This is a genomic window from Dyella sp., from assembly GCF_035277725.1.
In the GTDB taxonomy this organism is placed as follows: domain Bacteria; phylum Pseudomonadota; class Gammaproteobacteria; order Xanthomonadales; family Rhodanobacteraceae; genus Dyella_B.
Window position 1 is genome coordinate 1 of record NZ_DATEJY010000222.1, and the last position, 57,671, is coordinate 57,671.

Genomic DNA, 57,671 nt, shown 5'->3' on the forward strand with positions numbered 1-57,671 from the left:
GGTCACCAGACCCGCTACTGGAACCCGAAGATGGCCCCGTACATCTTTGGCGCCCGCGGCAAGATCCACATCATCAACCTCGAAAAGACCCTGCCGCTGTTCACCGACGCGATGAACTTCCTGTCGGGTCTGGCGCAGAAGCGCGGTACCGTGCTGTTCGTGGGCACCAAGCGTTCCGCCCGCGAGGCCCTGGCTGAAGAAGCTGCCCGCGCCGGCATGCCCTTCGTCACCGCCCGCTGGCTGGGCGGCATGCTCACCAACTTCCGCACCGTCAAGCAGTCCGTTGGCCGCCTGAAGGAGCTGGAAGCCGCCGAAACCGACGGCAGCTTCGACAAGCTGGTCAAGCACGAAGTGCTGGCCCGTCGCCGCGAGCGCGCCAAGCTGGAAAATTCGCTCGGCGGTATCAAGAACATGAATCGCCTGCCTGACGCCCTGTTCGTGATCGACATCGGCCACGAAAACATCGCCGTGCAGGAAGCCAAGAAGCTCGGCATTCCGGTCATCGCGGTGGTCGATACCAACTACAACCCGGAGCTGGTGGACTACCCCATCCCGGGCAACGATGACGCCATCCGCGCTATTCAGTTGTACTCGCGCGCTGCTGCCGATTCGATCCTGGAAGGCAAGGCTGCCGCGCCGGCCGCTGCCCAGGGCGACGCCAACGAATTCGTCGAGCTGGACGAGGCAGGCAACCCGGTCGCGAAGGAAGAGGACGAGCGCCGTGCCACTCCGCCGCGCCGCAACGCACCGGCCAAGAAGGGCTCGGGCCGTGGCGACCGTGACGGCGGCCGTGGTGGTCGCAACGACCGCGGTGGCCGTGGCGGCCGTGCGCAGCAAGACACCGCTGACGCCGACTAAGTCTTAAACACGCCGGACGCATCCGCGCCCGGCGTCCCAAGTTTCCGAGGATCCCATGAGCACTATTTCCGCCCAACTGGTCAAGGAACTCCGTGAGCGTTCCGGTGCCGGCATGATGGAATGCAAAAAGGCGCTGGTCGAAAACAATGGCGATATCGAAGTCGCCATGGAATGGCTGCGCAAGTCGGGCCTCGCCAAGGCCGACAAGAAGGCTGGCCGCGTGGCCGCCGAAGGCCGCATCGTTGCCGCCCAGGCCAACGGCCATGCCGTGCTGGTCGAAGTGAACTGCGAAACCGACTTCGTCACCAAGAATCCTGACTTCGTGACTTTCAGCGACAACGTCGCCGAAATCGCGCTGAAGTCCGGCGCCAAGGACGTCGACGCACTGAAGGCAGCCGCCTATCCGGGTGGCGGCACGGTCGAAGAAGCCTCCAAGGCCCTGGTCGCCACCATCGGCGAAAACATCCAGGTTCGCCGCATGGCGCAGGTGTCCAACAACGGCGTGATCGCCAGTTACCTGCATGGCGGCCGCATTGGCGTTCTGGTGGCCCTGAAGGGTGGTTCCGACGAGCTGGCCAAGGGCATCGCCATGCACGTGGCTGCAATGAACCCGCAGTTCGTGCGCGCCGATGACGTGCCGGCCGATTTCCTGGCGAAGGAAAAGGACATCGCGCTGAGCCAGATGTCCGACAAGGAAAAGAACAAGCCGGCCGATATCCTGGAAAAGATCGTCAGCGGCAAGGTCGCCAAGATCATTTCCGAAGTCACCCTGCTCGGCCAGGCCTATGTGCTGGACACCAACGTCACCGTTGCAGACGCGCTGAAGAAAGAAGGTGCCGATGTGGTCTCGGTGGCACGCCTGGCAGTCGGCGAAGGCATCGAGAAGGTGGAAGAGGATTTCGCCGCCGAAGTGATGAAGCAGGCAGGTCTGGCGTAAATCGCCAAGACATCGCTTGAATGAAAAGGCCGCGGGAAACCGCGGCCTTTTTTGTTCTGTGTTGGACACGTAGGTCGGGGTGCGAACCCCAACTTCGTGATGCTTGCATACATGGCAATGCTGGGGTTCGCACCCCAGCCTACGTACTGCGCTAACCCAACCTACGGGACGCCACGAAGTTCCGGCTTCGCTCTCGGCTGCAACAGATCCCACTTGTTGCCGTATAAATCCTCGAACACCGCCACGGTGCCATAAGGCTCTTCGCGCGGCTGTTCCAGAAAACGCACGCCGCACGCACGCATCGCTTCGTAGCGTGCATGGAAATCGTCAACGTGCAGGAAGAGGAACACGCGCCCACCACCCTGCTCTCCCACATAGGCGTCCTGCCCGCCGGTGCTCGCCTGCGCCAGCAGCAGACGTGTTTCGCGCGAACCGGGCGGCGCCACCAGTACCCACCGCTTGCCGCCGCCCAGCGGCGTGTCTTCGATCAGCTCGAAATCCAGGCAGCCGGTGTAGAACGCAATGGCCTCGTCGTAGTCACGCACCAGCAGTGCGACGGCAGCGATGGTGTGGTGCATGGCGAACTCCGGCTGTGAGTGCAGTGTGAAACCTCATCAAGCATAAAAGCACGCGCTGACGTCTGCGACGTCCTCCGCTACAATGCCGCCGTTTTGCTTGAGGCATTTGTACGCAATGCCTGACGATGATCCGGAACCGTCCTTACGCAGCGTTTCCGGCTTTCACCCCACAACCGGAGCCATCATGAGCGACCAGCCAAAGTACCGACGCATTCTGCTCAAACTCTCCGGCGAAGCGCTGATGGGTGAAGCCGACTATGGCATCGACCCCAAGGTGATCGGCCGACTGGCCGACGAAATCATCGAAGTGCAGAAGATCGGCATGCAAGTTGGCGTGGTGATCGGTGGCGGGAATATCTTCCGCGGTGCCGGCCTGGCAGCCGCCGGCATGGATCGCGTTACCGGCGATCACATGGGCATGCTGGCTACGGTGATGAATGCACTGGCCATGCAGGATGCGATCGAGAAACGCGGCGGCTTTGCCCGGGTGATGAGCGCCATCCAGATCCATGACGTGGCCGAGGATTTCATTCGCCGCCGCGCCATTCGCCATATCGAGAAAGGCCGCATCGTGCTGTTCGCCGCAGGCACTGGCAACCCCTTCTTTACCACCGACTCCGCCGCTGCGCTGCGCGCGATCGAGGTAGGGGCGGACCTGCTGCTAAAAGCCACCAAGGTCGACGGCGTATACACCGCCGACCCGGCCAAGCACAGCGACGCCAAGCGGTTCGAACAGCTCACCTACGACCAGGTGATCGAACGCAAGCTGGCCGTGATGGATACCGCCGCCATCGCACTATGCCGCGACCATCGCATGCCACTGCGCATCTACGACATGACTGTGCCGGGCAACCTGATGCGCATCATGCACGGCGAGCCGATCGGCACCTTGGTCGACGCAAGCTGACCGCCTACCTTGCTTCTCGCACTCTCCGGGGGAGGGGGCGGGAAGTTACTGTTATACTTGCCGGCTTGCACGCCATCGGGTGATTTCACATGCTCAACGACATCAAACGCGATGCCCAGACCCGCATGGGCAAGAGCATCGATGCCCTCAAGCACGACTTGTCCCGCCTGCGCACCGGCCGCGCAAGCACGACGCTGGTCGATGGCATCAAGGTGCCTTACTACGGCTCGGACATGCCGCTCAACCAAGTGGCGACGGTTGCCCTGGCCGATGGTCGCTCGATCGTCATTACACCGTTCGAAAAAAGCATGGTCGGTCCGGTCGAAAAAGCCCTGCTGGCTTCCGACCTCGGCATCACGCCCACTACCGCCGGCACGGTGATTCGCCTCAACATGCCGCCGCTCACGGAGGAGCGTCGCCGCGAGCTGGCCAAACACGTGTCGCATGAAGGCGAGAATGCGAAGATCGCCATCCGCAACGTGCGTCGCGACGCCTTGCAGCAGGTCAAGGATCTGCTCAAGGAAAAGAAGATCACCGAGGACGAAGAGCGCAAGGCGGACGAAGATATCCAGAAGCTCACCGACCAGTTCGTCAAGGAAGTCGACAAACTGGCCAAGGCAAAAGAAGAAGAGTTGATGTCCATGTAAGGCCATCGCAGCATGCCGAGTCACCATGACCGGCATGCGCGTCCACGCCGATTGACGGAGGAGCAAAGAAGGGTGAGGGGTCCATCTTGCACTGCCACCGTCCCCATGCGGGCTCCGGGCCAACGGAACGCGTGAACCTGCTTCCGCCAGCATTGTCCCTGCAGCGGGGGCAGAACGGGGCCGATATCTGGCCTTTCGCTGGCGAATGCGGTTTCGGCAAGCTCCCGGACGCAGCAGCGTAGCCGCCACCGTTACTCTCCATCCATGACCACGACCACGTTCAAACACATACCGCGCCATATCGGCATCGTGATGGATGGCAATGGGCGCTGGGCGAAAGCCCGTCATCGTCCGCGCAGCTTTGGCCACAACGCTGGCCGCAAAGCCGTGCGCGAAGTCGTGGAAGGCTGCATTCGCCATGGCGTGGAAGCGCTGACGCTGTTCGCCTTCTCCAGCGAGAACTGGCAGCGGCCACCGGACGAAGTCAGCGCGCTGCTGGAACTCTTCATGCGCGCGCTGGACAAGGAAGTGGACGAACTGGACGAAAACGGTGTGCGCCTGCGCTTCATCGGGGATTTGTCCGCCTTCGACAAGGCACTCCAAAAGCGCATGATCGATGCGATGCATCGCACCTCAGGCAACATCAAGCTGCATTTGAACATCGCCGTGAACTACGGTGGCCGCTGGGACGTCGTGCAGGCTGCACGCAAAGCGGCCATGGCGGTGGCGCAAGGCGAGCTGTCGGTGGATGACATCGACGAAGCGTCGTTCGACCGCTGGACCAGCCTGTCCGAAGTGCCGCCGCTGGACCTGTTCATTCGTACCGGCGGCGATCATCGCATCAGCAATTTTCTGCTGTGGCAGCTAGCCTATGCGGAGCTGTACTTCACCGAGACGCTGTGGCCGGACTTCAACCAGGCTTCACTGCAGCTTGCCATCAACGACTTTGCCCGTCGTGAACGGCGCTTCGGCCGCACCGGCGACCAGGTCGCCCAGGCAGCGGTACGTTGAGCCGGCCTGCGCTGGCCTGGCGGCGCGGCCTGAATCTTTCTGCTCAAGGGGCGAGGAGTAACCAAGGCATGCGTGCCGACGTGCGACGACATGTAAATCCGGCCAGCAGCCATGCCTTCCGGCGCTCCCTTTCCCGCACAGCAGCTGCCGCTGCGAGCTGCTAGGAAACTCTATGCTGCGACAGCGTGTCATTACCGCCCTGCTCCTTGCGCCGCTCGCGATCCTGCTGATCCTGTTGCTGCCGACCAGCGTATTTGCCTGCCTGCTGGCCGCGGCCTTCTTGGCCGCCACCTGGGAGTGGTCGCGGCTGGCCGGCATGACAAGCCGCGCGGCACGCGGCGTACTGCTCGGTTTCGCCCTGCTGGCCTTCGTGGCTCTATGGTGGTTGCGGAGCACGCCATGGCTATGGCCCGCACTGATCGTGGCCGGCGTGGCGTGGTGGCTGCTGGTGTGCGTATGGCTACGCCATTTCGCTTTCGCGGCGGCGCCGACTCCTGAAAACCGCAACCTGAAACTGCTGGCCGGAGCGTTCGTGGTATTTCCCGCCTGGGTGGCCGCGCTGGACATTCATGGCAGTCCATCGCACGGCCATGCATGGACTTTCCTGGCCATGCTGCTGGTGTGGGCGGCCGACACCGGCGCCTATTTCGCCGGCAGCTGGTTCGGCAAGGGCAAGCGCAAGCTGGCGCCGCAGATCAGTCCCGGCAAGACCTGGGTGGGGGTATATGGCGCCTTCGCCACCAGTTCCCTGGTGGCGGCCGCGGCCGGGTGGTTGCTGGGTGTGCACGATCTGCGCCTGCTCGGCCTGATCGTGGTCAGTATCGTGACGGTCGCCGCCTCGATCATCGGTGACCTGCTGGAAAGCCTGATGAAACGCCACGCGAACGTGAAAGACTCCGGCGCTCTTTTCCCCGGCCACGGTGGCCTGCTGGACCGCCTGGACAGTGTGTTCGCTGCCTTGCCGGTTTTTGCGCTTGGAAAGCTCTTGCTGGGGCTTTGAGGCGCGCCACACCTACATCCCTCGCCAGCAAGCGGCAGGAGAGGAAAGAACGGAACTGCCGCTGCCGACCGCGGTCGATATCCCAATCCCGAGCGTACGCCACCGCGCAGCTTTTCCAGTCGCCCGGCGGGTACTTCGCAACGCTAGCTGATAAGCTTTGAATTCCTAAGAAGACGTACCCGCTTTGATGAATCCCTTTTTCGGCTCGGTGTTCTGGTTACTGGTCACGCTAGGCGTGCTGGTGACCTTTCACGAATTCGGACACTACTGGGTCGCCCGCCGCTGCGGTGTGAAAGTGTTGCGCTTCTCGGTCGGCTTCGGCCGTGCCATCTGGAGGCGCATCGGCCGCGACGGCACTGAATACCAGATCGCCGCGATTCCACTCGGCGGCTACGTCAAGATGCTCGACGCGCGCGAGGGTGAGGTCGATCCTGCCGAACGCCATCAGGAGTTCACCGCGCAGCCGATCTGGAAACGCATCGCCATCGTCGCCGCCGGCCCGGGCTTCAATATCATTTTCACCATTGCCGCGTTCTGGCTGATGTTCGTCATGGGCCGCACGGACTACGCGCCGATCGTGACCGCCGCCCCGCAAAGCCTGGCCGCCGAGGCAGGCATCCATGAGGGCGATCGCCTGCTCACCGTTGGCGGCGAGCCGGTCACCACCTGGAGCGGTTCGTACGACGTCATCGCCAACGCGCTGCTTGGCCGCACGCCCCTGGCCGTCACCGTGCGCGGCACGGATGGCACGGAACGTTCGCTGGTTCTGCCGCTCAACCGCCTGCCGGCCGGCGAAGACGTGGGGCAATACCTGGACAAGCTGGGCCTGGAACTGGCGCCGCCTCCACCGGTCGCCGCCACCGTCGAACCCGGCGATCCTGCCGCACTGGCCGGCTTGCAGGGTGGTGATCGCATCCTGCGCATCAACGGCACCGCGGTGAAGAACGATTTCAATGACATCGGCACGCTGGTGAAGGCCGCTGCCGCGAAATCGCCGCGCCTTTCGGTGGACGTCGAGCGTCATGGCAAACCGATGAACTTCATCGTCACGGCGCAGATGAAATCCGAAAAAGGCCAGCCGGTGCAGTGGATCATCGGCATCACCAGCCCGGCCGCCGAAGTCGCCATCCAGCATTACGGCCCGGCCAAGGCGATGGTTGAATCGCTCAGCCTCACGTGGCAGCGCACCACCGACACCTTCAGCATGGTCGGCAAGATGATTACCGGCGAGGCGTCGACCAAGAACATTTCAGGCGTCATCGGCATTGCGCAAGTCGCCAACGCGGCAGCGCAAATGGGGCTGGATCGCTTCCTGGAATTTCTCGGCCTGGTGTCACTGAGCCTGGCCATCATCAACCTGCTGCCCATTCCGGTCTTGGATGGCGGCCATCTGCTGTATTACCTTATCGAGCTGATCAAAGGCAGCCCGGTCAGCGAACGGACCATGATCGCGGGCCAGTACGTGGGCATCGCCTTGCTGTTCACGCTGATGGGGTTGGCGTTCTACAACGACATCCATCGCATCATCCTGCCCTCGTGAGACGGATGCGCGCCGCCTGCAACCTCATGGTTGAGTGCTGGCCGCGGTCATCCTATTGCGTGGCAAACCTCGCGCCCTGCGCGGTGACCGGTGTCTCTTTACCGGTGCTGCCAGCGCAAGTGGGGAAAACAACATGAGGCCGGGATGATGCCGGCTTTGGAAAAAATGCAGCGGGGCGGCCGCATGACCGCCCCGTCCGAATAACACAACGGAATCGACGATGAAGCGTATCGCCGCCCTGATCCTGCTTGCCTCCCTGTCCACCAGCGCGTTCGCGCTGGACCCCTTCGTCGTTTCCGACATCCGCATCGAAGGCCTGAACCGCATCTCCGCCGGTACCGTATTCAACTACCTGCAGATCAACAAGGGCGACCGGCTCACCTCCGAAGAAGCCCAACAGGCCATTCGCGCGCTGTACAACACCAAGTTCTTCAGCGACGTAGAGCTGGATCGCGACGGCAACATCCTGGTGATCAAGGTGACCGAGCGTCCGTCGATTGCCAAGCTGTCGATTCGCGGCAATAGCGACATCAAGACCGACGACTTGAAGAAGGGCCTGAAGGACATCGGCCTGTCCGAAGGCGAGACCTTCGACCGCCTCGCATTGGACCGCGTGCAGCAGGAACTGATCCGCCAGTACTACAACCGCGGCAAGTACAACGTGTCGGTGATTCCGCACGTCACCACGCTTGACCGCAACCGCGTATCCATCGACATCGAAATCCGCGAAGGCAAGGTTGCCAAGGTCAAGGAAGTGAACATCGTTGGCAACACGGCGTTCACCGACAAGGAAATCGAAGACAACTTCGAAACCGGTACGACCAACCTGCTCTCGTGGTATTCGAAGAACGACCAGTACTCGCAGGACAAACTGTCGGGCGACTTGAAGAAACTGCAGTCCTACTACATGGATCGCGGCTACGCCGACTTCGGCATCGACTCCACCCAGGTCACCATTGCGCCGGACAAGCGTGCGATGTACATCGCCGCCGACGTGATCCAGGGCGACATCTACCACATCTCCGGCACGCACCTGCTCGGTCAGCTGATCCTGCCCGAAGACACGCTGCGCAGGCTGGTGTTCGTGAAAGATGGCGACCTGTTCAACCGCCGCGCCATCGAGGCAACCTCCGATTCGATCAAGGCACTGCTGGCCAACATCGGTTACGCCTTCGCCAAGGTCAATTCGGTACCCAAGCTCGACAAAGACAAGAAGACTGTCGACGTGACCTGGTATATCCAGCCGGGTCCGCGCGTGTACGTGCGCCGCGTGATCTTCCAGGGCAATACCCGCACGGAAGACGACGTGCTGCGTCGTGAAATGCGCCAGCTCGAAGGCTCGTGGTACTCGCAGGCCGCGATCGACCGTTCGAAGATCCGCTTGCAGCAGCTGGGCTATTTCAAGACCGTCACCATCGACAAGCAGACCGTACCGGGCAGCGATGACGAAGTCGATCTGACGGCGAAGGTGGAAGAACAATCCGCCGGCAGCCTGACCTTCGGCGTGGGTTACTCGCAGTACTCGGGCATCATCCTGTCCAGCTCGGTATCGCAGAAGAACTTCCTCGGCACCGGCGACCAATTCAGCATCGGTGCGCAGCGCAGCGATTACCTCACGTCGATCAACGCGGGCTACTACAACCCGTATCTGACCGAGAACGGCATCGGCATCGGCTACAACGCCACCTTCTCGAAGGCCGACTACAGCAGCCTGGGCAGCCAGTACGCGAGCTATTCGAACAGCACCAAATCATTCTCGACCACCATCGGCATTCCGATCACCGACTTCGACCGCCTGAGCGGCAGCCTCGGTATCGGCAGCACCAAGATCAACACCTATTACGGCTACACGCCGCAGGTGCTGATCGACTACATCAACGCGCTGGGCCACGAGACCATCCATACCTGGACCGGCTCGCTGAGCTGGATCCACGACACGCGCAACTCGTATTGGGCGCCCACACACGGCGGTCAGCTCACCGCGGGCGTGAACGTGGCACTGCCAGGCTCCACCGTGCAGTATTGGACCTTTAACGCCGAAGCCAACCATTACTGGCCGCTGTGGAAGGGTTTCGTGCTGTACCTGGATGGCAAGGTGGCCTACGGCGATACCTACGGAACGCAGAAATTCGAGAACACCACGGCTGACTACAATGCCGCCACCGGTGTCGGCTACAAGGCTGGCGACAAGGTCACCTTCCCGTTCTGGATGAACTTCTACGCGGGCGGTGTGACCGACCTGCGCGGCTTCCAGGACAACACCCTCGGCCCGCGCGCTTGCGCCGGCGCGGCTACCGACGGTTCGCCCATCAAGCCCGCCGCCAACGGCTACTGCCAAGGCAGCCCCTATACCTATGCGCAGCCGATCGGCGGTGCGTTCAAGGTGCTGGGCACGGCCGAGATCTACCTGCCGCTGCCGTTCCTCAAGGACATCAACACCGCACGCGTGTCGTTGTTCATGGACGTCGGCCAGGCCTATCAGAACGTCCAGAGCTTCAGCACGAAGACGCTGGATGCATCGGCCGGCATCTCGTTGCACTGGCAGGCACCGATCGGCCCGCTGATCATCAGCCTAGGCACGCCGATCCGCTCGCAGCCTGGCGACAGCCAGTACGAAGAACGCATCCAGTTCACCTTCGGCAGCCAGTTCTAATTGCCATCACCTTACGACGCCGCGGCCCGGTCCGCGGCGTCGCCGTGTCCAGCCTTGCAAACACAGGCTCGCGCACACCGGTCTACCGGATCCGATCGTTCCGCCATCGTTCCGGGGCATTCCCAAGTTCGACGCTCTGCTCGTGAAGTGAGGGGAACGATGCAAGCTGTCCGGTCAATGAGAACTAACTCATCCACCCTGTCACGCAGGCAGCGGACGCTCGTCTGGGGCGCGGCCGTGGCGCTGCTTTTGCTGTTCACCATGCAGGTGTTCAACGTGGTGCGGCAGGAATCCCTCAGCTGGGACGAAGGCGACCACATCTTTGCCGGCTATATGGGATGGAAAACCCACGACTTCGGGTTCAATCCCGAGCATCCGCCGCTGATGAAAGCCGTGGCGACGATCCCGCTGCTGGGATTGCCGTTGAAGGTATCCACCGACCAGCATCGTTTCTTCAAGGACGAGGCCTATCTTGATGGCCGCGCCTTGTTGTTCGACAACGCGCCGTTCAATGCGCAGTCCTTGACCTTGCGTGTGCGGCTGGCGGCCGGCGTGGTGGCGCTGTCGCTGGCCGTACTGGTGTTTGCGGCAGCATGGGAAATGTTCGGCGCCGGCGCGGCGTTGCTGGCATTGGCGCTGCTGTGTTTCGAACCGAACGTGCTGGCACACAGTGCATTGGTCACCACCGATATCGGCGTTTCATGCTTCCTGCTGGCTGCGGTGTACGCGTTCTACCGTTACAACAAGGCTCCCTCGTTGTGGCGCTTGTTGATCGCTGGTGTGGCGGCCGGACTCGCCTTGGCGACGAAACACTCCGCCATCCTGCTGGTGCCGATGCTTGCTGCACTCGCCGTCGTGGAGCTTATCTGCCCGGCCGATCGCAACACCCCGCTCGATGCTCCTTTACCCAAGCGTATCCTGCGATTGGGAGGTGCCCTGATCGCCATCGGTGCCGCCGGCCTGCTGGTGCTGTGGAGTTTCTACGGTTTTCGCTATGCCGCGCGCCCGGATGGACTCCAGCTTGCTCCGTCACTGATCGAGTATGTGAAACCGCTGCGCCCCCTTGAGGCAAAGGGCATCCTGCTGCTGGCGCGCTGGCATGTGCTGCCGGAATCCTATCTTTATGGCCTGACGGACGTGCGCTCGATGGCCAACGGCATGCCGAGTTTCATCTTCGGCAAGGTCTACGACCACGGCGTCTGGTTCTACTTCCCGGCCATATTGGCGATCAAGTCCACGCTCGGCTTTCTCGGCATGCTGCTGCTTGCGATCGCCGCACTCGTTGCGCGTAGCTGGCCACGCCCGCGCGAGGCGCTGTACCTGTTGCTGCCGGCACTGATCTATCTATGGGTGGCGATGCAGTCCAGCTTGAATATCGGCGCCCGCCACATCATGCCGGTGTATGTCTTCCTGCTGGTGTTTGCGGCCGGCGGTTGCTGGGCCTTGATGCAACGCGGCGGAGCCTGGCAACGCAAATCCACCGTGCTGATAGCCTTCTTGCTGGCCGCACACGTGACCTCCTCGGTGCGCGCCTATCCCAACTACATGGCCTATTCGAACGAACTGTGGGGAGGTCCGGCGCAAACCTATAAGGTGCTCACGGATTCAAGCGCGGATTGGGCGCAACAACTGCTGGCCGTGAAACAGTATCTGGACAGCCGCGGCATCAAGAACTGCTGGTTCGCCTACTTTGCACAGCCTTTCATAAGGCCTGCGGACTACGGCATTCCATGCAAGCTGCTGCCGACACCCGATGGCATCTGGCAGAAGATGGATACCGACGTGCCACCCGTCATCCACGGCCCTGTACTGATCAGCGCGGGCGACTGGACGTGGTACGAGATGGGCCCCAGCTCGCCCAATCCTTACGAGTCGTTTCAACACCTGCAACCCGTGGCCAACATCCAGGATGGCGTGCTGGTTTACGAAGGCGACTTCCACGTGCCGCTGGCTTCGGCGCTGGGCCATATCCAGCGTTCCAGCAACCTGCTGGAGCAGAAAAAAACCGCCGAAGCCGTAGCCGAAGCACGCACTGTCGTGGCTATCGCGCCCGATGCCGTGCAAGCCCAACTGGCGCTCGGCGATGCGCTGGCCGCGCAGGCTGACAGCGGCGGCGCCCACGCCGCTTATCGCGCCGCATTGAGTTTGGCCGCCCAGATGGCGCCAGGCGCGCGGGAAACCTGGAGCGAACGCATCCGGCAGAAGCTGCAGACGGTGACCCCGCCGTGAACGCGGCAGGGGCCAACCCTCTACAATGCCGCCGCTGCCTTGGAGTTTGAGGAATGAATCCAATCCGTTACAGCGTTGCCCAGCTTGCCGAACGTTTCGCCCTGGAGTTCCAGGGTGACGGGGCACGCATCATCGATGGTGTCGGCACACTTGCCGCTGCAGGTCCGACCCAGCTGAGCTTTCTTTCCAACAGCAAATACGCCGCGCAACTGGCCACCACGCGCGCCGGCGTGGTGGTGGTGAATCGCGATGCCGCGGAAAGTTGTCCCACCGCGACCCTGATCGCCCGCGATCCGTACGTGGCCTACGCGCACATAGCCGCCTTGTTCGAGCGCCTGCCGGCCGCGACGCCGGGCGTGCATCCCACGGCGGTGATCGCACCGAGTGCGCGCGTCAGTCCGTCGGCAAGCATCGGCCCCTGCTGCGTCATCGAAGACGGCGCCGTGGTCGAAGACGGCGCCATCCTCGGCCCGCATTGCATCATCGGTCCCGAATGCACGGTCGGTGCGCAGTCGCGGCTGGTCGCGCGCGTCACCTTGGTAATCCGCGTGACGCTGGGCAAGCGCGTGCTGGCGCATCCGGGCGCGGTGATCGGCTCGGACGGCTTCGGCCTGGCGTTCGATCGCGACCACTGGGTGAAGCTGCCGCAGCTGGGCGGCGTGCGCATCGGCGACGACTGTGAAATCGGCGCCAACACCACCATCGATCGTGGTGCGCTGGACGACACCGTGCTGGAAGAAGACGTGCGCCTGGACAACCAGATCCAGATCGCCCACAACGTCTACATCGGTGCACACACCGCCATGGCCGGCTGCGCCGCCGTGGCCGGCAGTGCGAAAATCGGCCGTTATTGCATGATCGGCGGCAATGCCGGCGTGCTCGGCCATCTCGAATTGGCCGACCGGGTTACCATTACGGCCAAGAGCCTGGTGACTCATTCGATTCGGGAGGCTGGCGAGTATTCCTCCGGGGTGCCGCTGCAGGAGAACCGACAGTGGCGCCGCAATGCTGCGCGCTTCAAGCACCTGGACGAATACGCGCGCCGATTGTCGGCGCTGGAAAAGGATAAGAACGATGATTAAGAGCCTGTGTTCACACTCCAAGCACCTCGCATTGCGCCGGAGTGGCCGCCATGCGGCCGCGCGCGACTTGGCCAGACCGCCAGTCTGGTGCTGCGCCGCGCACGACCACCTGACAACCACTCCGGCGCAATGCGAGGCACTTGGAATATGAACACAAGCTCTAACAACACCACCCCGATCACGCTGCCGGTAGGCGTCGAGCAAATCCAGCAATTGCTGCCGCACCGCTACCCGTTCCTGCTGGTGGATCGCGTGATCGAGATCGTGCCCGAGCAAAGCGTGGTGACGCTGAAGAACGTCACCATCAACGAGCCGTTTTTCAATGGCCATTTCCCAGGCCATCCGGTGATGCCTGGCGTGCTGATCGTGGAAGCCATGGCGCAATCCGCCGGCCTGCTCACCCAGATCAGCGCGCGCCTGAAAGGCAACGCGGCCAGCCCGCTGTTCTATCTGGCCAAGGTCGACAACGCCCGTTTCAACGCACCGGTAGTGCCGGGCGATCAGCTGCGCATGGAAGTGAAGCTCAAGCGCCTGCTGCGCAGCATGGGCCTGTTCGAGGCGCGCACCCTGGTCGATGGCCGCGAAGTGGCCAGCTGCGAACTGATGTGCGCCGCGAGGTCGGAGAAATGATCCACCCCACCGCGCAGATCGATCCCTCAGCCGTCATCGGCAACAACGTAAGCATCGGCGCCTTTACCGTCATCGGCGCCGAGGTGGAAATCGGCGACAACACGGTGATCGGCCCGCACGTGGTGATCCAGGGCCCCACCAAAATTGGCCGCGACAATCGCATCGCGCAATTCGCCTCGCTCGGCGGCGATCCGCAGGACATGAAGTACGGCGGCGAACGCACCGAACTGGTCATCGGCGATCGCAACCTGATCCGCGAATTCGTCACCATCAATCGGGGCACCAGCGAAGGCGGCGGCGTCACGCGCGTTGGCAACGACAACTGGCTGCTGGCCTACGTGCACGTGGCGCACGATTGCAAGGTCGGCAACCACACCATCTTCTCCAACTATTCGGCGCTGGCCGGCCATGTGGAAGTGGGCGACTGGACGGTTTTCGCCGGCTATTCCGGTGCGCACCAGTTCTGCAAGATCGGCGAGCACGCCTTCATCGCCATGGGCTGCCTGCTCGGCGCCGACGTGCCGCCGTTCCTGATGATGGCCAACGACCAGGCGGGCCGTCCGCGCGGACTCAACACCACCGGCCTCAAGCGCCGCGGCTTCGAGCCGGAACGCATCACCGCGATCAAGCGCGCCTACCGCACGCTCTACACCTCGGGCCTGTCGCTGGCCGAGGCGCGCGAGCAACTCGCCACGCAAGCCAAGGAAAGCGAAGACGTGCGGGCGATGCTGGCATTTCTGGAACGCAGCGAACGCGGGTTGGCGCGCTGACAATATGCGCCCCCGCATATGGTTAGATCAGGCACGGGCTTTTTGCTTTTGAGGCATTGCCATGCCCACTGACGCCAACGCTCCGCTGATCGCCCTCATCGCCGGCGAAGACTCCGGCGATCAACTCGGTGCCGATCTGATCACCGCCTTGCGGCGCCACTATCCCGATGCACGCTTCGTCGGCATCGGCGGTCGCCGCATGCAGAAGCACGGTTTCGAATCGTGGTACGACATCCGCGAACTGTCTCTGTTCGGTTTTGCGGAGGTAATCAGCCATCTGCCGCGGCTGTTGAAACTGCGCAAAGAACTGATCACACGCCTGCTCGCGGCCAGGCCCGCGATCGTGGTCGGCATCGACGCTCCCGATTTCAACCTCGGTCTCGAACGCCGCTTGAAGCAAGCGGGCCTGCGCACCGTGCATTACGTCAGCCCGTCGATCTGGGCCTGGCGCGAAAAGCGGGCGGACAAGATCGGCCACAGCGTGCATCGCGTGCTGTGCCTATTCCCGATGGAGCCACCGATCTACGCGCGCCATGGCATCGATGCGCGTTTCGTCGGCCATCCATTGGCCGATCGCTTTCCGCTCGTATCCGATCGCGTACCGGCACGCCGCACGTTACAGCTGCCGCTCGACGCCCCTGTGTTGGCGCTGCTGCCTGGCAGTCGCCATTCCGAGCTGGAACGCATGGGCGCCATCTTTTTGGATACCGCACGCCGCGTGGCCACCGCCATGCCCGGCTTGCGCGTGGTAATTCCCGCCGCGAATTCGCGTGCACTCGCCACACTCAAGGCCATGCTTGCACACGGGCCGCATGATGATGCCTCGCCCATCCTGATCGACGGCCATGCCCACGAAGCAATGCTCGCTGCCGACGTCGTGTTGCTGGCATCCGGTACCGCCACGCTGGAAGCGATGCTCGCCAAGCGTCCGATGGTGGTGGGCTATCGCGTATCGCCATTGAGCTATCGCATCGCGCGCCTGTTCAACATGCTCAAGACCGACGTCTACGCACTGCCCAACATCCTTGCCCGCGCCTGCGGCATGGGCAAGGACGCGCTGCTGGCACCGGAACTGATGCAGGACGACTTCACCGCGGAGAAGCTCACGCACGCCACGCTGCAATTGTTCCGCGATAGCGAGCGGCGCGGCGCCATCGTTGCCGCCTTCGAGCAATTGCATGAAGCCTTGCGCGGTCATCTGCCCGGCCACGCCGGCGACCATGCGGCGGCGGCGATCATTGAATTGATCGAGCAACCAAGCTCCCTCCCCCGGGAAGAGGGTTAGGGTGAGAGGCTGGGCTTGCGGGAACGCATCAATACGTTCAGGCTTTTTACTGCATGCACCAAAATGACATCCCGCCAGATTCGCCCCTCACCTCACCCCATTCCCCTTGGGGAGTGGGAAAAGATAATGAGCCCTCCCCGGAGGGGAGAGGAGGCGGACGCGAAGAGCGCGTTACTCAATACGTCACCCGCTACGTGGCCGGCGTGGACGAAGCCGGACGCGGCCCGCTGGCCGGCCCCGTGGTCGTGGCGGCGGTGATCCTCAACAAGCGCCGCCGCATCAAGGGCCTGGACGACTCCAAGAAGCTGAGCGAAGCCAAGCGCGAGGCACTCTTCCCCCTGATCGTTGAACGCGCACTGGCCTACAGCGTGGTCGTGGTGGATCGCGAAGAAATCGATCGCATCAACATCTTCCAGGCCACCATGATCGGCATGACGCGTGCGCTGCGCGCCCTGGCGCCAGCCGCCACGGAAGCACTTATCGACGGCAACCAGTTGCCCAAAGAGTTGCCCTGCCCTGCCCGCGCCATCATCGGTGGCGACGCGCTGGAACCCTCGATCAGCGCCGCGTCGATTCTGGCCAAGGTCAGCCGGGACCGCCTGATGGTGGCGATGGATACGCAATTTCCCGGCTATGGTTTCGCCGAGCACAAGGGCTATTCCACGCCCGGGCATCTCGCCGCGCTGCAACGGCTCGGGCCTTGCCTCGAACATCGACGCAGCTTTGCGCCGGTCAAGCTGTTGTTGGATCAAGGGCAGCTTTTCTAAGCCTGTTGAACTTTTTTTCTGAAGGCTGCCATGTCCATGGTTCTATGCAACCTTACCTATTGCGCGCGCATCTGAGCAGGTATGGGATGGATTCGGAACGCCGCTGCGCAGACATGCGAACGCCAGCGTAGCGGCCGCGTTGCACGGACGCGCCACCGCCCAGTGCCAGCAAAACTCGAATCAGACACCGGGCTTTCGAGGAGGGTGCCATGATGTTCCCGTTCCGTCGTCGCACAACGTCGAAATCCACTGCCGAAAAACACGCGCCGAAGCTCAACGCAGAAAACCCGCCGAACGTCACCGAGCTGCATCTGCAGCATCTCGACTACAACGGCGAGCCGATGAGCGTGGAAAGTCTGTCGCATTACTTCGCGCCCACGGACAGCAATGAACGGTTCCGTGTGCACTGAGATGGCGTCAGTCGAACACCGCCAATAGTTAAAACGGGTGCCCGCAAGCTTGCCCGTCGCCGCTTTTACGAATGTCCGGGCGACGACTTACGATTCGGGACTGCTGTCAATGCTTGCCCGTACCCGGCCGGCTCGCTAGGCTGAGCTATTGCTTCGCGTGCGAGCCATGTCCGTCCGTTTCGCTCATCTGCATCTGCACAGCGAATATTCGCTGGTCGACTCGACCATCCGCATCAAGGCGCTGGTGGCTGCCTGCGTGCAGGCCGGTGCGCCCGCTGTCGCGCTCACCGATGAGTGCAACATGTTCGCCCTGGTGAAGTTCTACAAGGCGTGCAGCGCGGCCGGCATCAAGCCGATCGGCGGCTGCGACTTGTGGATAAGCGCTCCGGACGATCCGCGCCCCTGGCGCATGACCGTGCTGTGCCAGAACCGCGACGGCTATCTCAACCTTTCCCGCCTCGTCTCGCGCGCCTGGCGCGAAGGCCAGCAAGGCGGCCGTGCGCTGGTCGACGCCACGTGGCTCACGCCGGCTGCGACAGACGGCTTGATCGTGCTGCTCGGGCGCGAAAGCGAAGCGGCCCGCATGGCCGTCAACCAGGGCACGGATACGGCGGCACCGCGTCTGCAAACGCTGCTGCAATTGTTTCCCGATCGCCTGTACCTGGAACTCACCCGCTGCGGCCGCGAGGGCGAAGAAGCGTGGAACAACGCCGCGCTCACCCTGGCCACCGCACTCGATCTGCCGGTGATCGCCAGCAACGACGTGCGCTTCCTGAAGCAGGACGACTTTGAAGCGCACGAAGCACGCGTGTGCATTCACCAAGGCCGCGTTCTTGCCGATCCCAAGCGCCCGCGCGACTACAGCGACCAGCAATACCTGAAAACGCCCGAGCAGATGGCCGAGTTGTTTGCGGACATCCCCGAAGCGCTGGAAAACACGGTCGAACTGGCCAAGCGCTGCAACCTGGAACTCTCGTTCGGCACCTACTACCTGCCGAACTTCCCGGTACCGGAAGGCCACGACCTCGACAGCTACATCCGCGAAACCGCGCGCGAAGGTTTGAAAGAACGCCTCGCCCACGCGCCGTTGGCAGCCGGCTACACGCTCGCCGATTACGAAGCACGCCTGGAACGCGAGCTGGACGTGATCATCAAGATGGGTTTTCCCGGTTACTTCCTGATCGTGGCGGACTTCATCAACTGGGGTAAGCAGAACGGCATTCCGGTCGGCCCGGGCCGCGGTTCGGGTGCAGGCTCGCTGGTGGCGTGGGTGCTGAAGATCACCGATCTCGATCCGCTGCAGTTCAACCTGCTGTTCGAGCGTTTCTTGAATCCAGAGCGCGTGTCGATGCCGGACTTCGACATCGACTTCTGCATGGATCGCCGCGACGAGGTGATCGACTACGTCGCGCGCAAATACGGCCGCGACCACGTCAGCCAGATCATCACCTACGGCTCGATGGCTGCCAAGGCGGTGCTGCGCGACTCCGGCCGCGTGCTCGGCATGGGCTACAACGCGGTCGACAAGATCGCCAAGCTGATTCCGGCGCGCCCGCTCGACCTCACGTTGTCATGCGCACTTGGCCGCTCGGAAAAAGCGCAGAAAGAACCCGACCGCGTGGTCAAGGAATTCTGCGAACTCTACGAACAGGACGAAGAAGCCAAGACGCTGATCGACCTGGCGCTGAAACTGGAAAGCCTCACGCGCAACGCCGGCAAGCACGCCGGTGGCGTGGTGATCGGGCCCAAACCGCTCACCGAATTCGCACCGCTGTACTGCGAACCGGGCGGCGCTGGCGTCGTTACGCAATACGACAAGGACGACGTCGAAGCCGTCGGCCTGGTGAAGTTCGACTTCCTCGGCCTGCGCACGCTCACCATCATCGATTGGGCGGTGAAGGCGATCAATGCGCGCCGCGCGCAAAGCGGCGAAGAACCGCTGGACATCGCCGCGCTGCCGCTCGATGACGTCCCCACCTACGAGTTGTTGAAACGCGCGCAGACCGTCGCCGTGTTCCAGCTCGAATCCTCCGGCATGCAGCGCATGCTCAAGGATGCGAAGCCGGACCGCTTCGAAGACATCATCGCGCTGGTGGCGTTGTATCGCCCCGGCCCGATGGACCTGATCCCCAGCTTCGTCGCGCGTAAACATGGTCGCGAAGAAGTGATCTATCCCGATCCGCGCGTCGAGCCGATCCTGAAAGAGACCTACGGCATCATGGTCTACCAGGAGCAGGTGATGCAGATGGCGCAGATCGTCGGCGGCTACTCGCTCGGCGGCGCCGACCTGTTGCGCCGCGCGATGGGCAAGAAGAAAGTCGAGGAAATGGCCAAGGAGCGCGCCAAGTTCCGCGAAGGCGCCGCCAAGGACGGGCTGACTGGCGAGAAAGCCGATGCCATCTTCGACGACATGGAAAAGTTCGCCGGCTACGGCTTCAACAAGTCGCATGCCGCCGCCTATGCCGTGGTGTCGTACCAGACTGCATGGCTGAAGGCGCACTACCCCGCCGAATTCATGGCCGCGACCATTTCGTCGGACATGGACAACACCGACAAGGTGGTGATCTTCCTCGACGAATCGCGCGCGATCGGCTTGAAGATCCTGCCGCCGGACGTGAACGCATCGGAGTTCATGTTTGAGGCCGTCGAACCGAGGGTCATTCGCTATGGCCTCGGCGCCATCAAGGGCGTCGGCCAGGGTGCTTGCGAAGCCATTGCCGAGGAACGCAAGAAAGGCGGCCCGTACAAGGATCTGGCCGACTTCTGCCGCCGCGTTGATCCCAGCAAGCTCAATCGCCGCGTGCTGGAAGCACTGATCTACTCCGGCTCGCTGGATGCCCTGGCCCCCACCCGCGCCAGCCTGATGCTGCAGTTGCCGGATGCGATCAAGGCGGCCGAACAGCATCTGCGCGATCGCCAGTCCGGCCAGAACGACATGTTCGGTGCCATGGTCGGCGCCGTCACCCCCGTCGTGGAGATCAACCTGCCCACCGCGCCCGAATGGCCGCTGGAGCAGAAACTGCAAGGCGAGCGCGACACGCTCGGCCACTACCTGTCCGGCCACCCCACCGATCCCTGGCGCGAGGAACTGGCCCAGCTCTCCACCTGCCCGCTCGGCGAGATCGCCGACCGCTACCAGCCCCCGCGCCCGCGCAAGAACGACGGCGACGACAACCGCTTCCGCCGCGGCCCCGATACCCCCTGGACCGTCGCCGGCATGGTGGTGGCCGTGCGCAAGCGCGGCGACAGCGACGCCTTCGTGCGCCTGGAAGACAGCACCGGCAGCATCGAGGTGAGCTTCTTCGGCGAGCTGTACCAGCAAGCCGCCCCGCTGCTCACCCGCGACGAGCTGATCGTGGTCGAAGGCGGCCTGCGCATCGACGAATTTTCCGGCGGCGGTTTCCAGGTACGCGCCCGCAGCGCCATGTCCATGGCCGACGCCTGCCGCCGCTACGCGCGCCTGCTGCGCGTCAAGGTCAACGGCATCGGCCCCGACTTCATCACCCAGTTCCGCCAGGCCCTCGCCGGCCATCGCGGCGGCAATGCGAGCGTGCTGCTAAGCGGCTACCACAACGCCGTGGCGCAGGCGGATTTCGAATTCGGGCAGGAATGGAAGGTGCACGCCATCCCCGAGCTGCTGCGCACCGTGCGGGGGATGCCTGGGGTGCTGGGCGCGGGTGTGCGGATCATCAAAGCCGACTAAGCCCTTGGACACCATGACGTTGATGGTGACGCTGGCCGACCTTAAGCTGGTTTTTAACGAGTCCGCACTCCTCCATATCCCGGCGAACGCCGGAGCCCAGTGTCTTTGCTTTTGAGGCAACCAAAGTTGGGGCTTTCGCCCCAACCGGGAAACTACATGGATTCGGGCAGATAACCGGTAAACCGGTTTTTGATCGCTGCCGGCAGTATCGAGTAATCATCGACGTTGCCAAACCACCGCGTAGAAACGCGATGGTCCTGTCGCTCAAAAAAGCCAACCCACAACCGTGGCTTGTTCAAATCAATAACGACCATGGCAAAGGCTGCGGGACAGTTATGCGGCATGCACTGATGGATAACGAGGAAATCACCCTGCTGCTCGATTTTGTCTTCCACGCCGTAGCTGGCGAGCGCTTTCCGGTCCGCGGGCGACAACAGGCCATGCAGCGCGGCCTGGATGGACGGCTGATCCAGAAAACCACCCTTTTTTCCGTTCGTATAGACCGAAGGATATTTCCCTACCCAGGATAAAAGCGCCGCCTTGTCCCAGGTCTGGGCACTGTCGGCTGCATAAAGCGAAGCCGGCATACACAGCGCCAACATCAGTGTAAGCATCATTCTCATCGATATCACCTGTGATTGATCTGCAGCGCGGCCATAGGGTGGGAGCCATCGTTTTTCAGCGCTTTTTCGCAGGCACAAATGGATTTGGAATAGCCTGCTCCCGTGCCGAACGATTTATCGACGCCAGCGAGTTTGGTCTTGCAGATGTCCAGATAACAGGTGCCGCACTGGATATTTTTTGCCGCATCGGTCATGTCATCGTGACTGAAATGAATGCCGGCCGGGCTGTTTTTGTTGACCAGGTCGACCGCCCCTTTCGTAAGCTGCATTAGCCCTGTTGCGGTGGATCCTCCGTTGACGACTTCCGGGTCAAAATTCGTTTCCTTCCATGCCAGACAGATCACGAATTCATCGGAAAAGATTTTCGATCTGTTGTTGTCCTTGACCAGCTTTACCATCTGCTCGTAACTGAGCCCGCTCATCCCACTCTCCTTAAGCGATATCCAAGAAACATCCATAGAAATGGGCGCCGTTCATGGCGCCCCGCAGATCATGCGTCAGGCGTCGAAACCCTGGCAACATCTTCACGTCACAGCCCTCGAAGCTCCGGGCTGCCCCGGCACTTCGCCCAGCACCGCGGGTTTATCAGCGACCGTTGCCGCCTCGGAGGCTGAGGGACAAAGCGCTTTCCCAGCCCCCATACGCCCCCGTTCCCGCCCCGTCACGCACCCCGGGTATACTGCCCCGCTTCTGTGCCACGTCAGTGACCGATGAACCCGAATTTCCTCGATTTCGAACAACCGATTGCCGAGCTGGAGGCCAAGATCGAGGAGCTGCGGCATGCCAGCTCCGGCCAAGCGTTCAACATCGACGAGGAAGTCGCCCGGCTGCGCGAGAAGCTCAAGCTGAAGACGGCGGATATCTTCCGCACCCTCACGCCCTGGCAGGTGACCCAGCTGTCGCGCCACCCCGCGCGTCCCTACACGCTCGATTACATCGGCGTGATGTGCGAGGAATTCCACGAACTGGCCGGCGATCGTGCGTATGCCGACGATGCCGCCATCGTGGGCGGCCTGGGGCGCATCAACGGACGTTCGGTGATGATCATCGGTCATCAGAAAGCGCGTGATACCAAGGGCAAGGTGCGCCGCAACTTCGGCATGCCGCGACCGGAGGGTTATCGCAAGGCCCTTCGCCTGATGAAGATGGCTGAACGTTTCAACCTTCCGCTACTGACACTGATCGATACGCCCGGCGCCTATCCGGGTGTGGGCGCCGAAGAGCGCGGACAGAGCGAAGCCATCGCGCGCAACCTGCTGGAAATGGCCGAACTGAAAGTGCCGATCATCTGCACGGTGATCGGTGAAGGCGGCTCCGGCGGCGCGTTGGCGATCGGCGTGGGCGACAGCACGATCATGCTGCAATACTCGACCTATTCCGTGATTTCGCCCGAAGGTTGCGCCTCGATTCTCTGGAAGAGCGCCGACAAGGCGAAGGATGCCGCTGAAGCCTTGGGCTTGATCGCACCACGCCTGCTGGAGCTCGGCCTGATCGACAAGGTGGTGCGCGAACCGCTAGGCGGTGCCCATCGCAATCCCCATTCGATGGCCGTACGCCTGAAAGCCGTGCTGCTCAACGAACTGGACCGGCTCGAAGGCATTCCCGCGCCGGAATTGCTCGAACAGCGTTATCGCCGCCTGCGCGATTACGGCGCCTATAACGAATAGGTGCCTGCGCCATGGCGGGTGTGCAAGGCATCGATCACGTCAACCTCAGCGCACCCGCCGAGCTGCTGGAACGGGTTCGCCATTTCTACGTCGAGATCATCGGCCTGCACGAAGGGCCTCGCCCCACGTTTCGCTCGGGTTCGCGCGGTTATTGGCTGTATGCCGGCGCCGAACCGATCATGCATCTGACCTCGCGCGGCAGAGGCGAGGCGTCGGCGCAAGACACCGGTTGGCTGGACCATATCGCGTTTGCCTGCACCAATCTTCCCGCCATGCGGGCCAAGCTCGACGCAGCCGGTGTTGCCTATCGCATCGACGTGGTGGACATGCCGCCGCAAGTGCAGCTGTTTCTCACCGATCCGGCCGGCGTCGGCGTGGAACTCAATTTCCGCGGCTGACGTAGGTTGGGGTGAGGCGCAGCCGAACCCCAACATGGCGTGCAGCGTCCGGAACGTTGGGGTTCGCACCCCAACCTACGTGGCCGTTGCCGATCACGCCCCTTTGCTGAAGAATCCCTCCGGGGTTCCAGACAAGCGAAGCTTCCATGCAGGCTCTTTCCGTTTTGCGCCGCGCGATCGCGACGGCGACCATCATTTTTGCGGCTCAACTTTCGGCGCAGGCACTACCCACACGTAGCGATACCGCCGAGGCACGCACCGCCAAAGCATTTGAAAGCGCGCGCCAGCAAGGTCCATTGGCCCTGCATGCTTTCCTTGCCGAGATGCCCAAGGGCGGCGACTTGCACAACCATCTGAGCGGCGCGGTCTATGCAGAATCGTGGATCGCCGACGCAGCCGCCGATGGGCTATGCGTGGATATCGCCACCTCAAGCCTGGTCGACAAGAACGATGCGAGTGCACCCCATTGCGGAACCGGCCAACGTCCCGCGGCTGATGCACTAAACGATCAGCACTTCTACGACACCTTGGTCGATGCGTTTTCCATGCGCAGCTTCGTGCCCTCCGCCGGTCGTTCTGGCCACGATCAATTCTTCGATACGTTCGGCCGCTTCCAGGCGGTGACGCCGCAGCAGCACATGGGCGACTGGCTCAACGAAGTGAGCTCACGCGCCGCCGCGCAAAACGAGCAATACCTCGAATTGATGGTGACACCGCCTTTCGCGCATGCCAAGGAACTGGCACGGACATTAGGCTGGCAGGCCGACTTCGACACCCTGCGCAAGCAGTTGCTTGAGCAGGGCTTGAAAGACGAAATACCCACCGATGAGCGACTGCTCTCGCAAGCATTAGCCGAACGCACACGCCAGCAACATTGCGACGATGCCAAACCCGACGCTGCGTGCAGCGTGCAGATCCGCTTCCTCTACCAGGTATTGCGCGGCGCGCCGCCCGAGCGCGTATTTGCGCAAACGCTGCTTGGTTTTGAGCTGGCCTCGGTCGATTCACGCTGGGTCGGCATCAATTTCGTGATGCCGGAAGACGGCTATCTGTCGATGCGCGACTACAGCTTGCAGATGCGCATGCTCGATTATCTGCACCGCCTGTATCCCAAGGTGCATATCAGCCTGCATGCCGGCGAACTGGCGCCTGGGCTGGTTCCGCCGGATGGCCTGCGCTTCCATATCCGAGAGGCGGTGAACCTCGGCCACGCCGAACGCATCGGCCACGGCGTGGATGTGATGTACGAAGATCACCCGGAACAACTGCTGCAGGAGATGGCGGCACGCCACGTGATGGTGGAAATCAACCTGACCAGCAACGACGTGATTCTTGGCGTGCGCGGCGCCGATCATCCGCTGCCTATGTACATGAAATACGGCGTGCCGGTCGCACTATCCACCGACGACGAAGGCGTCTCGCGCATCGATCTCACTCACGAATACGTACGCGCTGCCGAGGACTTCGGTCTGGATTATGCGACGCTCAAACAGATGGCGCGCAACAGCCTCACCTACAGCTTCCTGCCAGGTGACAGCCTGTGGAATGCCAGCGCGTGCCAAGGTCAGTCGTCCGCCAGCCACACCAGCACAGCTTGCCAACGATTCCTCGCCGCGAGTGAGAAAGCCAAGGCACAGTGGGAACTGGAGCGTCGCCTGCGCGTTTTTGAGGCAAGCCACTGAAGTACGCTGTTTGTGAAAACGGGGCCCGCTTTCTCATTCCTGACAGGCCGTGGCGCACGCATCGAGTGCGCTACCATCCAGGCGGGGTTCTCGGAGACATGCCATGGCCAACGATCCAGCCGCCAAACTCGCCGTTCTGATCGATGCCGACAACACCCAGCCCGCCATCGCCGAAGGCCTGCTGGCCGAGGTCGCCAAGTACGGCACCGCCCACGTGAAGCGCGCCTACGGCGACTGGACCGGCCAGCAACTCAAGAGTTGGAAAGAGCAACTGCTGACGCAATCGATCCAGCCCATCCAGCAGTTCGGCTATACCAGCGGCAAGAACGCCACCGATTCGGCGATGATCATCGACGCCATGGACCTGCTCTATTCCGGGCGCTTCGATGGCTTCTGCATTGTTTCCAGCGACAGCGATTTCACTCGGCTGGCAGCGCGCATTCGCGAGTCGGGACTGATCGTCTATGGCTTTGGCGAGCGCAAGACACCCGGACCCTTCGTCGCCGCCTGCGACAAATTCATCTATACCGAGATTCTCACCGCCAAACCGGATGAGGAGCAGCCGCTCAAGCCACGCTCGCCTGCGCAGATGAAAAAGGACACCGCCCTGATCAATCTGCTGCGCAACAGTATTGATGCAGCCTCCGACGACGAGGGCTGGGCAGGCTTGGGTGGCGTCGGTTCGATCATCACCAAGCAGCGCCCGAACTTCGACTCGCGCAGCTACGGCTACGGCAAGCTGAGCGACCTGATCGCCGCCATTGACCTGTTCGAACTGGATCGGCGCAGCCCAGGCGAAGGGCGACCGAAAGCGATCTACGTGCGCAATAAACGGAAACCGGTGGCGCGTGACTAACGACGCATCCTTGCAGCGCACACTGCAGCACGCGCTGCATAAACACCCGGAGGGCTCGCTCTGTGTCGCTTACAGTGGCGGTCCCGATTCCACCGCCCTGCTGCACATCTTGGCGCACCTGCCCGAAGCACGCGCACGCGGTTTGCGCGCCATGCATGTGGATCATGGATTGCATGAAGAAAGCGCGTGCTGGGCTGCGCATTGCCGCGCGTTCTGCGCCACGTTGGGAGTTGCATGCGAGGTGCACGTGGCCAAAGTGGATCGCGCCAGCGGCATCGGCCTGGAAGCGGCTGCACGGCAGGCGCGTTATGCGATCTTTGCCGAGTATCTGCAGGCGGATGAAAGGCTGGTATTCGGCCATCACCAGGACGATCAGGCAGAAACCGTGCTGCTGAAACTGCTGCGCGGCGCCGGGCCGGAAGGATTGGGCGGGATGCGTGCGGAACGTCCACTGGGACGCGGTACCGTATGGCGGCCGCTACTCGACATCCCGCGACAGGTGTTGCGTGACTACGTCGACGCGCATGATCTGCCTTGCATCCATGACCCATCCAACGATGACCGCCGACTTGCGCGCAATCATTTGCGCCACGAGATCCTGCCGTTGCTCAAAACGCATTGGCCGCAGGCGGCCATGTCCATCACGCATAGCGCCATGCTGTGCCGTGGTGCTGCCGACACGCTGCAACAGGATTGGCTGGCTGCGTTTGAAGATTTGCGTGACGACAGCACCAACAGCCTCGATGCACGAGGCTGGCTCGCTTTGCCACCTGCCCTGCGCGATCCACTGCTGGCGCACTGGCTACATGCGCAAGGCCTCACCGCACCCACCACGGCGCAACGTCGGCAGATCGAGCAACAGTGCACCGCGCAGGATGGCCAATTGCCATGCATCCGTTGGCCCGGCACGGAAGTGCACGTCTGGAAGCATCGCCTATGGGCGATGGCGCCACGCGATCGAACGCCATCGCAAAGGGACATGCCTTGGCTCGGCGAAACACTGCAGCTGCCCGATGGCGGCTTGCTGATGCTGGAACCTGATGCACGGCTTTCCGTCAGCCTGACGGTGCGTTGGCGCAGTGGCGGCGAACGCATCAAACCCGCAGGCGATCGCCACACGCGCGAGCTGCGTGCACTGTTTCAGAGCGGTGCGATTCCGCCGTGGCAGCGCGATGCCTGCCCCCTTCTGTATGAAGGCGATGAACTCATTGCCGTGGCAGATCGCTGGTCAAGCGCACGCGCGGAAGCGATTTTCCATGAAGCAAAAGCCCGGCCGTGCTGGCGGCCGGGCTCTTGATGGATGCATCCACGTAGGCTGGGATGAAATCCCAGCATCGGCGATCAAAACCGCTACTTGCTTTCCTGCGGCAACGGCGCAACCGCAGCAGCCGCGCCCATCACCCTGCGATTGACGAAATACATCATCACGAACGACGCCAGCGTGGTGAAGACCAGGATGTCACCCAGCACGTCGAAATGCAGCAGCCGTCCATTCGACAGCTGCACCACTACCATGCCACCGAGCAACGCGGCTAGGCCACCGGACATCTGCTGCAGGGACGAGCTGATCGACATATAAGCGCCCCGATCAGACGGCTTGGGTAGCGCGGACATCAATGCCGACGACGAAATGATGCGCGAGAAGATACCGATCTGCAGCAGCGCGCTCACCGTAATCAGCGTCCACAAGCCCACATTGGACATCCGCGTGTAGATCACCACCATCACGATCGTCACCACGCAGCCAAAGGCAAATATGCGGAACTTGCCGAAGGCGTCGCTGGCCTTGCCGAGCAGCGGCCCCATCACCGCCGACACCAGGCCGGTGATCAGGTACACCACCGACAACATCGACATCGGAATGCCGAGGTTGTTGACGATAAACAAGGTGGAATACGGCATCAGCATGAAGCCGCCCATGGTCAGCAACGCCGTGGTGGCAAAGCCGATCAAATAAGAGCGCGTGGTCAAGGTATGCAGCAAGTGATGCAGCGGCTTCTTGTCCGGACGCAACGCCAGGTGCGCGTTGACCGGACGCAGGCGCCCAATGATCGCGCCACCCACCACGGTGCACACCGCCACGATCAGGAAGAACGGCGCATTCCAGCCCCAGTGGCTGGACAACCATAGACTCAACGGCAAACCCAACACCGTGCTCGCCGCAAACGCCGATTGGATGTAACCCATCACGCGTCCGCGCATGGACAGCGGAAACAGATCGGTAACGATAGCCATCGATGCCGCGCCAACGACACCCGCAAACAAGCCGGTAAACATGCGGGCCAGCAGCAGCAACACGTAGGTGTGGGCGAGCGCGCAGAACAAGGTGCCGAGCATGAAGCCGGCATAGAAAATCAGCAGCAGCCTTTTGCGGTCGAACCGATCGGCAAAGCCGGCGGCAACGATGCCGGACACGCCCGCGGCAAAGGCATACGCCGAAACGACGTCGCCGAACTGCTCGGGCGTGATGTGCAAGGCCGGCACGACCAAAGCACCCAGCGGCGCCAGCAGCATGAAATCGAGCACGATGGTGAATTGCAGAAAAGCCAGCACGGCCACCACGAACTTCTGGTAGCCGGAAAAACCCATGCCGCCAGCTTCCGCGGCATGCGTTGGCGAAGGATTGGTCACAGTGACTCCTAGGAGCGAGCCTCTCCCGGCTTGCTCGGATGGGGGGATGACGCAGAGTACAGTTTCGATATATCGAAATCAAGCCTTTCGGGACAGGTCGAAACAGCGGACTGCCACAGCAACACGCATCGCTCCCATGCAAACGCCTGGCTGCATCACGCAGGCGTACTGCGGCGATTGATTCCGCCTCTTCGCTGCGTTAGCGTTGCCCGCCATGGCCAAGCCCACTTCCGCCCCTGCTGAAACGACCTCGGTCGCCGACTTCGAGCATTCGCTCGACGAACTCGAACAACTGGTGGCGCGCATGGAAGGGGGCGAAATGAGCCTGGACGAATCGCTCAGCGCCTTCGAACGCGGCATCGGCCTTTATCGCCACTGCCAGCAGGCGCTCGACCAGGCCGAACTGCGCGTGCGGCTGCTGCTCGATCCGGACGCGCCAGAAAAAGCCGAGCCGTTCACGCCCGAAACCTGAGCCGCAGGTTGGGATGCGAACCCCAACATTCCTTTCCTCGTCGACGTCGAAATGTTGGGGTTCGCACCCCAACCTACGGCTCTGAAACGACCCCGGTCGCCGACTTCGAACATTCGCTGGACGAACTCGAACAGCTGGTGGCGCGAGATGAGCCTGGACGAATCGCTCAGCGCCTTCGGACGCGGCATTGGCCTTTAGCAGGCGCTCGACCAGGCCGAACTGCGCGTGTGGCCGTTGCTCGATCCAAACGCACCGAACACGGCGTAGGTTGGGGTGCGAACCCCAACATCCCTGTTCTCATCGACATCGAAATGTTGGGGTTCGCACCCCAACCTACATGCGGCTATTTGATCAGGCGCAACGCGAACGGATAGCGATAACGCACGCCTTCGTTGGCTTTGACGCCGGCAATGATGGTCAGCACCAGCCAGCCAATGCCGATGATCACCCACAGCGGAATCGCAATGATCAAGCCGATACCGAACGTGATGGCCGAGAGCACCAACAGCACCAGGCTGGCAATCGCCACGGAGATGTTGAAGTTCAACGCTTCCTTGGCCTGATCGGCAACGAAAGGCATGGTGTCTTTCTTCACCAGCCAGATCACCAGTGGGCCGATGAAGCAGCCCCAGCCGGCGCCGAGCGAAGCGGTAAGCAAGGCACCCAGCAAGGCCGACAGATGCGCGAACATCGCCCAGGTGCGCTCTTCGGCAGGAATATCACCGATGTGCTCGCTCGGTGGAGGCGGTACAACGGACTCGGGCGGAACGCTCATAAGCATCTCCTTTCAAGTCGTGCAAAACACCGGCGCATGCCGGTGAAAAGCATCCTAGCAGGGTGCGCAGGAACTTGCTGCGCAGCTTTTGGCCTAGGCATTTTGGTGGGCTACTCGCCCGCAATCGTCATGCGATCGATCAGGATCGAACCGGTCAGCAGGTGCGAGCGCCTGTCCACGTCCGCGCCCACCGCCACGATGCCGTTGTACATATCGCGCAGATTGGCAGCGATGGTGATCTCCTCGACCGGATAGGCGATTTCACCGTTCTCCACCCAGAAGCCCGCGGCGCCGCGCGAGTAGTCGCCGGTGATGGTGTTGACGCCCTGCCCCATCACCTCCGTCACCAGCAGCCCGGTACCGAGCCGGCGCAGCATGCCGCCGAAGTCGTCGGCAGCACCGCCATCGGCATGGCCCGGCTCGACCACCAGGTTGTGGATGCCGCCGGCATTGCCCGTGGATGCCAGCCCCAGCTTGCGTGCGGAATAACTGCTCAGTACATAGCGTGCAAGCACGCCGTTCTCGATCAGCACGCTGTCGCGCGTCGCAACACCTTCCGCATCGAAGGCACCCGAGCCTTGTCCGCCCAGTAGATGCGGGCGCTCCACAATGTTCAGCCAGGTCGGCATGACTTGCTTGCCGGCGTGGTCCAGCAGGAAGCTCGCGCGGCGATACAGCGCGCCGCCACTGACCGCGCCAACCAAATGACCGATCAATCCACGCGCAATCTCCGGCGAAAACAGCACTGCTGACTGGCGCGTCGACAAACGCCGGGCACCTACGCGGGCAAGCGTGCGCTCGGCGGCGGTATCGCCCAACACCCGCGCGCTCATGAAATCGTTGGCGCTGCGCACGCTGTCATACCAGTAATCGCGCTGCATGCCCGCTTCATCGCCAGCGATCAAGGCCAGCGACAGCGAATGCCGCGTACCGCGTTCGCGCCCGATAAAGCCGTGCGAATTGGCATAGACGGACAAGCTCTCGCCCATCTGCACGCTGGCGCCATCGGAATTGGTGATGCCGGCATGGGCGCGTCCGGCCGCCTCGATCTCCTGGCCCAACGCAATCGCCGCCGGGGTATCGATGGCCCACGGATGCCACAGGTCCAGATCGGGAAATTGCGTGGCCATGCGCGCGGCATCGGCCAGGCCAGCTGCCGCGTCTTCCTCCGTGTACTGCGCAATGGCGCAGGCCTGGTCCAGCGTGGCCTGGATGGAATCCGCGTTCAGGTCAGCGGTACTGGCCGAACCTTTGCGCTTGCCGAAATACACCGTCAGGCCAAAACCGCGATCGCGCGTGTGCTCGACCGTTTCCACCTCGCCCAGGCGCACGTTGACGTTGAGGCCGGCGTCGATGCTGGCCGACACCTCCGCCTGGGTGGCGCCGGCGGCACGGGCGCGGCGGATCACGTCTTCGGCCAGCTCGGCCAAACGGTCGAGTTCGCGCTGGCTGGTGTCCTGACTGATGGCAACGTCGCTCACTTGGGGCTTCCTGTTGGGTACGTGGATACAATAGGCAGACGTGGGGCCGCCCAGACCCATTGCCAATGTCCGAAACGTCACAGGTTGCCATAGGAGCGGCCCATGTCCATAGCCACCGGCATCTACCGTCATTACAAAGGCCAGAGTTACCGCGTGATCGGCACCGCCCGTCACAGCGAAACCATGGAAGAGCTGGTCGTCTATCAAGCCCTGTACGGCGACTACGGCCTGTGGGTGCGCCCTGCCACCATGTTCGCCGAAACGGTGGAGCTGGAAGGCGAACCCATTCCCCGCTTCGCCCTGATCGAAGCCATGCCGGCCGAATTCACCCAGGCCGACCGGAACATCCCGTGAACCGCACTTACACCGACGATCCCGAACACGACTACGGCCCTACCCGCACGCAGCAGCGGCGCGATGCGCTGGCGGTGCTGGCGTTCGCTTCACAGCTGGCCGAATTGCCACCCTCGAAACTGGCGCGTGCGAACTTGCCGGACGACGTGCTGCGCGAAATCGACAACCTCAAGCGCATCACGTCGCACATCGCCCGCAAACGCCAGCTGGGTTTTCTGGCCAAGGTGATGCGGAGGCATGACGATGAAGCGTTCGACGGCGCGCGTGCGCTGCTGGGTGAAAACCGCGAGCAGCAGCGCAAGGAAACCGCCGCCATGCATCGCCTGGAAGCGCTGCGCGAACGCCTGCTGGAGAACGACGACACTCTGCAGGCATTGATCGACCAACATCCCGATGTCGATCGGCAGCACATGCGCTCATTGATTCGCCAGGCACGCATCGAGCGCGACGGCAACAAACCGCCACGCGCCTATCGCGAAATTTTCCAGCTGCTGAAGACGCTGAACGAAGACGCGTAACACGTCGGTTGCCATGAAACCGCATGCCCTCTGATCCGTCGCCCGGCGACCACCGGGGCCCGGTGTCTTTGCTTTTGGCATCTGAAAAAGTCGCTGAACTCCGGTGCGAACCCCAGCGTCGCAACACGATCGCAAGATTACGATGTTGGAGTTCGCATGCGCCCACTCCAATCTACACGGTCGGATTCGGCTTTCTGCGTAAATGATTCATCACCTAATTGCGCGTGATAAAACGCCAGCGCGGGTTCGTGCCGGCCAAACGTCATGGTGGTCTGCACGCGCGCTTCATAGCCGCGCTGCATGTCTTCCGCCACGGCCAGGTCTTCCTCTACCACCGTGCGAATCAGCAGCTCCATATTGCGACGCCAATGCTCGCGTGCCGAATCCGTTCGCGCGGGCTCGGGCGTATACAGCGAAGCCTCGGCAACGCACTCGCCCGGCGCGCCGTTCTTGTTCGGAAAAACACGCCATATCTCCAGGTGATCGCCTTGCCAGTTGACCAGCGTGTTTGGAAACAGCACGTAAAGCACGACACTGTGTTTCAGCAGGTCCCATTCCGATTCGGGCTGTGCGCGTAATTGAAGTACCGAACGGCGCGGATAAACCACACGCACATGCGGCCCGAAACGATCGGCGAGGCCAACGCCGGAAAGAAAAATGGGCGCAATGCTCTGTCGATGCAGCACGTTGAAATGCCAGCTTTCCAGAAAGCCGTCGATCACCAGTTTCCAATTCGTGCGCGCGTGCAGCACCTTGGTTTCGAAGTGGGAAAAGCCGGAGAAACCGTATGCTGCCAGCTCCGCGTCCAAATCGGCGAACAATCGCGTTTCGTCGATGTGCGCGCCAGCCTTCGGCAACACCCAGACCAGGCCATGCCGCTCGACCACCGGCAGGCGCACCAACCCATAGCCATACCGATGCAGGCCGGCGAAACCATCACGCGGCACGAGATTGCGCAGGTGTCCTCCCAGGTCATAACACCATCCATGAAACGGACATACAAAGGCTCGCGCATCGCGCCCACAGCCACTCGCCAAGCGCGCGCCGCGATGGCGGCACAGGTTGGCAAAGGCATGCAGCCGACCTTCGCCATCGCGCGTCAGCAGCAGAGGAACAAAGCCGAGATCATCCGTCACGTAGTCGCCTGGTGCGGCCACATGACTGCCATGGGTGACCAGTAACGGATAACGGGAAAACAAGTATTCGCGTTCCCACGCCAAACGCGCAGCGCTGATATACGCCTCAGTCGATTGCTGCCAGCACGCATCATTCAACTGTGTGCCGCCGCTATCGATCAACTCGAACAACCGATGCAACAGGGCCATTTGCGTACGGCGTTCCATGCGTTTCTCCGCGTCAACGGAAAACCATCGCCACAAAGAAAATGCGGCAGCGTCGCCATGACGCTGCCGCTGCGTGGCGGTCGCACAGAAACTAAGAACAGGTGCGTAATGTCACCGTCAAAACACAAGAAAGAAGTGCTTAGGCACTCCGTGCCACTTACAAACTATGACGCCGTACCACCCACCGTCATGCTCTCCACGCGCAACGTCGGCTGGCCCACACCCACCGGCACGCTCTGTCCATCCTTGCCGCATACGCCGATGCCTTCATCCAGGGCGAGATCGTTGCCGATCATCGACACGCGCGTGAGCACATCCGGGCCGCTGCCGATCAAGGTGGCGCCTTTCACCGGCGTGGTGACCTTGCCGTCTTCGATCAGGTAAGCCTCGCTGGCGGAGAACACGAACTTGCCGTTGGTGATGTCCACCTGGCCACCGCCGAAGTTCACCGCATACAGGCCCTTCTTCACCGAACGGATGATTTCCTGCGGATCGTGCTGGCCGGCCAGCATGTAGGTGTTGGTCATGCGCGGCATCGGCAGTTGCGCGAAGGATTCGCGGCGGCCGTTGCCGGTTGGCGCCATGCCCATCAGGCGTGCGTTGAGCTTGTCCTGCATGTATCCCTTGAGAATGCCGTCCTCGATCAGGGTGGTGCAGGAGGTAGGCGTGCCTTCGTCGTCCACACTCAGCGAGCCGCGGCGGCCCGGCAAGGTGCCGTCATCCACCACGGTGACGCCCGGCGCGGCAACGCGCTGGCCAATGCGCCCGGCAAAGGCGGAACTGCCCTTGCGGTTGAAGTCGCCTTCCAGGCCATGGCCAATCGCTTCGTGCAACAACACGCCGGGCCAGCCGGGGCCCAGCACCACGGTCATGGTGCCGGCGGGCGCGTCGACTGCGTCCAGGTTGACCAAGGCCTGGCGCACGGCTTCTTCCGCAAAGGCGTGCGCGCGGCCATTTTCAAGCAACTCACGATAGCCATAGCGACCGCCACCGCCCGCATAGCCTTGTTCGCGGCGGCCGTTCTGCTCGGCGATCACCTGCACGGACAAGCGCACCAGCGGGCGTACGTCGGCGGCCAGGGTGCCGTCGGAACCGGCGATCAGCACGGTATCGAGCGTGGCGTTGATGCTGACGATCACCTGCTTGACGCGCGGGTCGCGCGAGCGCGCGTAGGCATCCACTTCGCGCAGCACGGCGATCTTCTCGGGATTGGGCAGGCTCTCCACCGGATCGATCGCCGGATAAAGCGACTTCACGCCATTCACCGCCAACGGCCTGCCCGCGCCATGGCCCCCCTGCGCGATCGCCCGCGCGGCCTTGGATGCTTCCAGCAGCTGCGGCAGCACGATCTCGTCGGAATACGCAAAACCGGTCTTCTCGCCGCTGATGGCGCGCACGCCCACGCCCTGTTCGATGGAGTGGCTGCCGTCCTTGACGATGCCCTCTTCCAGCACCCAGGACTCGCTGCGCGAATGCTGGAAGTAAAGATCGGCGGCGTCGATGGACGGCCCCATCAGCTGGGTGAACACGCGCTCAAGGTCGCCGGTGGCCAGCCCGCCGGGGGTAAGCAAGCGATTTTCGGCCTGGGCGATAAGGGAGTTCATGGATGTGGGCCTGTTTGAATGAAGCGGTTTGGTCAATCTGGGGTTAGACCGGCCAGTTTAAAACCCATGCGGCATGCGGTCGACGATGCCGCTACGATAAAACCAACGATGGCCACCCACCGCACGTGAAGGAACACCATGACCGAGACCTCCAAGCCGGAACTGCTGGACAAGCTCATCGACCGAACGCTGAAGACACCGGTCGAGGAAACCCGCGAACTGCTGCGCAGCGACGGCGAGCTGAAACCCGGCCAGGGCACGGTCAGCAGCGTGATCGCCCTTTCGCTCGGCATCCTGTGCCTGCTCGCCGTGCTGGCCTTCCACTTTCCGCAGTACCTGACCACACCGGATCTGCGCCACAAATATTCAGTCGATGTGTTGCGCCAGTTGTTGCTGGTAGGTCTGCTGGTCGCCGGCGGTTTGTCCTTGGCCAATGTGATCCTGGGACGGCGGCGCGAGATCAGCATCGTCGCGTTCGCGTGCGTGGTGCTTGCCACCGCATTGGGTGGATCGCGCGTGCCGGTGGGCACCTTTCCCGATCACACGCCGTATATCGGGCTGGACTGGTTCATTCTGGACCTGCTTGGATCAACACTGATTTTCGTGGTGATCGAAAAACTCTTTCCGTTGTACAAGGGCCAAGCGGTCTTCCGGAAAGAATGGCAGACGGATCTGAAGCATTTCGCCGTCAATCACTTCATTGTCGGCCTGGCGCTGCTGACAGTGAACTTTCTGCTGCACCATTTGTTCGGCGGACTGCTCAACAGCACGTTCCAGCACTACGTGCAGCACATTTCCTTCTTGCCGCAGTTGCTGCTGTGCATTCTCGTCGCCGACCTGGCGCAGTACTGGACGCACCGCGCCTACCACGAGGTGCCATTCCTGTGGCGCTTCCATGCCGTGCATCACAGCGTGAAAACCATGGACTGGCTGGCCGGTTCGCGCCAACACATGCTTGAATTGATCGCCACGCGCGTCTGCGTACTCGCTCCGTTGTATGTGCTCGGCTTCAGCGAAGCAGTGATGAATGCCTACATCATCGTGGTCGGCTTCCAGGCGGTGTTCAATCACGCCAACGTGCATGTGCCGTGGGGACCGCTCAAGTACCTCTTGGTGACGCCGAATTTCCATCACTGGCATCACGCGTCCGACGACGAAGCGATCGATCGCAACTACGCCGCCCACTATGCGTTTCTCGATTACCTGTTCGGCACCGCCGTCGCGTCCAGCAAGAAATTTCCCGAGAAGTATGGCGTGGTTGGCGATTACATGCCCGACGGTTTCGTTCGGCAGCAGTTGTTTCCCTTCCGCGGCAGCACGAAGCCGGTGGAGCCGAACAGCGCCGCCTAATGCGCGGCGCTTGAAGCGGATGCCGGTGGCGCAGACGACGAACTGCTCGCCGGCGCATCCGGTGTTGAAGATCCTACCGAGGTAAACACCGGCTTATCCCAGCTGCCGGTGATGTGATAGCGCTTGATGGCGACGTGGTTGAGCCCCTTGCCCAGCACGCTCTGCACGGCAAAACCCGCCGCCGCGCCGATCGGCCCGCCGACTACCGCGCCCACCACCGGCAGGCTGTTGCCGATGTGCGGAATCACCACCATCTGCTGGTCGTAATCCTTGTTGCGCAAGCCGGTGCGTCCTTTGACGGTGATCTCCGCCGCGGAGCCGTGGATCTTAAGATTGTCGGTATACGCGCTGCCATCGCTCAGCTTGAAATCGCCTTTGATCAGGTCGAAGCCGAAGCCTTTGCCGAACACGTCGTTGAAATCGAACGACAGACGGCGCGGCAACTCCGCGATCGATGCCAAGCCGAACAGGCGGCCGACACCGGGCGATGCTTTCGGGATGCTGCCGTTGGTAACGTCCACGGCAAGCGTGCCATCCATATTGCCCAGCTCGAACGCCCACGGGCCGCCGGGCCACGTAGCGTTGAGCACGTCGTGCGTTTTGCCGCCGTCGAAGATGCCGGCGAAACCGAACGCGGTGAGCATCTCGCCCAGGTTGTTGGCACTGAAATCCACTTGCAGATGCGTGCTGCTCTTGGTCGGCGTGCCGTTCCAGTCGCCGCTGCCGCTGACCTGCACGTGGTGCGATTGCGTGGAAAGCTGATCGATATGCATGCCATCGGGCGTCGGCCAGGTTTCCAAACGTGCTTCGCCGAGCTTGGCGTCATCCAGCCGCAGATCGTTCACCCAGAAATGCAGCGGCGGCATGCTGTGCGGATCGATGCCGGTATTGGCCGGATCGGTCGCCGGCGGCGGTGCTTCACCCGGCTTTTTGGCCAGCGTCGGTTGCTTGGGCCAGTACATGCGTTGCAGGCGCGCGGTGATGCCGCGCTTGTTGAGATCCACCGTCGGCACGCTGAAGTGGCCGGCGGCCGCGGCGCTGTCCACGTCCAGTTCCAAGGTGTCAGCCTTCGGTGCCGCCGTCACATGCATGTGCGCAAAATCGCGGCCGAACACTTCGGCATGTTCCGTGTTGACATCGATGGTTTCCAGGCTCATGCCATTACCGCTGGCACCGCCGGCGATCGATTGCTTCACCCAGCCGGTAACATCCAGTTCCGGTGCATCGCCACGAATACGCATGCCTTTGGCCGGCAGGGTATCGGCATCCGGCATTTGATCGCCGAACACAAACGTGGCGGCCAGGGGCGATGCTTCGCCATTCGATAGTCGCAGCCGGCCTCGCGCTACCGATCCCAGCGCCAACTGCATGGGGGCGCCGGCTGTCGGCACACCCAACGTGACATGCAAAGGCAGCTCGCCATCCGCCGGTTTGCTCAGCGGCACCGGGAAATTGAGCGCCACGCCGGACAGCGGCGAATCGATGCTGAGCGTCTGGACGTCCGAAACACCATCGTCACCATGCGCAATCTGGTAGCCGATATTGAATTGGCTGCGCCCATCGGCGATGTCGCCCAGCCACTTCAACTGCGGATAATCCTGCAGCAATTCCTGCACGGTGTAGCTGCCGTTGATCTTCGCAGCCAGCACCACATTGGGGTTGGCGGTCGCACTGGCGATCGCCAGATCCACCTGCGTCGGCTCGCCATGGAAACCACCAGCGAGCGGTCCGGCATGGAAGCCATGCGCATCGAACGTGGCCGGGCCATTGAGCTTGTCGAGCTGCAATTTCCAATCCGGCGCACTGAGATCGACGTCCTTGAACTGCGCCGTGCCATCGAGCAGAAAGTTGTGCATCTCGTGCGTCGGCAGCGACAGATGGAAATCGAAGTTGCCGGTGCCGCCCAGCTGCAGTTTGGCCAACACGTCGGCGTGCTTGTTGGCGATCGGGCTGTTGCCGACGAAGTTGAGCAAGTCCGATGCATTGCCCTCGCCGCTGACATTGAGATCGAGCACGGTATGGCCCAGCTCGGGAATCACCCCCACCGCACGCGTGACCTTGACGCCCATCGCTTCACCGGTCGCCTCCACCAGCATGCCGGCGTCGATGAAGTTGGCCGTGGCTTGTACGTGATCCGCCACGGGCCAGCTCTTGCCGTAGGCCAGCGTGAGATCGCTGATATCGGCGCGCGCCTCGAACCGGCCTTCGTTGTGATGGAACGGCCAGTTCGCCAGACTGCCGCGCACCACGACGGCCGCATCGTCGATACGGCCGGACACGAACGCCTGGTCCAGCCATCCTATCGCGTGCGGGTTCAAGGAATCGATGGGCCAGAACTGCTTGGCCGCTGTGATATCCGCGTGCGTGAGCGCCAGATACACATCAAGGAACGGACGCCCGCCGTCGGCAGGCAAAGCGATTTCACCCTGCGCATTGCCGCCAAAACCCTGGCCTTCGAAGTCCAGCTTCGCGATGCCGATGTGCGTGGCATCGTCATCGCGCCATGCGGCCATGATGCCGCCCAGCTGGCTCATGACGAAGGGCCCGCGGAACGTGTGCGGATCGTTGATGGTGGCGGTTTGCGTGGGCAATTCCAGCGAAACGGATTCGGCATCGCCGCGCACTTCGCCTTGCAGATGATCCAGGCCAGGCAGTTTGTCGACGGCGGTGATGCCGAGATTGTCGAACGCGGCGTCCAAGGTATTCAGCCCGGCCGCCGCGTTCCAGTGAAATACCGCGCGCTCGATCTGCCCGTGCGGCGCGCCTGCACCCAGCCATTGCGCCAGGCCTGGCGACAGACCCGGCTTCAAACCCAGCCAAGGCATCAGCGGCGCCAGCTGCAATTTACTGGCGACGGCGCGGATATCGGATTGCGGTGTGCCGAAGTGGTCCACGTCCACTTTCATGGCGCCGCCGTCGTGGTCGGCCCAACGCACGGTGTAGCCGCCCTCGTGACGGCCAAGTTCGGCCAAGCCGTTCAACTGCGCGACATTGACTTTGATGCCGGCGGGATTGGTAACGGCGAGATCGCGCAGGTTGAGCTGGAACAGCTCGCGCACGATCTGGTTCTCATGCCAATCCATCCACACGGCTATATCGCCATGGCCGCTATGAATGGCGTAGCCGCCCATGTCGAAGCCAGCCACCATGCCATGCAGATCGGCGTTCTGTGCCGCCATCCAGAACTTGCCGCTGGCGCCATCGTCGCGAAACCAGCCGGCCGCGCGCAGCACCCCGGTGGCGCCGATGCGGTGGATGCGCCCACCCACGCGTATGTGGCTGCCCTGATGCGTGAGGCGAAGCTGTTCGGCCAGCAACGTGTAACGCTCGTTGATGAGCTGATCGTCGATATTGATGCGCAGATTGTCTAGCCACAGTTCGACGGATAGACGTCCAAACGAAATGTGCTGCCGTTGCGCACCGCCAGCCGTGCCAAGTCCATTGATTTGCCAGCGGCCGTTGGCATCGCGCGTGATATCCAGCTCCAGATTGCTGGCTTGCAGATTCAACAGATGCCGCGACGGCAGCAACCAGCCGCCGAAATCCAGCTTCAGGTCCATCTCCGGCACCTGCAACGGCGTACCGCCCGCCTCACCAGGGCCGAAGCTGACGTTGCGCATGATGAAGCGCGGCCCGGACGGCTCCCAGCGGCCATCCATCGACGCGAACGCCACCGGCCGTTGCAGCTTCTCGCTCAACTCCTGCGCCACCCACTGCGGGTGTTTCGCCAGCAGCGGCAGTAGCACTTGTGCCAGCGCGGCGGCGAGTGCGAGCGCAATCACCGCCACGCCAACCGTCCAGCCAAGCGCACGTGTCACACGATGTGTCTTAACTTGCGACCGCATGCCTACCAAACGCCCGGGGCGGCTTCAAAGAAGTACAACATCGAACTGTTCCTGCGAATAATGCTCCTCTGCCTGGAAGCGTATGCTTTTGGAGATGAATTCTTCCAGCTCGGCCACGGCAGCAGACTCTTCCTCAAGAATGCGGCCGACCACTTTGGAACTGGCCATCACCAGCAGTTTCTGCGCATTGAATTGGCGCACGGCGCGGGTGATCTCGCGGAAAATTTCGTAAGTGACCGTTTCGGCGGTTTTCACCGTGCCGCGCCCCATGCATGCGGGACATGGCTCGCACAGCTGGCGTTCCAGGCTTTCGGTAGTGCGCTTGCGCGTCATCTCCACCAGGCCGAGCGGCGACATCGGGTAGACCGTGGTCTTGGCGTGATCGCGCGCGAGGCCTTTCTCCAGCATGCGGATGACCTGACGCTTGTGTTCCTCATCGGTCATGTCGATGAAATCGATGATGATGATGCCGCCGAGATTGCGCAGCCGCAGCTGGCGCGCAGCCGCCTGGGCGGCTTCGAGGTTGGTTCGATAAACGGTTTCTTCCAGATTCCGTGTACCGAGATAACCGCCGGTGTTGACGTCGATGGTGGTCATCGCCTCGGTCTGGTCGACGATCAGATAACCGCCCGATTTCAGCGGCACTTCCTTGCGCAGCGCGCGCTGGATTTCGTCTTCCACACCGTACAGGTCGAAGATCGGGCGTTCGCCGGCGTAATGTTCGATGCGATCGTCCAGGCTCGGCATGAACTTGTGCACGAACTTGGCAACCTTCTCGTAGGTTTCGCGCGAATCCACGCGCACCTTTTCGATGTCGTCGTTGAGCAGATCGCGCAACGCACGCAGCGGCAGCGAAAGTTCTTCGTAGACACGTTCGCCCACCTTGGCCTTCGCAATATTTTCCTGCACGACGCGCCAGACCTTGCCGAGGTAGATGACGTCGAACGCGAGCGATTCGGCGGATTGCCCTTCGGCGTTGGTGCGCACGATGTAGCCGAGCGGGTTTTCGCCGATCAACGGCGTCAGCACGTCTTTCAGCCGCTGCCGCTCGTTGTCGTCCTCGATGCGGGTGGAAATGCCCAGCGTGCGCGCATGCGGCAGCAGCACCAGGTAGCGCGAGGGAATCGACAGATGCGTGGACAACCGCGCACCCTTGGTGCCGATCGGATCCTTCACCACCTGCACCACGATTTCCTGCCCTTCGTGCACCAGCTCGCTGATCGACGGCATATGGCCGTTGCCATTGCCGGTGCTCACTTCCGCCCCTTCCGGCAGCGGCGGACGCACGATATCGGAGGCGTGCAGAAAAGCCGCCCGTTCCAGGCCGATGTCCACGAACACCGCCTGCATGCCCGGCATCACCCGCTGCACCCGTCCCTTGTAGACATTGCCGACGTACCCGCGCCGGGACGCCCGCTCGACATGCAGCTCCTGCAGCATGCCGTTTTCCACCACGCCGACTCGCGTCTCGCGCGGGGTCATGTTGATCAGGATTTCTTCGCTCACCGGTTTCCCCAAGCTATCCAGCCATTTATAGCCTTTAGCTGAGAGAACTGTCGATGCGCAGTGCACGTCTCCTGCTGTACTGCCGAGTTCGGTAAAGTGACTGCCATGCGCCAGCCCCAAGCCATCACGGTTTCTTCTGACAGCCCGATCCTTCCCGACGTTCTGCGCCCCGGCCTGCGGCTGGTGTTCTGCGGCACCGCGGCCGGCAAGCGGTCGGCCCAGGAGGGCGCCTATTACGCCCATCCGGGCAATATGTTCTGGCGCGCGTTGTTCCAGGCGGGACTCACGCCACGGCTCCTGCTGCCGCAGGAGTTTTCCTCGCTGCCCGAGTTCGGCATTGGCCTGACCGACCTGGCCAAGCGCCATGTGGGCAATGACGATGAATTGCCCAAGGAGGCGTTCGACGTTCCGGCGCTGCTTGCGAAGATCGAACGCTATGCGCCAGCGTTATTGGCCTTCACCAGCAAGCATGGTGCGCGTGCGGCGCTCGGCAACAACCATGTCACCTACGGGCTGCAGGATCGTGCATTCGGTTCGACGCAAGTGTTCGTGCTGCCCTCGCCATCCGGGCAAGCACGTGGACATTGGGATCTCGCGCATTGGATTACGCTGGCCACCCATGTAGCAAACCGTAGGTTGGGTTAGCGCAGCGTAACCCGACAGCTTTCACGCAAAACCGTTGGGTTACGCTGCGCCAACCCAACCTGCGACGGCTGCGCAAATCGCAAATAGATGCGGGAACGTGCATTGCCTTCGGCCTATGGTTGCCGTCAGAAAAATTGTCTAGGCTACTATTTTCCCGGCACCCTCCTAAAGTCAGTTGATGCAAACGGACGTCCGTTCGCAAGGCTGATGGAAAGCATCGGTTATGTGGATCGTCAAAATCGCGCTCGAGCGTCCGCTCACCTTCATCGTTCTGGCGCTGTTGCTGCTGATCCTCGGGCCGTTGGCGATCCTGCGCACGCCGGTGGATATCTTTCCCAATATCGATATCCCGGTGGTTTCCGTGGTGTGGCGCTACACCGGACTGCCCGCCGAGGACATGAACAACCGCATCGTCTCTGGCTACGAGCGTGCGCTGACCACCACGGTCAATGACATCGAGCACACCGAGACGCAATCGCTCAACGGCATCGGCCTGGTGAAGGTGTATTTCCAGCCGAACGTGAAGATCGACATGGCGGTGGCGCAGGTCACCGCGATTTCGCAGACGGTATTGGGCGGCTTGCCACAGGGCACCAATCCGCCGCTGATCCTGGTGTATAACGCCTCCACCGTGCCGATCCTGCAATTCGCACTGTCGTCGAAGGAGCTGTCGGAAGCCGCGATCTTCGACAATGCCAACCAGACGGTGCGCACCTTCATCACCTCGGTGCGCGGCGCGGCCACGCCCTACCCCTATGGCGGCAAGCAGCGGCAGGTGCAGGTGGATATCAATCCGCAGGCATTGCTCGCGCATGGCCTCTCGCCGAGCGACGTGGTCGCGGCCATCGGCGCGCAGAACCTGATCCTGCCTGCGGGCACGGAAAAGATCGGCGCGACCGAGTACAGCGTGAAATTGAACGGCAGTCCGCTGCAGGTCGACGAGTTGAACAATGCGCCGATCCGCACCGTCAACGGCGTCACCACGTATATTCGCGACGTGGCGTATGTGCACGATGGCTCGCCGCCTCAGACCAACGTGGTGCGCGTGAATGGGCAGCGCGCGGTGCTGATGTCGATCCTGAAAATCGGCGATGCTTCCACGCTGGATATCGTGGACAGCCTGCAACATTCGCTGCCGGCGATCCGCGCGGCGATTCCGCCCAACCTGGAGATCCATTCGCTTTCCGATCAGTCGCTGTTCGTGCGCGCGGCGATCGCCGGCGTGATTCGCGAAGGCGTGATCGCGGCGGGTCTGACCGGCTTGATGATTCTCTTGTTCCTGGGCTCGTGGCGTTCGACGCTGATCATTGCGATCTCGATTCCGCTGTCCATCCTGGCGTCGATCATCGCGCTGTCGGCACTGGGCCAGACCATCAACATCATGACGCTGGGTGGCCTGGCGCTGGCGGTGGGTATTCTCGTCGACGATGCCACCGTGACGATCGAGAACATCAACTCGCATCTGGAAGAAGGCAAGGAGGTCTACGACGCGATCATGGAAGGCGCGCATCAGATCGCGGTACCGGCATTCGTGTCGACCTTGTCGATCTGCATCGTGTTCGTGCCGATCTTTTTCCTGGGCGGCGTGGCCAAGTATCTGTTCGCACCACTGGCCGAAGCGGTGGTGTTCGCCATGTTGGCCTCGTACGTGTTGTCGCGAACGTTGGTGCCGACGCTTTCGCTGTACTGGCTGAAGAAGCACAACCACAACAAGCAGGCAAGCGGTCCCATGGGCCGCTTCCAGCTTGCGTTCGAACGTCACTTCGAGCGCTTGCGCGATGGTTATCGCGGCGCGCTGGAAACCACCGAGCGCCATCGCGGGTTGTTTGCGATCCTGTTCTTTGCCAGCTGTGCCCTGTCAGTCGGTTTGCTGGTGCCGTGGCTGGGACGCGATTTCTTTCCTTATGTCGACGGCGGCCAGATCAAACTGCATTTCCGCGCACCGGTCGGCTTGCGCATCGAGGAAACGGCGCGGCTTGCCGATGGCATCGAGGGCGTGATTCGCGACACGATCCCGAAGCAGGAGCTGGCCAGCATTGTCGATACGCTGGGCATTCCCTACAGCGGCATCAATCTTTCCTATAGCAATACCGGCGTGGTGGGCACCTCGGACGGCGATGTGTTCGTGACGCTCAATGAAGACCACCATCCCACCATCGACTACGTGCGCAGCCTGCGGCGACAACTCGCGCAGAAATATCCGGGCGTGATCTTCTCGTTCCTGCCAGCAGACATTGTTGGGCAGATTTTGAACTTCGGCGCGCCCGCGCCTATCGACGTGCAGGTGTCCAGCCATGACGCGAACGCATCGGCCCAGGTCGCCAAGGAACTCTACGGCGATCTGTTGAAGATCCCCGGACTGGTCGACTTGCGCATCCAGCAGGCACTCAATCTGCCGCAGATCAACGTGGACGTGGATCGCACGCGCGCGAGCCTGGTTGGCCTCACGACGCAGGACGTGGCAAGCAACTTGCTGACCGCGCTGGCCGGCTCTTCGCAGGTCAATCCCACGTTCTGGGTAGATCCGAAAACCGGCATCAGCTACAGCATTGCCACACAGACACCGCAATACCGCATGGATAGCTTGCAAGCGTTGAAGAACCTGCCGATCCACAGTGCTTCCGGCAATAGTGCGGCAAGCGGCAGTTCTTCCGGTTCGACCATCAGCCAAACACTGCAAAACCTGGCTGATTTCTCGCGCAGCGAAGGGCCGGCCATCGTCACGCACTACAGCACGCGGCCCACCATGGATCTGTACGCCTCGGTCGATCGCACCGACCTGGGTACGGTAGCGGGCGACGTGCAGCGCGTCATCGACGAGCACTCCAAACATTTGCCGCGCGACGTAAACATCAACCTGCGCGGCCAAACGCAGACCATGCAGTCTTCCTACCGGGGATTGCTGGGCGGACTGCTGTTTGCGATCGTGCTGGTGTATCTGTTGATCGTGGTGAATTTCCAGAGCTGGCTGGATCCGCTGATCATCATTGCAGGCTTGCCGGCTGCCTTGGCCGGCCTGGTGTGGATGTTGTTTCTTACCGGCACCACGCTATCGGTGCCGGCCTTGATGGGCGCGATCATGTGCATGGGCGTGGCCACTGCCAACTCGATCCTGGTGATCAGCTTTGCGCGCGAACGGCTGGCGCATCACGGCGACCCGGTGCAAGCGGCCGTCGAAGCCGGCTTTCAGCGTTTCCGCCCGGTGTTGATGACGGCATTGGCGATGATCATCGGCATGGTGCCGATGGCGCTGGGCATGGGCGAAGGCGGCGAGCAGAACGCGCCGCTGGGCCGCGCCGTGATCGGCGGCCTGGTGCTGGCCACGGCCGCCACTCTGTTTTTTGTACCGACCTTTTTCAGTCTGCTGCATCGACGCCGCAAGGCGCGTCTCGATGCGGCTGCAGCGTGAGAGCCGATCATGTCTTCTGTCCATGCTCCACACCCCGCCAAGCCTTCGCGCGGCGCACGGCTCGTTCTGATCGGGCTTGGCGTCGTGCTGGTGGTGCTGGCTGTCTTCGGCATCGTCAAGCGCGTGCAGGCGCGTCATGAATTGACGGCTGACACGGACCGCAACGCCGTCGCTACCGTCGCCACGACCACGCCCAAGGCATCGCCGAAAGATCAGAGCCTGAGCTTGCCTGGTACGGTTGCCTCGTGGCAGGACGCACAGGTGTATGCGCGCACGACCGGCTACGTGGCCAAGTGGTATGTCGACATCGGTGCAAAGGTGAAAAAAGGCCAGCGCCTGGCTGACCTGGACACGCCGGACGTCGACAACCAGTTGCTGCAAGGCAAGGCTCAGATGCGTACCGACCAGGCCACCATGGCCTTCGCCAAAGTCACGGCTGACCGCTACGCGAAACTGGCGACGCAAGGATTGATCGCGCAGCAAACGGCCGATCAGTATCTGGCGCAATACAAGGCGGATGCCGCGACCGTGCAGGCGGATGAAGCCAATGTGGCTCGCTTGCAGAACCTGGAAGACTTCAAGCACATCGAAGCGCCGTACGACGGCGTCGTGACGCAGCGCAATCTCAATCTCGGCGCGTTGGTGGATGCCGGCGCCAGCGGCAGCAATCTGTTCGTGATTGCCGACACCAGCACGCTGCGCGTGTTCGTGGATGTGCCGGAAACCTATGCGGCCAGCGTGCACGTCGGCATGCCCGCCGATGTGAGCCTGAACACCTACGGCGCCAAGCCGATCACCGGTACCGTGGCACGCACGGCTGATGCGCTTGATCCGAACACGCGCACGCTGCGCACGGAAATCGATGTCAGCAATACGGAGCAGCAATTGCTGCCGGGCGTCTATGCCAACGTGAGGCTGCAAGTATCCACTGCGACGCGCAACTACATCGTCCCCGCCAACGTATTGTTGTTCCGTGCCGAAGGCTTGCGTGTTGCGCTGGTGGACGGACAACAACGCGTGCATCTGCAACCGGTGACGTTGGGGCGTGATTTTGGCAGCACGGTGGAGATCACCGAAGGATTGAATGACGACGATCGCATCGTGCTGAGTCCGTCGGATTCCTTGGCTGAAGGCCAGCAGGTGAACGTTGTCGAGCCTAACAAGGCGCAGCAGCAACGGATGCCCTGAGAAACTCAGTCGATCGGCGTGTGCCGATAGGTTGCCACGTCACGTTCCTGCACCGCCGCAGCATGGTTCGACCAGGCGTGCCGGATATACGTCACCACCGCCGCGACATCCGCGTCGCTTAGTTGCTGCGCATACGGCGGCATGGAGTACGGCCGTGGATTGCCTTTCGTCACGGCGGAGAATCCGCCCAGCAATACGACGCGCGTGGCGTTGATGCCGATGGGATCCACCACGGTGGCATTGCCATCCAGCGCCGGATAGATGCCTGGCACGCCCGCACCATCCTTGCCATGGCAATTCGCACAGCGCTCGACATAGACGGCATTGCCGCGATCCATCAACGACTGGCTATCGAAGCTTGCACGCATCGGTGCCGGCGTGGCACGCGGCGGTAGCGAAAGCAGGTAATCGGCGATGGCTTGCAGATCCTCGTCGCGCAGGTATTGCGTGCTGCTGGCCACCACGTCCGCCATCGGCCCTACTGCCGCGCTTTTCGATGATTGCCCGGTCTTCAGCACGTCGACGATGTCTTGCCGGCTCCAACCTTGCAGACCGCCGTTGGCCTGTGTGCTCAGATCCGGCGCATACCAGCCTTGCTCCGGAATCAGTCCGCCCGACAGGGCTGCATGGCTTTCCGAACCGCCCCATTGATCGCGCATGGCATGGCATTCGTTGCAGTGCCCAAGCCCCTGCACCAGATAGGCACCACGGTTCCACAACGCAGATTGCGTGGCATTGGGCTGGTACATGCCCGCCTTGAAATACATCGCACGCCACGCCGTAAGCGTGCTGCGCAGGTTGTAGGGAAAGCGCAATCCCAGCGTTGCATCCGGCTGATGCACGGGCGGCAGCGAACGCAGGTACGCGAAGATCGCGATGGCATCGTTGCGCGTGACCTTGGTGAACGAGGTGTACGAAAACGCTGGATAGAGTGGTTCACCCTGGCGTCCGATGCCGTCGTGCAGCGCTCGCCAGAAATCATTGAAACTCCAGTTGCCGATGCCTGTTTCCGCATCCGGCGTGATATTGGGCGCAGGGATATTGCCGAACGGCGTCGGCAGCATGCGGCCACCCGCATAGGCGTGGCCATCGCGCGTGGTGTGGCAGGAAGCGCAATCGCCAGCCGTGGCCAAGTAGCGGCCTTTGGCAATCACGCCGGGATCCTTGAGCATGTTCGCGATAGCAAGGTCTTCCGGAGCAGCAGATTGCTGCCGATGCCGCTGCGACAGCCACCATCCGCCGGCCAGCACGATCACCAGCAGCACGATGGGAATCCACAGCCAACGCAGCCGCGTCATGCGCCCTCTCCTTGCGGTTGCAGCACGCCACAGCGCAAGGGCGGCGTGATCGAACCTGCGGGCTGCGGGTGCGTATCGGCTGGCGTTTCCTGGCTTGCCAACCATGCCGATACGGCGGTGATGTCGGCCGGTGCGAGGCGATTGGCAATCTGCGCCATGCAATCCGGGGCGGCGGATGCACGCGTACCCGTTCGCCATGAACCCAGTTGCGAGCTGATGTAGTCGTACGGCAGGCCGACCAGACCGGGCACCGAAGGCTCGGTCCCCGTCAGTTGTTTTCCGTGGCATGCCTGGCAAGGCGGTATCTGGCGGCCCGGATCGCCGGCGGTGACCAGCTGCTGGCCACGCTGCAACATCGATGGCGCGAGTGCGGGAACCGGTTTACGTTCGTATGGCACCTGCTGCGCAGCGAAATACGCAGCGATCTCGTGCATGTATTCCGGCGTGAGCAGGCGCACGGTGTATTCCATCGGCGCGTATTTGCGTAGCCCGCGCTGGAAGTTCTGCATTTGCAAGGCAAGGTAGCCGGCCGGTTTGCCGGCCAGGCGCGGAAAGAAACCGCTACCGGGCGAGCCTTCGCCATGCACGCCGTGGCAGGTCGTGCAGGCGGCAATGCGTTGCTGCAGTGTGTCCGGCACAGCGGTTTGATCGGCATGCGCAAGCACACTGCAAAGCAGCAAGGTGAGCAGGATTATCCATCGCATCGACATCGGCCGGCCCCTGGTACCCATGCCAGAAGTATAGGGGTGGCGCATGCGCCAGCCGTGACGCCTGCGGTTATGCTGCGGCATCACGCCACGCCCTATCCGGAGGTTGCTGCCATGCTTCGCCCGTCGCTGTTGTGCGCCGCACTTGCGCTTGTTGTTTTCCCCTCTTCGCCACTTTTTGCCCAGGACAGCGACGTGACCTGGCAAAGCGTGACCGAACTGCAACAACGGATGGATGCCGGCAAGCTCACCAGCAAGGCATTGGTACAGGACGACATCACGCGCATCCACGCGATTGACCAAGCTGGCCCTACGCTGCGTTCGGTGTTGGAGTTGAATCCGGATGCTGCGTCGATAGCGGCAAAGCTGGATGCGAAACGCAAATCGTCGCATGGCCCGCTGTATGGCATTCCGGTATTGCTGAAGGACAACATCGACACCGGCGACCACACGCTAACCACCGCCGGCTCACTGGCTCTGATGGGCGCGCCGGCACCGCAGGATGCTGCCTTGGTAACGCGTTTGCGCAAAGCGGGCGCCGTGATTCTGGGCAAAGCCAATTTGAGCGAATGGGCGGATTTTCGCTCCGCCCACGCCAGCAGTGGCTGGACAGGCCGTGGTGGGCAAACGCGCAATCCATATGCCTTGGATCGCAATCCCTGTGGATCGAGTTCGGGCTCCGCAGTGGCGGTAGCGGCGGGTCTGGTGCCGTTAGCAGTGGGCTCGGAAACCGACGGCTCGATCATCTGCCCGGCATCGATGAATGGCATCGTAGGTATCAAGCCGACGCTGGGCCTGGTCAGCCGCAGCGGCATCATCCCGATCAGCCACAATCAGGACACCGCCGGACCGATGGCGCGCAACGTCACGGACGCAGCGATGTTGCTGACGGCATTGGCCGGCAGCGATCCGCATGATCCTGCCACCGCAGATGCGGATAAACACGCTACCGACTACACGCGCTTCCTCGATCCCAATGGTTTGCGTGGCAAACGCATCGGCGTAGTGCGGCAACTGGCCGGCAACGAACCGAATGCCGATCGCGTGCTGGACGAAGCGATTGCGGTGATGAAGGCGCAGGGCGCGATCATTGTCGATCCGGTGACATTGCCTCATCTGACTGAACTCGGCGATCCGGAAATGACCGTGATGCTGTACGACTTCAAGCACGATCTCAATGCGTATCTCGCCGGACGCAAAGGCTTGCAAGTCAAAAACCTCGCCGACCTGATTGCGTTCGACAAACAGGAAGCCGCACGCGAAATGCCGTGGTTCGGGCAGGATCTGTTCGAGCAGGCCCAAGCGAAGGGGCCGCTCACTGACCAGGCTTATGTGGATGCGTTGAACAAGGCGAAACAGCTGTCGGGGCCGCAAGGCATCGATGCCGCGTTGCAGGCGAATCATCTGGATGCCCTGCTCTCGCCGTCATGGGGACCGGCGTATCTCACCGACCTGGTGCTGGGCGATCACATCGTCAGCGGCAATCCCACCATTGGCGGTGCGTCGCAACCGGCGGCGGTGGCGGGCTATCCGTCAATGACCGTGCCAGCGGGATGGGCGCACGGCTTGCCGGTCGGCATCGTGTTCTTCGGCACGAAGTGGAGCGAGCCAACATTGATTTCGATCGCTTACGGCTTCGAGCAACATACGCATGCCTGGCAGGCACCGAAGTTCTTGCCGACGGTGGATGCCGATGCGTATGCGCCGGTGTCAGCGCAAAGCCATTGAATAACCATGTCGCTGGCCGCAAGCCACTCGCTTCGGCCAGCTTCGGCACCTAACGTGGCAGCTCTCTTTCGACACGGAGATGTCCATGAAATGCTGGCCTGCAATGGGCGTAATGGCCTTGGCGTGCGCGACGGCTCATGCCGATGCCACTACCGCTAGTGCGGATCTTCGCGCGACCTGGATACAACCGCAGAAGCCGTTCCGCATCTACGGCAATACCTATTACGTCGGCTCGCATGGCCTTAGCGCCATTCTGATCACGTCACCCAAGGGCCACGTACTGATCGACGGCACGTTGCCGGAAAACGCGCCGATGATTGAATCGAACATTCGCGCGTTGGGTTTCCGCGTGCAGGACATCAAGCTGATTCTCAACAGCCATGCGCACGGCGACCACGCGGGTGCAATTGCTGCGCTCGCGCGCGACAGCGGTGCGCAGGTTGCCGCCAGTGCGAAGTCGGCAAACATGATGAAACGTGGCGGAGATGATGCCGAGGATCCGCAACACGGCATGGCGCCGTTCTATCCCAAAGTCAGCAAGATTCGCATCCTGGCCAACGGGGAAACGGTACACGTCGGCCCGCTGGCTTTGCACATGCATCCCATGCCGGGGCACACGCCTGGCAGTACCGGGTGGACTTGGCGTTCGTGCGAAGAAAAGCGTTGCCTGTCGATGGTCTATGCCGACAGCATTACGCTGCTCAGCACCGATGATTATCGCTACACCGATCCGGCACATCCGGAACGCGTTGCCGGCTATCGGCATATGTTGACGATGCTTGCGGCACTGCCTTGCGACATTCTGCTCACGCCGCATCCACGTGATGGTTTTTTTGAGAAGGCGGCAGGCATTGCGCCAGGCAAACCCAATCCTTTGATCGACACGCAAGCATGCAAGGCTTATGCGAACGAAGGACAGCAGAATCTCGAAGAGCGCGTAAAGAAAGAAACCGGAGCCAAGTAGGCTGGGATGAAATCCCAGCTTTCTTGCGTTCCGATGCTGGGATTTCATCCCAGCCTACGTTTTCTCGATCAGCTCATGCGCCCGGATTTGCGCACGATCAGCATCGCCAGTTCCAACGATTGCTCGTAGTTGAGGCGCGGGTCGACCATCGATTTGTACGCGCGCTGCAGATCCGCTTCGCTCAAGTCGCGGGCGCCACCCATGCATTCGGTGACATCTTCGCCCGTCAACTCCAGATGCACGCCGCCCAGATGGGTGCCGGCGGCGGCGTGGATGTCGAACGCCTGATCCAGCTCGCTGCGGATGTTGTCGAAGCGGCGTGTCTTGTAGCCGTTGGACGTGCTTTCGGTATTGCCGTGCATTGGATCGGCCACCCATAGCACGCGGCGTCCGGCACGCTTCACCGCATCAAGCAGCGGCGGAAGTTTCTCGGCAACTTGCGCATGGCCCATGCGATGGATCAGCGTGAGGCGGCCCGGCTCATCCTCAGGGTTCAATGCATCGATAAGCGGCAACAGCTGATCGGGAGTGACCGATGGGCCGACCTTCACCGCGATCGGATTGCGGATGCCGCGGAAATATTCCACATGGGCACCGTCGAGCGCGGCGGTGCGCATGCCGATCCACGGGAAGTGCGTGGAAAGATTGAACCAGCCGCGATGGCGCGGAACCTGGCGCGTGAGTGCCTGCTCGTAGTGCAGCAGCAAGGCTTCGTGGGAGGTAAAGAAATCCACGCGAGTAAAGCCAGCGATGGGACCTGCCAGCGTTTCCATGAAGCGCAGCGAATCACCGATGCCCGTCACCATGCGGCGGTAATCGGCGGCCAGCGGTGAATGTTCCACCCAGGCGAGATCCCAATATTCGGGATGGTGCAAGTCGGCAAAGCCGCCATCGATCAAGGCGCGCACGAAGTTCATGGTGAGCGCGGAATGCGCATGCGCGCGGATCAGGCGCTGCGGATCGGGGCGGCGTGCTTCGGCGGTGAATTCCGGACCGTTGATCACGTCGCCGCGGAAGCTGGGCAGCGTGACGCCATCGCGTGTCTCGGTGTCGGCCGAGCGTGGCTTGGCGTACTGCCCAGCAAACCGGCCCACGCGCAGCACGGGCTGCTTGAGGCCGTGCACCAGCACCAGGCTCATCTGCAGCAGTACTTTCAGGCGGTTGGAGATCACGGGACTGGTGCAGTCGGCGAAGCTTTCCGCGCAATCGCCGCCTTGCAAGAGAAATCGCTTGCCTTCCTGGGCTTCGGCCAGTGCCTGCTTCAGCGCCAGCACTTCCCAAGATGTCACCAGCGGTGGCAGATGCGACAGCTCGCCGAGCGCGCGATTGAGCTCAGCGTGGTCTTCGTAGTGCGGCTGCTGAAGGGCTTTGCGCTGAAGCCAGGACGCCGGCGTCCAGTTCAGGGTCTCGACGGAAGATGCTATCTCGCTCATAGGCGCAACCTCGGCGTCGCACGCTGCAAGCTTGCGCGGATCGCCAGTATCGAAAGGAGAACGAACCACAACAGAGCCCATAGCGGAATGGGCAGGCCCAGAAGCGGCTGGATCTTGGCGCACTCACCCGAGCCGGTGAACACCATCTTCAAGGCTTTCTGGAACGGGAAGGCGTCAAACATGTACGCCAAGTTGGGGCCACAAGCCGGGACCTGATCCGCGGGCAGCGACATGATCCACAGATGGCGAGCAGCGACAACGATGCCGAATAGCGCACCAAGCAGCACAAAGCCGGTATAGAACCAGCGGCCGCCGGCACGCGGTCCGTGAATCGCGCCGAACAGAAAGAACACCGCCATGACCATGAAGCCGATGCGCTGGAAGATGCACAACGGACATGGTTCCAGACCCCACTGATATTCGGCAAACAACGCAAACCCAAGCAGGCCGATACAGATCAGGAAGCCAACAAAGAAGCTGACGCGGTAAGACCAGCGGAGGGGATTCATGGAAACCATGCCATCGGGGTGGGGATGCTGACATTACCCGCTCCCCGCCACGCTGTCAGCAGGCGCATGCCATGACCTCCTAAAAGAGCAAACCCCGCCTGGTTGCCCAGGCGGGGTTCGCATTTGGACGTCCAAACGGTGTTTGGATTATTCGTCAGCGGCAGCCTCGGCACGCGGGCGGTCCACCAGTTCGACATACGCCAACGGCGCGTTATCGCCCGGGCGGAAGCCGCACTTGAGGACGCGCAGGTAGCCGCCGGGACGTTCGCGGTAACGCGGCCCCAGCTCGACGAACAGCTTGCCCACGGCCTGCTTGTCGCGCAGACGCGCAAAAGCAAGACGACGGTTGGCTACGCTGTCAGACTTGGCCAGGGTAATCAGCGGCTCTGCCACGCGGCGCAGTTCTTTTGCCTTGGGCAGGGTGGTGCGGATCAGCTCGTGCTTGATCAGGGATGCAGCCATGTTCTTGAACATCGCTTCGCGATGCGAACTGGTGCGATTAAATTTGCGTCCGGATTTTTGATGGCGCATGGCTAAAGCTCTCTTAGAGTCTGTTGTTATGAAAAACCGGCCAATAAACCGGCTTCCCGCGGTTACCCGCTGTTAAAGCCCTTGCTATAACGGGGCTTTTTAAGAGTGCAGTCATGAATGACTGTTTCGAATGCCTGGCTGACAATCAACACTCGCCAGGCTCATCGGTGAGCGATCAAAGGGGATCGCCAAGCTATCTTCTGCGCGGCCATGGAGGCCGTCTTTTCATATCCAGGGGAGGCCTAAACACGCTCCCCATAACAGATTGCACCGACGATCAAGATGAGCGTCGGTGCAAATCATCAACCCAGCTGCATGCCGTGCGACAAGCCCGGCGGCGGCCAGTTTTCAAGCTTCATGCCGAGGGCAAGACCGCGCACGCCAAGGACATCCTTGATCTCCGTGAGCGACTTCTTGCCGAGGTTCGGCGTCTTGAGCAATTCCACTTCGGTCTTCTGCACCAGATCGCCGATGTAGTAGATGCTCTCGGCCTTCAGGCAGTTGGCCGAACGGACGGTGAGTTCCAAGTCGTCGATCGGACGGAGCAGCAGCGGATCGAAACCGCCCTTCTCCGCCTTGTCCGTGGCACTCTCGCGACGCGAGAAATCGCCGAACACCGACAGCTGGTCGTTGAGGATTTCAGCGGCCTTGCGCACCGCATCTTCCGCACCGATGGTGCCGTTCGTTTCGATGTCGAGGACGAGCTTATCGAGGTTGGTGCGCTGCTCAACACGAGCGGCGTCCACTTCGTAAGCCACACGCAACACGGGTGCGAACGAGGCGTCCAGCTGCAGACGGCCGATCGGGCGCGCCTCGTCATCCGGATGCTGGCGTGAACTGGCCGGCTGATAGCCGACGCCACGACGCACCTTCAGACGCATGTTCAGCGTGATGTCCTTGGTGAGGTGGCAGATCACGTGTTCAGGATTGATGATCTCCACCGAGTGGTCGACGACGATATCGCCTGCCGTGACCACGCCCTTGCCCTTCTTGGACAGGGTGAGGGTGACTTCATCACCCGTGTGTTGACGAATGGCCACTTCCTTGAGGTTGAGCAGGACTTCGATGACGTCCTCCTGCAAACCTTCCAGGGTGGTGTACTCGTGCAGCACGCCATCGATTTCAACCTCGACGATGGCGCTGCCGGGGATCGATGAGAGCAGCACGCGACGCAACGCGTTGCCCAGGGTGTGGCCGAAACCGCGTTCAAGCGGCTCAACCACCACCTTGGCGCGATTCGGTCCGAGCTGTTCAACGCTGAGGCCACGAGGCCGCAGTACGCTGGTTGACGAAACTGCCATGCAGGGCTCCGGTTGATTACTTCGAATAAAGCTCGACGATCAGCGCTTCGTTGATGTCGGTCGGCAGATCGGCGCGATCCGGAACCGACTTGAAGGTGCCGGCGAACTTCTTGGCGTCCACTTCAATCCACTGCGGGCGCAGATCCATCGTGTCGAACACGGTGGCAGCTTCCTGCACGCGCAGCTGATTGCGTGCGCGCTCCGTCAACGCGATTTCATCGCCCGGGCGCACCTGATAGGACGGAATGTTGACCTTCTTGCCGTTCACCAGCACCGCCTTGTGCGAAACAAGCTGGCGAGCCTGGGCGCGGGTAACCGCAAAGCCCATGCGGTAGACGACATTGTCCAAACGGCTCTCGAGCAAACGCAGCAAGTTTTCGCCGGTATTGCCCTTGAGGGTCGAAGCCTTGGTGTAGTAGTTGCTGAACTGGCGCTCGAGCACACCGTAGATGCGCTTGACCTTCTGCTTCTCACGCAACTGGACGGCATAATCGGACATGCGCATGCGCTTGTTGGCGCCGTGCTGACCGGGCTTGTTCTCAAGCTTGCACTTGGAATCGATAGCGCGCGCCGGACTCTTCAGGCTCAGATCCGAACCTTCGCGACGCGCCAGTTTGCAGGTAGCTCCACGATAACGTGCCATGGTGATGCTCCTTAGACGCGACGCTTCTTGGGGGGACGGCAGCCGTTATGCGGAATCGGCGTTACGTCAATGATGTTGAGAACCTTGTAGCCGAGCGCGTTCAGCGAACGCACTGCCGACTCACGGCCCGGGCCAGGGCCCTTGATCCGCACTTCCACCGTCTTTACGCCATATTCGCCGGCAGCGCGGCCGGCCTTTTCAGCGGCGACCTGGGCAGCGAACGGGGTCGACTTGCGCGAACCGCGGAAGCCTGCACCACCAGCGGTTGCCCACGAGAGCGCATTGCCCTGGCGATCGGTGATGGTGACGATGGTGTTGTTGAAGGAGGCCTGCACGTGAGCCACCGCATCGGTGACAACGCGCTTGACTTTCTTCTTGGTCTTAACTGCTGGCTTTGCCATGGCTTATTCCAATTATTTCTTGATCGCGCGACGCGGGCCCTTGCGGGTGCGCGCATTGGTACGCGTGCGCTGGCCGCGCACCGGCAAGCCGCGGCGATGGCGCAGGCCGCGGTAGCAACCCAGGTCCATCAGACGCTTGATGGCAATACCGACTTCGCGGCGCAGATCGCCTTCCACGACGTATTTGGCGATTTCGTGGCGGATCTTCTCCACCTCGCCTTCGCTCAGCGACTTGATCTGAACGTTCGGGTTCACACCCGCGTCCGTGCAGACCTTCTTAGCCCGGCTGCGGCCGATACCGTAGATGCTCTGCAGGCCAACCCAGACATGTTTCTGGACCGGCAAATTGACACCCGCAATGCGCGCCATGATGTACTTTCTCCGATGCTTTCTTGCGCGGTAAACGCGCAATTCTAACCTTAATCAAACTGTCAGGAAAGTCCTGGGACGCCTGCGCGCCACGGCCTTTCCACCGGAACCCACCTTGCGCCTCAGCCGCGGCGCAGGTTGGCCTTCTTAAGCAAACCTTCGTACTGGTGACTGACCAGATGCGCCTGCACCTGAGCGGTAAAGTCCATCACCACCACCACCACGATCAGCAGCGACGTGCCACCGAAGTAGAACGGAACGTGCCAGGCGTTCTGCATGAACGTTGGCACCAGGCAGACCAGCACCAGGTAGAGGGCGCCGACACCGGTCAGGCGGGTCATTACCGAATCGATGTAATCCGCGGTTGAACGACCCGGGCGGATACCCGGAATCAAAGCGCCGGACCGCTTCAGGTTGTCAGCCGTGTCCTGCG

Annotated in this window: 50 protein-coding genes (1 of these 50 running past the window's edge); 30 read left to right on the forward strand and 20 right to left on the reverse strand. The window is 62.0% G+C overall.

Annotation, left to right across the window (positions count from 1 at the left end; translation table 11 throughout):
- Positions 1-858: 30S ribosomal protein S2 (gene rpsB / locus VJR68_RS18370; protein ID WP_324150040.1), on the forward strand; the 858-nt coding region annotated here is incomplete at its 5' end.
- A gap of 55 nt (positions 859-913) precedes the next feature.
- Positions 914-1,795, forward strand: a complete 882-nt coding sequence (gene tsf / locus VJR68_RS18375) for a translation elongation factor Ts (RefSeq protein ID WP_324150041.1) — start codon at positions 914-916, stop codon at positions 1,793-1,795.
- Positions 1,796-1,956: 161 nt separating this feature from the next.
- Here tsf and VJR68_RS18380 read toward each other — a convergent pair whose 3' ends face one another.
- Complete coding sequence (locus tag VJR68_RS18380) at positions 1,957-2,373, reverse strand: VOC family protein (protein ID WP_324150042.1); 417 nt, start codon at positions 2,371-2,373, stop codon at positions 1,957-1,959.
- A 184-nt stretch (positions 2,374-2,557) separates the two neighbouring features.
- Here VJR68_RS18380 and pyrH point away from each other — a divergent pair, with 184 nt between their 5' ends.
- From pyrH to dnaE, 14 genes are all read left to right on the forward strand, one after another.
- The gene (gene pyrH / locus VJR68_RS18385; RefSeq protein WP_324150043.1) at positions 2,558-3,280 is read left to right on the forward strand and encodes a UMP kinase; all 723 of its coding nucleotides are present in this window, start codon (positions 2,558-2,560) and stop codon (positions 3,278-3,280) included.
- An 89-nt stretch (positions 3,281-3,369) separates the two neighbouring features.
- Positions 3,370-3,927: a ribosome recycling factor gene (gene frr / locus VJR68_RS18390; RefSeq protein WP_324150044.1), complete on the forward strand. Its 558-nt coding sequence runs from the start codon at positions 3,370-3,372 to the stop codon at positions 3,925-3,927.
- Positions 3,928-4,191: 264 nt separating this feature from the next.
- The gene (gene uppS / locus VJR68_RS18395; RefSeq protein ID WP_324150045.1) at positions 4,192-4,938 is read left to right on the forward strand and encodes a polyprenyl diphosphate synthase; all 747 of its coding nucleotides are present in this window, start codon (positions 4,192-4,194) and stop codon (positions 4,936-4,938) included.
- Between the two features lie 172 nt (positions 4,939-5,110).
- Positions 5,111-5,938 (forward strand): phosphatidate cytidylyltransferase, encoded by an 828-nt coding sequence (locus tag VJR68_RS18400; RefSeq protein WP_324150046.1) that lies wholly within the window; start codon positions 5,111-5,113, stop codon positions 5,936-5,938.
- Positions 5,939-6,125: 187 nt separating this feature from the next.
- Entirely contained in the window at positions 6,126-7,478 is a 1,353-nt protein-coding gene (gene rseP, locus VJR68_RS18405; protein ID WP_324150047.1) for an RIP metalloprotease RseP, read from the forward strand.
- Positions 7,479-7,698: 220 nt separating this feature from the next.
- Positions 7,699-10,131: an outer membrane protein assembly factor BamA gene (gene bamA, locus VJR68_RS18410; RefSeq protein WP_324150048.1), complete on the forward strand. Its 2,433-nt coding sequence runs from the start codon at positions 7,699-7,701 to the stop codon at positions 10,129-10,131.
- A gap of 237 nt (positions 10,132-10,368) precedes the next feature.
- Positions 10,369-12,360 (forward strand): glycosyltransferase family 39 protein, encoded by a 1,992-nt coding sequence (locus VJR68_RS18415; protein ID WP_324150049.1) that lies wholly within the window; start codon positions 10,369-10,371, stop codon positions 12,358-12,360.
- A gap of 53 nt (positions 12,361-12,413) precedes the next feature.
- On the forward strand, positions 12,414-13,442 hold the full coding sequence (lpxD, locus tag VJR68_RS18420; protein WP_324150050.1) for a UDP-3-O-(3-hydroxymyristoyl)glucosamine N-acyltransferase: 1,029 nt from the start codon (positions 12,414-12,416) through the stop codon (positions 13,440-13,442).
- A 147-nt stretch (positions 13,443-13,589) separates the two neighbouring features.
- Positions 13,590-14,072, forward strand: a complete 483-nt coding sequence (gene fabZ, locus VJR68_RS18425) for a 3-hydroxyacyl-ACP dehydratase FabZ (protein WP_324150052.1) — start codon at positions 13,590-13,592, stop codon at positions 14,070-14,072.
- Complete coding sequence (gene lpxA, locus VJR68_RS18430) at positions 14,069-14,842, forward strand: acyl-ACP--UDP-N-acetylglucosamine O-acyltransferase (RefSeq protein ID WP_324150054.1); 774 nt, start codon at positions 14,069-14,071, stop codon at positions 14,840-14,842. Before fabZ ends, lpxA begins: the two co-directional genes overlap by 4 nt.
- A 61-nt stretch (positions 14,843-14,903) precedes the next feature.
- Positions 14,904-16,127: a lipid-A-disaccharide synthase gene (lpxB, locus tag VJR68_RS18435; protein WP_324150056.1), complete on the forward strand. Its 1,224-nt coding sequence runs from the start codon at positions 14,904-14,906 to the stop codon at positions 16,125-16,127.
- A gap of 113 nt (positions 16,128-16,240) precedes the next feature.
- A complete protein-coding gene (gene rnhB / locus VJR68_RS18440; protein ID WP_414647817.1) occupies positions 16,241-16,894 on the forward strand; it encodes a ribonuclease HII in 654 nt (217 codons plus the stop codon).
- A gap of 209 nt (positions 16,895-17,103) precedes the next feature.
- Positions 17,104-17,304 carry a hypothetical protein gene (locus VJR68_RS18445; protein WP_324150060.1) on the forward strand — a complete coding sequence of 67 codons (201 nt, stop codon included), beginning with the start codon at positions 17,104-17,106 and terminating at the stop codon, positions 17,302-17,304.
- Between the two features lie 166 nt (positions 17,305-17,470).
- Entirely contained in the window at positions 17,471-21,007 is a 3,537-nt protein-coding gene (gene dnaE / locus VJR68_RS18450; protein ID WP_324150062.1) for a DNA polymerase III subunit alpha, read from the forward strand.
- 152 nt (positions 21,008-21,159) lie between these two features.
- On the opposite strand, the gene VJR68_RS18455 is transcribed toward dnaE, so the two are convergent.
- Both VJR68_RS18455 and VJR68_RS18460 read right to left on the reverse strand, forming a co-directional pair.
- On the reverse strand, positions 21,160-21,630 hold the full coding sequence (locus tag VJR68_RS18455) for a hypothetical protein (protein ID WP_324150064.1): 471 nt from the start codon (positions 21,628-21,630) through the stop codon (positions 21,160-21,162).
- A gap of 5 nt (positions 21,631-21,635) precedes the next feature.
- A complete protein-coding gene (locus VJR68_RS18460) occupies positions 21,636-22,052 on the reverse strand; it encodes a lytic transglycosylase domain-containing protein (RefSeq protein WP_324150065.1) in 417 nt (138 codons plus the stop codon).
- A gap of 288 nt (positions 22,053-22,340) precedes the next feature.
- Between VJR68_RS18460 and VJR68_RS18465 the strand changes: the two genes are divergently transcribed.
- The 5 genes from VJR68_RS18465 (at position 22,341) to tilS (ending at position 27,530) form a co-directional block, all read left to right on the forward strand.
- The gene (locus VJR68_RS18465; protein ID WP_324150067.1) at positions 22,341-23,297 is read left to right on the forward strand and encodes an acetyl-CoA carboxylase carboxyltransferase subunit alpha; all 957 of its coding nucleotides are present in this window, start codon (positions 22,341-22,343) and stop codon (positions 23,295-23,297) included.
- Positions 23,298-23,308: 11 nt separating this feature from the next.
- Complete coding sequence (locus VJR68_RS18470) at positions 23,309-23,695, forward strand: diguanylate cyclase (RefSeq protein ID WP_324150069.1); 387 nt, start codon at positions 23,309-23,311, stop codon at positions 23,693-23,695.
- A 146-nt stretch (positions 23,696-23,841) separates the two neighbouring features.
- The gene (locus VJR68_RS18475) at positions 23,842-25,377 is read left to right on the forward strand and encodes an adenosine deaminase (protein WP_324150071.1); all 1,536 of its coding nucleotides are present in this window, start codon (positions 23,842-23,844) and stop codon (positions 25,375-25,377) included.
- A 103-nt stretch (positions 25,378-25,480) separates the two neighbouring features.
- Complete coding sequence (locus VJR68_RS18480; protein WP_324150073.1) at positions 25,481-26,233, forward strand: NYN domain-containing protein; 753 nt, start codon at positions 25,481-25,483, stop codon at positions 26,231-26,233.
- A complete protein-coding gene (tilS, locus tag VJR68_RS18485; protein ID WP_324150074.1) occupies positions 26,226-27,530 on the forward strand; it encodes a tRNA lysidine(34) synthetase TilS in 1,305 nt (434 codons plus the stop codon). Before VJR68_RS18480 ends, tilS begins: the two co-directional genes overlap by 8 nt.
- A gap of 53 nt (positions 27,531-27,583) precedes the next feature.
- Here tilS and VJR68_RS18490 read toward each other — a convergent pair whose 3' ends face one another.
- Positions 27,584-28,864, reverse strand: coding sequence for an MFS transporter (locus tag VJR68_RS18490; RefSeq protein WP_324150076.1), 1,281 nt, complete (start codon positions 28,862-28,864; stop codon positions 27,584-27,586).
- Positions 28,865-29,078: 214 nt separating this feature from the next.
- Here VJR68_RS18490 and VJR68_RS18495 point away from each other — a divergent pair, with 214 nt between their 5' ends.
- A complete protein-coding gene (locus VJR68_RS18495) occupies positions 29,079-29,336 on the forward strand; it encodes an exodeoxyribonuclease VII small subunit (protein ID WP_324150078.1) in 258 nt (85 codons plus the stop codon).
- Between the two features lie 343 nt (positions 29,337-29,679).
- Here the strand turns inward: VJR68_RS18495 and VJR68_RS18500 are convergent, their stop codons facing one another.
- Positions 29,680-30,111: a DUF4870 domain-containing protein gene (locus VJR68_RS18500; RefSeq protein WP_324150079.1), complete on the reverse strand. Its 432-nt coding sequence runs from the start codon at positions 30,109-30,111 to the stop codon at positions 29,680-29,682.
- A gap of 110 nt (positions 30,112-30,221) precedes the next feature.
- On the reverse strand, positions 30,222-31,592 hold the full coding sequence (gene pmbA, locus VJR68_RS18505; RefSeq protein ID WP_324150081.1) for a metalloprotease PmbA: 1,371 nt from the start codon (positions 31,590-31,592) through the stop codon (positions 30,222-30,224).
- Between the two features lie 102 nt (positions 31,593-31,694).
- Between pmbA and VJR68_RS18510 the strand changes: the two genes are divergently transcribed.
- Positions 31,695-31,946 (forward strand): DUF1653 domain-containing protein, encoded by a 252-nt coding sequence (locus VJR68_RS18510; protein WP_324150083.1) that lies wholly within the window; start codon positions 31,695-31,697, stop codon positions 31,944-31,946.
- Complete coding sequence (gene yjgA / locus VJR68_RS18515) at positions 31,943-32,464, forward strand: ribosome biogenesis factor YjgA (RefSeq protein ID WP_324150085.1); 522 nt, start codon at positions 31,943-31,945, stop codon at positions 32,462-32,464. The genes VJR68_RS18510 and yjgA overlap by 4 nt, the downstream gene beginning before the upstream one ends.
- 137 nt (positions 32,465-32,601) lie before the next feature.
- Here yjgA and VJR68_RS18520 read toward each other — a convergent pair whose 3' ends face one another.
- Positions 32,602-33,807 carry an aromatic ring-hydroxylating oxygenase subunit alpha gene (locus VJR68_RS18520; protein WP_324150087.1) on the reverse strand — a complete coding sequence of 402 codons (1,206 nt, stop codon included), beginning with the start codon at positions 33,805-33,807 and terminating at the stop codon, positions 32,602-32,604.
- Between the two features lie 164 nt (positions 33,808-33,971).
- Complete coding sequence (gene tldD, locus VJR68_RS18525) at positions 33,972-35,411, reverse strand: metalloprotease TldD (RefSeq protein ID WP_324150088.1); 1,440 nt, start codon at positions 35,409-35,411, stop codon at positions 33,972-33,974.
- Positions 35,412-35,549: 138 nt separating this feature from the next.
- On the opposite strand from tldD, the gene VJR68_RS18530 reads away from it, so the two are divergent.
- The gene (locus VJR68_RS18530; protein ID WP_324150089.1) at positions 35,550-36,761 is read left to right on the forward strand and encodes a sterol desaturase family protein; all 1,212 of its coding nucleotides are present in this window, start codon (positions 35,550-35,552) and stop codon (positions 36,759-36,761) included.
- Here the strand turns inward: VJR68_RS18530 and VJR68_RS18535 are convergent.
- Positions 36,758-40,579 carry a YhdP family protein gene (locus VJR68_RS18535; RefSeq protein ID WP_324150090.1) on the reverse strand — a complete coding sequence of 1,274 codons (3,822 nt, stop codon included), beginning with the start codon at positions 40,577-40,579 and terminating at the stop codon, positions 36,758-36,760. The genes VJR68_RS18530 and VJR68_RS18535 overlap by 4 nt on opposite strands.
- Before the next feature lie 51 nt (positions 40,580-40,630).
- A complete protein-coding gene (gene rng, locus VJR68_RS18540) occupies positions 40,631-42,112 on the reverse strand; it encodes a ribonuclease G (protein WP_324150092.1) in 1,482 nt (493 codons plus the stop codon).
- 105 nt (positions 42,113-42,217) lie between these two features.
- Here rng and VJR68_RS18545 point away from each other — a divergent pair, with 105 nt between their 5' ends.
- The 3 genes from VJR68_RS18545 (at position 42,218) to VJR68_RS18555 (ending at position 47,354) form a co-directional block, all read left to right on the forward strand.
- Entirely contained in the window at positions 42,218-42,757 is a 540-nt protein-coding gene (locus VJR68_RS18545; protein ID WP_324150094.1) for a mismatch-specific DNA-glycosylase, read from the forward strand.
- Positions 42,758-42,980: 223 nt separating this feature from the next.
- Positions 42,981-46,166 (forward strand): efflux RND transporter permease subunit, encoded by a 3,186-nt coding sequence (locus VJR68_RS18550; protein ID WP_324150096.1) that lies wholly within the window; start codon positions 42,981-42,983, stop codon positions 46,164-46,166.
- A 9-nt stretch (positions 46,167-46,175) separates the two neighbouring features.
- Positions 46,176-47,354, forward strand: a complete 1,179-nt coding sequence (locus tag VJR68_RS18555; protein ID WP_324150097.1) for an efflux RND transporter periplasmic adaptor subunit — start codon at positions 46,176-46,178, stop codon at positions 47,352-47,354.
- A gap of 5 nt (positions 47,355-47,359) precedes the next feature.
- On the opposite strand, the gene VJR68_RS18560 is transcribed toward VJR68_RS18555, so the two are convergent.
- Both VJR68_RS18560 and VJR68_RS18565 read right to left on the reverse strand, forming a co-directional pair.
- Positions 47,360-48,652: a c-type cytochrome gene (locus VJR68_RS18560; protein WP_324150098.1), complete on the reverse strand. Its 1,293-nt coding sequence runs from the start codon at positions 48,650-48,652 to the stop codon at positions 47,360-47,362.
- Positions 48,649-49,362 (reverse strand): cytochrome c4, encoded by a 714-nt coding sequence (locus tag VJR68_RS18565; protein WP_324150100.1) that lies wholly within the window; start codon positions 49,360-49,362, stop codon positions 48,649-48,651. The genes VJR68_RS18560 and VJR68_RS18565 overlap by 4 nt, the downstream gene beginning before the upstream one ends.
- 111 nt (positions 49,363-49,473) lie before the next feature.
- Here VJR68_RS18565 and VJR68_RS18570 point away from each other — a divergent pair, with 111 nt between their 5' ends.
- Entirely contained in the window at positions 49,474-51,087 is a 1,614-nt protein-coding gene (locus VJR68_RS18570) for an amidase (protein ID WP_324150141.1), read from the forward strand.
- Positions 51,088-51,172: 85 nt separating this feature from the next.
- Positions 51,173-52,051, forward strand: coding sequence for a subclass B3 metallo-beta-lactamase (bla, locus tag VJR68_RS18575; RefSeq protein ID WP_324150102.1), 879 nt, complete (start codon positions 51,173-51,175; stop codon positions 52,049-52,051).
- A gap of 68 nt (positions 52,052-52,119) precedes the next feature.
- On the opposite strand, the gene VJR68_RS18580 is transcribed toward bla, so the two are convergent.
- From VJR68_RS18580 to secY, 8 genes are all read right to left on the reverse strand, one after another.
- Complete coding sequence (locus tag VJR68_RS18580; protein ID WP_324150104.1) at positions 52,120-53,484, reverse strand: class II 3-deoxy-7-phosphoheptulonate synthase; 1,365 nt, start codon at positions 53,482-53,484, stop codon at positions 52,120-52,122.
- On the reverse strand, positions 53,481-53,993 hold the full coding sequence (locus tag VJR68_RS18585; RefSeq protein ID WP_324150106.1) for a disulfide bond formation protein B: 513 nt from the start codon (positions 53,991-53,993) through the stop codon (positions 53,481-53,483). Before VJR68_RS18585 ends, VJR68_RS18580 begins: the two co-directional genes overlap by 4 nt.
- A 147-nt stretch (positions 53,994-54,140) precedes the next feature.
- Positions 54,141-54,524, reverse strand: coding sequence for a 50S ribosomal protein L17 (rplQ, locus tag VJR68_RS18590; RefSeq protein ID WP_324150107.1), 384 nt, complete (start codon positions 54,522-54,524; stop codon positions 54,141-54,143).
- A gap of 302 nt (positions 54,525-54,826) precedes the next feature.
- Complete coding sequence (locus VJR68_RS18595) at positions 54,827-55,825, reverse strand: DNA-directed RNA polymerase subunit alpha (protein ID WP_324150109.1); 999 nt, start codon at positions 55,823-55,825, stop codon at positions 54,827-54,829.
- Between the two features lie 16 nt (positions 55,826-55,841).
- Positions 55,842-56,468: a 30S ribosomal protein S4 gene (gene rpsD / locus VJR68_RS18600; protein WP_324150111.1), complete on the reverse strand. Its 627-nt coding sequence runs from the start codon at positions 56,466-56,468 to the stop codon at positions 55,842-55,844.
- 11 nt (positions 56,469-56,479) lie between these two features.
- Complete coding sequence (gene rpsK / locus VJR68_RS18605; protein WP_126683159.1) at positions 56,480-56,869, reverse strand: 30S ribosomal protein S11; 390 nt, start codon at positions 56,867-56,869, stop codon at positions 56,480-56,482.
- Positions 56,870-56,881: 12 nt separating this feature from the next.
- On the reverse strand, positions 56,882-57,238 hold the full coding sequence (gene rpsM / locus VJR68_RS18610; RefSeq protein WP_188792847.1) for a 30S ribosomal protein S13: 357 nt from the start codon (positions 57,236-57,238) through the stop codon (positions 56,882-56,884).
- A 122-nt stretch (positions 57,239-57,360) separates the two neighbouring features.
- Positions 57,361-57,671, reverse strand: the 3' end of a protein-coding gene (gene secY / locus VJR68_RS18615; protein ID WP_324150113.1) for a preprotein translocase subunit SecY. It continues 1,015 nt past the right edge of the window; the window shows 311 of its 1,326 coding nt (coding positions 1,016-1,326); its start codon lies beyond the right edge, outside the window; it ends in the stop codon at positions 57,361-57,363.

Coding starts and splice junctions, on each gene's coding strand:
- VJR68_RS18520 (WP_324150087.1), bottom strand. CDS start 33,807: ATGGAACGCCGTACGCAAATGGCCCTGTTGCATCGGTTGTTCGAGTTG.
- lpxA (WP_324150054.1), top strand. CDS start 14,069: ATGATCCACCCCACCGCGCAGATCGATCCCTCAGCCGTCATCGGCAAC.
- VJR68_RS18500 (WP_324150079.1), bottom strand. CDS start 30,111: ATGAGCGTTCCGCCCGAGTCCGTTGTACCGCCTCCACCGAGCGAGCAC.
- VJR68_RS18460 (WP_324150065.1), bottom strand. CDS start 22,052: ATGAGCGGGCTCAGTTACGAGCAGATGGTAAAGCTGGTCAAGGACAAC.
- rpsD (WP_324150111.1), bottom strand. CDS start 56,468: ATGGCACGTTATCGTGGAGCTACCTGCAAACTGGCGCGTCGCGAAGGT.
- tldD (WP_324150088.1), bottom strand. CDS start 35,411: ATGAACTCCCTTATCGCCCAGGCCGAAAATCGCTTGCTTACCCCCGGC.
- bla (WP_324150102.1), top strand. CDS start 51,173: ATGAAATGCTGGCCTGCAATGGGCGTAATGGCCTTGGCGTGCGCGACG.
- VJR68_RS18495 (WP_324150078.1), top strand. CDS start 29,079: ATGGCCAAGCCCACTTCCGCCCCTGCTGAAACGACCTCGGTCGCCGAC.
- VJR68_RS18555 (WP_324150097.1), top strand. CDS start 46,176: ATGTCTTCTGTCCATGCTCCACACCCCGCCAAGCCTTCGCGCGGCGCA.
- VJR68_RS18465 (WP_324150067.1), top strand. CDS start 22,341: ATGAACCCGAATTTCCTCGATTTCGAACAACCGATTGCCGAGCTGGAG.
- rplQ (WP_324150107.1), bottom strand. CDS start 54,524: ATGCGCCATCAAAAATCCGGACGCAAATTTAATCGCACCAGTTCGCAT.
- VJR68_RS18560 (WP_324150098.1), bottom strand. CDS start 48,652: ATGACGCGGCTGCGTTGGCTGTGGATTCCCATCGTGCTGCTGGTGATC.
- bamA (WP_324150048.1), top strand. CDS start 7,699: ATGAAGCGTATCGCCGCCCTGATCCTGCTTGCCTCCCTGTCCACCAGC.
- VJR68_RS18545 (WP_324150094.1), top strand. CDS start 42,218: ATGCGCCAGCCCCAAGCCATCACGGTTTCTTCTGACAGCCCGATCCTT.
- VJR68_RS18585 (WP_324150106.1), bottom strand. CDS start 53,993: ATGAATCCCCTCCGCTGGTCTTACCGCGTCAGCTTCTTTGTTGGCTTC.
- rpsM (WP_188792847.1), bottom strand. CDS start 57,238: ATGGCGCGCATTGCGGGTGTCAATTTGCCGGTCCAGAAACATGTCTGG.
- VJR68_RS18455 (WP_324150064.1), bottom strand. CDS start 21,630: ATGAGAATGATGCTTACACTGATGTTGGCGCTGTGTATGCCGGCTTCG.
- VJR68_RS18595 (WP_324150109.1), bottom strand. CDS start 55,825: ATGGCAGTTTCGTCAACCAGCGTACTGCGGCCTCGTGGCCTCAGCGTT.
- VJR68_RS18475 (WP_324150071.1), top strand. CDS start 23,842: ATGCAGGCTCTTTCCGTTTTGCGCCGCGCGATCGCGACGGCGACCATC.
- tsf (WP_324150041.1), top strand. CDS start 914: ATGAGCACTATTTCCGCCCAACTGGTCAAGGAACTCCGTGAGCGTTCC.
- rpsK (WP_126683159.1), bottom strand. CDS start 56,869: ATGGCAAAGCCAGCAGTTAAGACCAAGAAGAAAGTCAAGCGCGTTGTC.
- pyrH (WP_324150043.1), top strand. CDS start 2,558: ATGAGCGACCAGCCAAAGTACCGACGCATTCTGCTCAAACTCTCCGGC.
- lpxD (WP_324150050.1), top strand. CDS start 12,414: ATGAATCCAATCCGTTACAGCGTTGCCCAGCTTGCCGAACGTTTCGCC.
- VJR68_RS18470 (WP_324150069.1), top strand. CDS start 23,309: ATGGCGGGTGTGCAAGGCATCGATCACGTCAACCTCAGCGCACCCGCC.
- VJR68_RS18380 (WP_324150042.1), bottom strand. CDS start 2,373: ATGCACCACACCATCGCTGCCGTCGCACTGCTGGTGCGTGACTACGAC.
- VJR68_RS18480 (WP_324150073.1), top strand. CDS start 25,481: ATGGCCAACGATCCAGCCGCCAAACTCGCCGTTCTGATCGATGCCGAC.
- fabZ (WP_324150052.1), top strand. CDS start 13,590: ATGAACACAAGCTCTAACAACACCACCCCGATCACGCTGCCGGTAGGC.
- rseP (WP_324150047.1), top strand. CDS start 6,126: ATGAATCCCTTTTTCGGCTCGGTGTTCTGGTTACTGGTCACGCTAGGC.
- VJR68_RS18550 (WP_324150096.1), top strand. CDS start 42,981: ATGTGGATCGTCAAAATCGCGCTCGAGCGTCCGCTCACCTTCATCGTT.
- VJR68_RS18510 (WP_324150083.1), top strand. CDS start 31,695: ATGTCCATAGCCACCGGCATCTACCGTCATTACAAAGGCCAGAGTTAC.
- VJR68_RS18445 (WP_324150060.1), top strand. CDS start 17,104: ATGATGTTCCCGTTCCGTCGTCGCACAACGTCGAAATCCACTGCCGAA.
- lpxB (WP_324150056.1), top strand. CDS start 14,904: ATGCCCACTGACGCCAACGCTCCGCTGATCGCCCTCATCGCCGGCGAA.
- uppS (WP_324150045.1), top strand. CDS start 4,192: ATGACCACGACCACGTTCAAACACATACCGCGCCATATCGGCATCGTG.
- VJR68_RS18530 (WP_324150089.1), top strand. CDS start 35,550: ATGACCGAGACCTCCAAGCCGGAACTGCTGGACAAGCTCATCGACCGA.
- VJR68_RS18400 (WP_324150046.1), top strand. CDS start 5,111: ATGCTGCGACAGCGTGTCATTACCGCCCTGCTCCTTGCGCCGCTCGCG.
- frr (WP_324150044.1), top strand. CDS start 3,370: ATGCTCAACGACATCAAACGCGATGCCCAGACCCGCATGGGCAAGAGC.
- dnaE (WP_324150062.1), top strand. CDS start 17,471: ATGTCCGTCCGTTTCGCTCATCTGCATCTGCACAGCGAATATTCGCTG.
- VJR68_RS18570 (WP_324150141.1), top strand. CDS start 49,474: ATGCTTCGCCCGTCGCTGTTGTGCGCCGCACTTGCGCTTGTTGTTTTC.
- VJR68_RS18565 (WP_324150100.1), bottom strand. CDS start 49,362: ATGTCGATGCGATGGATAATCCTGCTCACCTTGCTGCTTTGCAGTGTG.
- VJR68_RS18580 (WP_324150104.1), bottom strand. CDS start 53,484: ATGAGCGAGATAGCATCTTCCGTCGAGACCCTGAACTGGACGCCGGCG.